Origin of the sequence: Clostridium sp. SHJSY1, assembly GCF_031626875.1 — a bacterium.
Classification (GTDB): Bacteria; Bacillota; Clostridia; order Clostridiales; family Clostridiaceae; genus Clostridium.
In genome coordinates, this window is sequence record NZ_JANDMF010000020.1 from 1 (window position 1) to 57,671 (window position 57,671).

Here is a 57,671-nt window from a genome sequence, read left to right on the forward strand (position 1 = left end):
TTTCTTTGTTAACATTTTTATCACCCAAGAATATTTTATTATAAAAACGAAAGAGTGTCGACTTTGTCGACACTCTGTAATGGCTTATCTCATAGGGGGAGATAAGCCATTTTAAATTATTATTTATTTTAATAGGGGAAATAAATAATTTTTAAACTACTTTATGAATTTATTATATAATTATTATGTGTCAATAAAATGACAAATTCAATATATAGTGTAATATGTTTTCTTATAAAGTGGTAGAAATTTGTTTAGAAAATAAAGAAGAAATGGAGATAGTTATGAGATTATTAGAACAAAATCAATTTTTAAGAAGTGTTGAACTGAAAAGAAATGATGTAGACTCATTTTCAGAATATCCATATTGTCTACCTATAATAAAGAATTTATCAAATTTGCCATTACATCCAAAAGTGACTTTTATAGTAGGTGAAAATGGGTCAGGAAAATCAACAATTTTAGAGGCTATAGCAACTGCATATGGCTTTAATCCAGAAGGTGGGACAATTAATTTTAATTTTTCATCAGAGGAAACTCATTCAGAATTATATAAATATATAAAGCTTATAAAAGGGGTGAAAAAACCAAAGGATGGATTCTTTTTAAGGGCAGAAAGTTTTTATAATTTTGCAACTAATGTTGATGAACTTGATAGTGTAGATCGTGCTCATAGTTTATTATCTTCTTATGGTGGAAAATCTTTGCATAAGCAATCTCATGGAGAATCTTTCTTTTCAGTATTTATGAATAGATTTGGAGGAAATGGCCTATATATACTAGATGAACCAGAGGCAGCACTATCCCCTGCAAGACAAATGGCTATGATTTCTAGAATTAATGAATTGGTGAAATTAAATTCTCAATTTATTATTGCAACACATTCTCCAATTATAATGGCTTATCCTCATTCAATTATATATGAGATAAAAGAAAATATAGAAATGGTTAATTATGAGGAAACTGAACATTATAAAATTATGAAGAGCTTTATGAATAATAGAAATAAGATGATAGAAATTTTAATAGATTAAGATTATGCAATATGAAGGGATGGTATGTAATAGGAAAATATATTGATAAGAAATGTGAAAAATTTAAAGAGAATTAAGGAGTAAATTATGGATTGGAAAGAGCAAATAAAAGAGTATATCCCATGTAATGAGCAAGAAGAAAAAGATAAAGAAATAATTCTAAATTGCATAGAGACTTTCGATGATATTTTGACAAGAGAGAATAGGATTTGTCATATAACAAGTTCAGCTTTTGTAGTAAATAAGGCAAGAGATAAAGCATTAATGGTTCATCACAATATATATAATTCTTGGTCATGGACAGGAGGACATGCAGATGGAGAAGAAAATTTGTTAGGAGTAGCAATAAGAGAAGTCCAAGAAGAAACAGGAGTGAAAGGTGTTAAGTCAATTAGTAGAGAAATTGAAGCTTTAGATATATTACATGTAATTGGACATGTAAAAAGGGGTGAATATGTATCACCACATTTACATTTTTCAGTTGCATTTTTAGCTGAGGCTAATGAAAATGAAATGCTTACTGTTAAAGATGATGAAAATAGTGGAGTTAAATGGATTCCAATAGATGAAGTTAACACTTATTCAAATGAACCACATATGAAAAAAGTTTATGAGAAATTAATATCAAAGATTAAAGTTCAATGAGATAATTTTCAAGAAATACCATTAAAAAGTCTACATATATAGTATAATATGGTAAAGAATCTGTTGAAAACTAATGTAAGATAATTTTGGAGGGATATTATGAGGAAAAAGTATATTGATAATTTAAGGTGGATAAGTATTTGATTGCTTTTACCATTCCATACATGTATGATATACAATAGCTTTGTTGATAATTGTAAACTTAGGAGGAGATAATTTATGCTAAATTTTATAGGTAAAGGAAGTGCTTTTAATACAATGCTTGGTAATACAAGCGCTTATATAAAAAAGAATGACAGTTTAATTCTTATTGATTGTGGAGGAACTATATTTGATAGATTAAGAAAATTAAATTTATTAGATGAAGTGAAAAATTTATACATAGTAATAACACATACACATCCAGACCATGTTGGTAGTCTTGGCGAAATTATATTTTATGCATATTACATATTAAAACAAAGACCAACTATTTTATTTCCTAATAAGGAATTTATGGAGGTATTCTTAGCTAGTATAGGGGTAAGTCCTGAAATGTATTACCATAATGGATCAGATTTAGTATACATAGATGATAGTGAAATTGGAGAATTTGGGGTGGAATTTTTTAAAGTTTCTCATGTTAGCACTATACCAGCCTATGGATTTGCAATGAAACTAAATGAAAAGAAACTTTATTATAGTGGAGATAGTAACAATATAAGTGAGGAAATTATCAATAGTCTTGTAAATGGAGAAATAGATAGAATTTATCAAGATACCTGTGGATTAGATTATGAAGGTAATAATCACTTATCTTTAAGTAAACTCTCTTCAATAATACCAGAGAATTTTAAAGAGAAAGTCTATTGTATGCATTTAGATGAACATATTACAGAAGAACAAATTGAATTTTGTGGATTTAATGTAGTTGAAATAGTGGATTAATTGAAAATAGAGAATGAAGAGTTATTTCTCATTCTCTATTTTAATTCTCAATTTAAAGCTGTAATGATATAGTGTGTAATAAAAGTATATTGAAAGGAACTTGATAGAATGCAAGTAGTTGATTATCATGACATAGGAGTCATTGAAGATAGTAAGCTAAAGTTTGCAGTTATAGCAGTAAAACATAAAAGTAAGTGGATATTTGTAAGACGTAAGGAAAGGAAAAACTTAGAGTATTTAAACACTTTGAGAAATTAGGAGAATCTAACAAATATAAATTTGATTATTTATCCAAATAGTTTTATAATATTTTTGAATTAATGGAATAATTTTAGTTTATTTGAGAAATATATTTTATTATGGAGGGACTGTGATAGTTATATTAATAGAGGATATTGAAGAAGCAAATATAAATAGCAAAAAATCAATCTATATCATAGTACATTAGGAGATTAATATGGGTTATAGAATTAAATAACCTAGGAAGTGTGTAGGGAAGGGGAAAAAAATGCTTCAAAAATTTTTGGATATATTAATAGGGGAACCTTTATCAAATGAACAAGGTGCTCAAGAAAAATATAATGTTCCATTTGGATTAGCTATTATGGCTAGTGATGCAGTATCATCTGTTGCTTATGCTGCAGAAGAAATTCTTTTTGTTTTGGTTCCTGTTCTAGGAAGTATGGCATTTAATTGGCTTTCATTAATATCTTTGATGATAATAGGATTACTTATAATTCTTACAGTTTCCTATATTCAGATAATAAGAGCTTATCCACATGGAGGTGGAGCATATATTGTTGCAAAGGAAAACTTAGGAGTAAAACCAGGACTTGTTGCAGGAGCAGCTCTTTTAATAGATTATATACTGACAGTTGCAGTAAGTGCCAGTGCAAGTGTGGCTGCTATAGTGTCAGCATTTCCACAATTGGACAAGTATAAGGTCTTAATTGTTATATTACTCATTGTTGTTATAACAATAATGAATCTCAGAGGAATAAGTGAATCTTCTAGAGTATTTAGTATACCAACATATATTTTTATATTTAGTATGATTTTTATGATCATATATGGATTGTTTAAATTTTTAGTTTTGGGAATTTCACCAGAACAATTAGTTCAGCCTATACAAGATTCAAATTTAGTAGAGAATATAAGTATATTTTTAATAATGAGAGCATTTTCTTCAGGGTGTTCTGCATTAACAGGACTTGAAGCTGTAAGTAATTCAGTACCAAACTTCAAGGAACCTTCGCAAAAAAATGCAAAAACTGTAATGATTTTATTAACTTCATTAATTTTGTTTATATTTGGAGGAACATCAATACTTGCTAGATTTTATCAAGCTGTCCCTATACATGGTGGACCAACTGTAATTTCACAACTTGCATATGGAGTTTTTGGTAGTGGAATAATGTTTTATGTAATTCAGTTTAGTACAGCCATTATACTACTTATGGCATGTAATACTGCTTTTACAGGGTTTCCGATGCTTATGTATGTTGTAGGTAAGGACAGTTATGTACCTAGACAATTTACAATAAGGGGGAAGAGATTGTCCTTTAGTGTAGGAATTATGGCTCTTTCATTTGTAGCATGCATTTTAGTATTTATATTTAATGCAGATACACACCTTTTAATACCACTTTATTCTGTTGGTGTATTTATATCATTTACATTAGCACAATCAGGTATGGTTATGCATTGGAAAAACACAAAAGAAGATGGATGGAAGTATCGTTCATTTATAAATGGATTTGGAGCAGTGATTACCTTAGTAACTACAGGAATTATAGCATCTGAAAAGTTTTTTGCAGGTGCATGGGCAGTAATATTGGTAATTCCAATTCTTGTACTCAGTATGCTAAGAATTCATAAACATTATAATAAAGTTGCTTGTGGATTAAGAATAAGTGAGGAAGATCTGAAAAAAGTAGATTTTAGAGTGAAATATTATCATTTAGTTATTGTACCTATAGCAAGCTTAAATAAAGCTACAATAGGGGCGCTTCAATATGCTCAAAGTATAAGTGATAATGTAATAGCATTAAATATATCAACTGATAAAGAAGCTTTAGAAAAATTAAAAGCTAAGTGGGAGTTATTGGATACAGATATACTATTAATTTCTAAATATTCTCCTTATAGAGCTGTAGTAACACCAATAATAAATTATATAGATCTTATTGCAAATGCAACTATAGAGAATGAAAGAATAACTGTAGTTTTACCAGAGTTTGAAACTCACGAAAAATGGGGAAGTGTCTTACATAACCATACAGGCTTTTTCTTAAGAGAAACTTTACTTAAAAAGGATAAAATAATAGTTACAACATTCCCATATCATTTAAGTGATTCAGATGAAAAAGAAGCTAATAATAGTTAATATTTTTTAGTTTTTATATACCCGATTAAGAATGTATATCTTAATCGGGTATATTTTTTTATTCATTCTGGGAAAACTAAGTAACAGAATACTATGGGAGGTTTCTAACTATGCTTGAAAAATTTATGGATATATTAATAGGTGAACCTTTAACTAATGAACAAGGTGCTCATGAGAAATATAATATTCCTTTTGGTCTTGCTATTATGGCTAGTGATGCAATTTCTTCTGTTGCTTATGCAGCTGAAGAAATTCTTTTTGTTTTAGTTCCAGCAATAGGTGTTCTAGCTTTTAGTTGGCTTACATGGACTTCTTTAATGATAATAGGGTTACTTATAGTTCTTACAATTTCCTATATTCAAATTATAACTGCTTATCCACGTGGAGGGGGAGCGTATATTGTTGCTAAGGAAAATTTAGGGATAAAAACAGGGCTTGTAGCAGGAGCAGCACTATTAATAGATTATGTACTTACTGTTGCAGTAAGTGCCAGTGCCAGTGTAGCTGCTATAGTTTCAGCATTTCCACAATTTCATCAACATAAGGTATTAATTGTTGTATGCTTAATAATAATAATAACTATTTTGAATTTAAGAGGAATAAGTGAATCCTCTAAAATATTTAGTATACCAACATATATTTTTATCTTGAGCATGATTTTTTTGATTATATATGGTTTATTTAAATATCTTGTTTTAGGAAGTGAACCTTATCATTTGGTAACACCTATTAAAGATTCAGGATTAGGAGAAAGTATAGGTATATTTTTAATAATGAAATCATTTTCGTCAGGATGCTCTGCTCTAACAGGACTTGAAGCTGTAAGTAATTCAGTTCCTAATTTTAAAAATCCTTCACAGAAAAATGCCAAAATTGTAATGGTTCTATTAACAGGGTTAATACTATTTATATTTGGAGGAACATCTATACTTGCTCGGTTTTATCAGGCGGTTCCTATACATGGGGGACCTACTGTAATATCACAACTAGCATATGGAGTGTTTAGTAATGGCATAATGTTTTATGTTATTCAAATTAGTACAGCCATTATATTACTTATGGCTTGCAACACTGCATTTACAGGATTTCCTATGCTTATGTATGTCGTAGGGAAGGATGGATATGCTCCAAGGCAATTTACCATAAGAGGTAAAAGGTTGAGTTTTACTGTAGGAATTATAGTTCTTACTTTTATAGCATCATTCCTTGTTATAGCTTTTAAGGCTGATACTCATCTTTTAATTCCTCTCTATTCTGTTGGTGTTTTTATGTCATTTACTTTAGCACAGTCTGGAATGGTGATTTATTGGAAGAAAACCAAGGAAAATGGGTGGAAAGCACGTGCTACTATCAATGGATTTGGGGCAGTAATTAGTTTTATAACAACTGGAATTATAGCATATGAAAAATTTAAACATGGGGCATGGATAGTAATTATAGTAGTACCTAGCCTTGTTTATTTAATGATAATGATTCATAACCATTATAATCGTGTAGCCTGTAGGTTAAGAATAAATGAGAAAACATTAGAGAGTACAAACTTTAAAATTAAGTATGAACATTTAATGATAGTGCCTTTGGTTAGTTTGAATAAAGCTACAATTGGAGCTCTTCAATATGCTCAAAGTGTAAGTGATAATGTAATAGCATTGAATATATCAACAGATAAGGAGGCTTTAGAGAAATTGAAAAATAGATGGAAGCTTCTTGATACTAACATAAAACTTGTAGCAAAATATTCTCCATATAGAGCTATTGTAACTCCTATTTTAAATTATATAGAACAAATGGCAAAAGCAGCAGGAGAAAATGAAAGGATTACTGTAATATTACCTGAATTTGAAAGTCATGAATGGTGGGGCGGGTTCTTACATAATCATACAGGCTTTTTCTTAAGGGAAACACTATTAAGAAAATATAGTATAACAGTATCCACATATCCTTATCATTTAACTGAGGCAGATGTATGTGAGATAGATAATGACTAACATTTATATATACAAATTATTAATTATATTATATAATCATTAAAATAATATAAATGGAGGCTTTATGGATAAGGTGGTTAAAAAAATTATTCCTATAATATTAATATTATCATTGAGCTTAATGGGATGTGGAAGTAATAAATTATCAAATGAAAGAGTAGAGAATTTTTCACAAGTTAATATAAATGATTTACAAAAATATAAAGGTTCATATGTAGGAGATTTCAGCAAGGTTGAAAGTATACTATGGAAATTGCCTGCTAATATTTATAAAAAAGGAATCTCTTTGCAAACAGATAAAGAGCCTTATGGAATAACTGTAAATTATAAGGTAAATGAAAGTTTAGGAGAAGAAGATTTTTATAATTTTTGGCAAGGAAAAGATGTTAATAAAGTTTTAGAAAAGAATGCTATAGTAATATTAGGACTTATCAGTAATGCTGAAAATATTGAATTTAATGTTGATAATATAGTGGAAACTAATTATAAATATAATAGAAAAGATTTAGAAAAAAGATATGGTAAAGATTTAGAAAGTTTGATTGAAGATAAGAATTCACTTGAAAATATTTAATATGACAAATTTACACTATGATATGGATTATAAAATCATTCATAGTGTATTTTTTTATGGTATAATTTACAAAAGATTATTATGTTGGAGGTTGAATTATGAGTGTGATGGAAACTATTTTAGCTAGGAGAACAGTAAGAAAATTTAAGCAAGATAAAATTGCGAGAAAAACTTTAGAAAATTTAATTAATGGAGCAAGGTTGGCACCATGTGGTGGAAATTTGCAAGCTTTAAAATATATTATAGTTGATGAGGAAGAAGAAGTTAAAAAAGTATATGAACATGTAGCTTGGGCAAAGTATTTAGGTGATAAATTTAAACAAAAAGAAGATGAAAGACCAGTATCATTTATAGCGGTGTTAGTTGATACAGATATAAAAAAGGCTGGTTATGAAATAGACTTAGGAGCAGCTGTAGAAAATATTTTGCTGGGAGCTTATGAAGAAGGCATCGGAACTTGCTGGATGGGGGCGATTAATAAAAAAGAAATAAGTAAAATATTAAGAATACCCGATAGATTTTTACTTAATACAGTAATTGCATTAGGATATAAAGCAGAGTCACCTGTAACTGTAGATGCTGAAAATTCTATTATCTATTATAGAGGTGAAGATGGAGAACTTTGTATCCCTAAAAGAAAACTTGAAGATATTATTATGAAATTTTAAGATATAAAAATACTACTACCTTTATGGAATATATTGACAAAATATAAAGGTGGTAGTATTATTCTAAATAAGGATAGTACCAATGTGGTACTTTATTTAGGAGGGAAAATATATGAGAGTTAGTAAGGAAATTTATAAGGAAAAATCAAAGGAAACCTTTGGAAGGCAAGCAGAAAATTATGAACAAACATATAATGGAAAACATTCTATAAGACTTTATGATGCTTTGTTGGGAAAAGTTAAATATTTTAATCCACAAAAATTATTGGATGTAGGGTGTGGAACTGGAACAATACTTTCTAGGTTAGCAGAAGATAATGATATTAGTTTAGCTGGTATAGATTTAACAGAAGAGATGTTAAATGTGGCAAGAGAAAGATTAGGTGATAGAGCAGAATTAAGAATTGGAGATTCAGAAAGGTTACCTTGGGGCAATAATTCATTTGATATTATAATTTGTTCAAATTCTTTTCATCATTATCCAGAACCTATGAAAGTATTAAGTGAAATGTTAAGAGTATTAAATCCCAAAGGGCATTTAATAATTGGAGATCCTACTATGCCACCAATAATTAGGCAGATTTGCAATAACTCTTTGAAGTACAGTAAGCAAGGAGACTACAGATTATACTCAAAATTGGAAATGGATGAATTACTTAGAAAGTGTGGCTTTAAGTTATCTTGTTTTAAGAAAATAACTTATAATTCATTTATTTTAGATGCAGAAGTGAGTAGTCAATTAAAGTGATTTAAGGAGGATAGAATGGATAGTAAAAGTACAAAGGAAATAGAGGAATTAAGTGAACTGTTTCATGGGATTGTAAAAAAATATAAATATAGAAAACTAGAGGAAGAATTCTCTAGAATTAGCACTATAACAACTACAGAAATTGGTATAATAAACATAGTCTCTAAAAATCCAGATGTTATTCTAGGGGAAATTTGTGCTGAGCTAGATATACCTAAGAGTACCTTAACTAATGCTATTAATAGGCTAGAAAAACGTGAATATATAAATAGGATAATTAGTAAAAGAGATAAGAGATCTTATGGTCTTCAATTAACGGAAGAAGGACATCTTGTGCAAAAAGAGCATATAGAATTTGAGAAAAAGATTTATGGAAGTATGTTAGATGCTTTAGACACTAATGAAGAAAGAGAAGAATTTTTTAAGTTATTAAGAAAAATTGCTAAGTATCTTGAATAAATTTAATTTGAAAATTTTTTAAGGGAAGCAAGTTTTGAAATGAACTTCCCTTAAAAACTTACTATTATAACTCTTATATATCCATTCTTTTTCTCTTTTTAATATAGAACAATAATGAATATATACCTGGAACTAAAATTAAAATCAAAATGAATATAGGTGCTATTATATTAATATCAAAGAAGAATGATAAAACAAACATAGCTATTGCAACTGGAAAGGATAAATAACCCAAAAGTTTATGGGCTACTTTCCAAGTATCTTCATCTCTTATAGTCCAAGGAAGTCTAAATCCAAAGTATCTATTACAAGGTATTTTAGGAGAAAGATTGCCAAATATCATTAAGAATAAGGACACAATGCCAATTAATAAAATATCCCTAGTTTTAGGTGAAAATAAATCTTGAAGTGGTGAAAATAATGCAAATATAGATATAATAGTAAAGATAAATATGCAAATTCTATTTAAGAATCTCATAGTCTTTACTTTAGGATTATTATTTGACAGTTTAGCAACTGCAGGCATTTTTATATCAAATACAGCAAGTACAGCTATAAATAGAGCTCCTAAAATACAATAAAGTAAATTGCTTTCAGGCAATATAAGACTTGCGATTACGATTAATAATGATGTAATTAAAAATAATAGTTCCATAAAATTAATTTTTTTCATTTTAGAACCTCCTCTATTTTTTAAATATATCTAAGAAGTTTCCAAGGACTTCTTGAAGTATTGAAGTGTTAATAGAATAAATAACATATTGACCTTTTTTCTCAGAACTTATAAGTTCTGCATCTCTTAAAATGTCTAAATGCTTAGAGATGGAAGGCTTAGACATATTGAAATGGTCAGATATTTCTCCAGCACTCATATCATGCTTATTAAGTAATTTTAGAATTTCTCTCCGTGTTTCATCACTTAATGCTTTAAATGCTTTACTCATAATGTAGCTCCTTTTTGTTTTATATATTTAGCTAATTAGTTAAATGTTTATTTACAGTTTATGCTTATTACCTTTGATTGTCAACTATTTTTGTTATATTAAAAAAATTAGGATTTAAAATGAATTTATATTACAACAATTAAGGGAAGTATTAAACTTCCCTTAAGATATGCTTTAAAATAGTTTTCTAACAAAATTTAAAACATAATTCATACCTCTAATTAAAATAGATGGTTCAATTACTATAAGAATATAGACAAGTAAAATAATAAGAAAAGTTATTATAAATAATAGTGGGGCCAATGTGGTACCACCATTTGATCTTAATATTTTAAGAAATCCATCCTTATCAAGTTCTTTGGATTTTTTTAATCTAAGCTTGTTTATTTTTTTAGTAGCATGTTTTATGTATAAATGATTAGCATTTAGTGAAACTACTAATGGAATAATTAAGCATATTAATAGTGAAAGCCATTTATTTTCAGATATGAAGGGTGAAAAATCTGAAGCTATTGGTGCTGCTATAATAATTGAAAAACAAACCATTAATGCTGTGAGTATTGCACTAGCAAAAAATATTATTATTGCTGTAGCATACATCTTTCTATACCAGAACCAAAAAAAGTTAGTAAAGAAAGCTGGAAAGTTTAAAGAAAGAAAATTCTTATTTTTTTGTGATTTATTCCATTTTTTTATATAATAGTCAACATTTGCGTCAGCAATAAAATTCATCATCTCTTCTGTTGAAATTTTATTAGCATCTCTAAGTGTGTCATCATCCAATATATTTTTACTCTTCTTTTTAAGATCATTATCATTCAATACATTTTTACTCTTCTTTTTAAGATTAATATCATTGAATGTATCTTGGGTCTTTTTTTCAAGATTTTTATCATTTGTTTTAGTTTCATTGAAGATGTCATTAAAAGTAAGTTTTTGTTTAGTAGAATTACTTTCATTAGCTTCTTTAGAACTGTTTTTTGAAATGTGGGAAGGGTTACAATTTTCACACACATCATTTTCAGTTAGCTCTTTTCCACATTTTTGACAGAACATTTAAAATCCCCCTTTAAGTAAAAAATGCGTATAAAAGCTTAAATTTAAAATAGTACATTTTCATTATACAACAAAAATAGACAAACTTATAGGAAAAATTACTATAAATAAAAGATAGAATTTAAGTTTAATATGCTGTTTACTTAAATTCTATCTTTTATTCATAACTATAATTCTAATTTGTAATAGATATTATATTTTCTACAATTTTGTCAAGCAGACCAATTCCAAGAAATAAAAAAATCACATAGTATTCAATTAAAAAGATAATTAAATCTTTACTAATTCTTAAGGAATATCTAATAAAAATTTAAAGGAAATTTAATCTGTTATAGAGATAATTATTCATATACTTATATAAAAATGTTTTGCGTATACTTAAATGAAAGTATTTTAACATTGGAGGTAAAAGGAAGTATGAAAATTTTAATGACTACAGATGTATTTATTCCAACAGTAAATGGTGTAGTAACATCAATAGTAAATTTGAGCAAACAACTTTTAGAAAGAGGGCATGATGTTAGAATTTTAACTTTATCAGAAAATAACTATTCAAAGAAAGAAGGAAATGTTTATTATATAAAATCATTTGGAGTAAAAGTATACCCAAATGCTAGAGCAACAATTAATTTCCACAATAAGTATATAGAAGAAATTATTAATTGGAAGCCAGATATTATTCATTCTCAATCTGAATTCACTTCTTTTATTTTTGCTAAGAGAATATCAAAGAAACTAAATATACCAATAATCCATACTTATCATACCATGTATGAATATTATACTCATTATTTTACTCCAAGTAAGAATTTAGGAAGGAAAGTAGTAAGTATACTTTCAAAAAAATTTTTAGATAATGTTGAAACAGTAATTGCCCCAACTGAAAAGGTAAAAGTAATGTTAAAAGCTTATGGAATAAAGAATAAAATTGTTACAGTTCCAACAGGAATAAAGTTGGATAAGTTTAAAGGAAAATCAAAAAAAGGTGATATAGATAAACTAAAAAACCAACTTGGAATAGATAAAGAGAGCAAAGTATTGGTAGCAATAGGGAGATTAGGAAAAGAAAAAAATTTAGATGAATTATTAATTAACATGAAAAGATTGTTAAAGGAACATAAGAAGTTAGTATTATTAATAATTGGGGATGGACCTTTTAGAAACAAACTAGAGAAGAAAGCTAAGATTATGAATATATATGAAAATGTAATTTTTACAGGAATGATAAATCCAAAAGAAATTCATAAGTATTATAAATTAGGAGATATTTTTGTCAGTGCTTCTAATAGTGAAACTCAAGGATTGACTTATTTAGAAGCTTTAGCAAGCGGATTACCAGCAGTGTGTAGAGCTGATTCGTGTTTGAAAAAAGTAATTATAAATGGATATAATGGGTTTGTTTATAAAGATTCTAATGAATTTTTTGAGAAGATAGAAACTATTTTAAATGATAATAATATGTATATAAGTATGTCTAATAATGCTCGAAAGTTGGTTGAAAGATATTCAGAAGAGAATTTTGGAAATCAAATTGAAGAGGTTTATTTTAATGAACTATCAGAAAACAGAGCATTTAGAGAAACAGTAGAGGAAGAGGATTATTACATGTTAAGGAGAAAGATATGATTTCAATTAATATGCTATCAAGAGCTGATATGGTTAAGGGGCAAGGAGTATTATCAGCTTATAATGAGCAAGTAAATTTAGTTAAAGAAGAGTTTACAGATGAGTTCAAGGTTTTAGAAAACAAGCTAAAGTTGTGTGAGATTATGCATTTTCATACTATAAATCCAGAATTCTTTTTTATGATACCATTTGCAAAAAGAAAAGGAAAGGCAGTAGGATATGTACATTTTCTTCCTGAAACTTTAGAAAAAAGTATACATTTACCAGTGATACTTAAAAAGATATTTTATAAATATGTGATAACTTTTTATAAAAGCATGGATTATTTAGTTACTGTAAATCCTTATTTTATAGATGTTTTAGAGAATTATGGTGTGGATAGAAATAAAGTAACTTATATTCCAAACTTTGTAGATTCAAAAAGTTTTTATCCTTTGGATTGTGTTGAGGTTTCAGAATTGAGACAAAAATATAAGTTAGATTCAAGCAAATTTACTGTTCTTTGTGTTGGGCAGCTACAAAAGAGAAAAGGAATTTTTGATTTTATTGATATTGCAAAGAGAATGCCAGAAGTTCAATTTATATGGGCTGGTAATTTTGCATTTGGGAAAATTTCTGATGGATATGAAGAGATTAAAAAGATTCTTGATAATGTCCCAGAAAATGTTTGTTTTTTAGGGTTGATAGATAGAAATAAGATGAATGAAGTGTACAACATGTCAGATGTAATGTTTTTACCATCCTATGAAGAGCTTTTTCCTATGACAGTTTTAGAATCTATGAATGTAGGATTACCTATTTTGCTTAGAGATATAGATCTCTACAAAAATATTCTTTTTGATTTTTATTTGAAAGGTAGAGAAAATGGAGAATTTATAGAAATTATAAAGAAATTAAAGACAGATAAAGATTTTTATAATTCTGCATGTGAAAGATCTTTTGAGGGACATCAATTTTATAGTAAAGAACATGTTTCTAGGATGTGGAAGGAGTTTTATTCAAGAGTAAAAGCTAATTAATTAGATATAGTTAGGAGAAAACATAAATGGTTCAAGAAAGAAGTAACGTAGGAAAGAATTTAATAAATATAAGTACTATAATAGGAGTAACCATTATAGTAGTCTATATTATATATTGTATAAACCAAGGAGTATTTCAGTCTAAAGATGCTTTTAGTAATTATATAATTAGGATTGGAATATGGGGACCTATAATTTTTATATTAATTCAAGCAATACAAGTAGTATTGCCAATCACTCCTGGAGCATTTGGATGTGTTGTTGGAGTTATAGCTTTTGGACCACTTTATGGATTTATTTATAATTATATAGGAATTGTAATTGGTTCAATAGTTGCATTTCTATTATCAAAATATTATGGACTTAAATTAGTTAAGAGTATAGTAAAACCTAAAATATTTAATAAATACATTAGTTGGGTTGAAAAAGGAAAGAAGTTTGAAAAACTTTTTGCATTAGCTATATTTATGCCAGTAGCTCCAGATGACTATTTATGTTTTTTAGCAGGTACAACTTCTATGACTCTTAGAAAATTTATAACGATTATAATACTTGGTAAGCCATGTTCTATCTTTTTATATAGTTTGGGCTTAACAGGAGTAATTTCATTGATTAGTTAAAGGGAAGTCTTTCAAACTTTTTAGTTTGAAAGACTTTTTAAGAGTTCAAATAGGGCTTAAACGAAATTTCTATTGACACAATATTGAATTATTTCTAGTATATAATGAGATAAAATAGTAGAATGTATATTTGTTACATAAATATGTATTGAAATGGAGATGTAGTAGAATTGCCAATTAAAATATACCTTGTGGAAGATGAAAAAAATCTTAATTTAATATTAAAAAAATATTTGGAACTTGAAGGATATGAAGTAACAACATTTTCAGAAGGAAGTTCAGCATTAGATAGAATAAAAGATATGCCAGATCTTTGGATACTTGATATAATGTTACCTGATATAGATGGTTATGGACTTATAAAAGCAATAAAAGCAAATAATAAAGGCACCCCAGTTATATTTATGTCTGCAAGAAATGAAGAACTTGATAGGGTAGTTGGACTTGAACTTGGTAGTGATGATTATTTATCTAAGCCATTCTTACCTAGAGAACTTGTAATAAGAACAAATAAACTTTTAGAAAGACTTAATATAAAAGGTAATAATGAAATTTTTAATGAAGAAGAATTAATAATTGAAGGCTATATTATTAATAAAAAACAGAGAACAGTTTTTTTTGATGAAAAAAAGATTCAATTAACTAACAAGGAGTTTGAACTGTTAAGTTATTTTTTAGATAATAAAAACAACTTATTATCTAGAGAGCAAATTTTGGTATCTGTTTGGGGAGATGATTATTTTGGCTCAGATAGAGTAGTAGATGATACAATTAGGAGGCTTAGAAAAAAGATGGAAAATTTAAATATTGAAACTGTATATGGGTATGGCTATAAGTTGGTTATAGTATTATGAAAAAACTAAAATTTAAATCTTTAACAATAAGGATATGGGCTACATTTACAAGTGCTATCTTAATAATTGTAATGTGTATCTCATTAATATATATTTTTATTTATAGAAAGATTGATGAAAAATATATACTTGAAGATTTAAAATATTCACATAGTTGGGTATTAAAAAATAATAATTCTAAAGCTCCAGAATTTGATGGATTTAAAAATCTTAAGGGAAGTAAGAATTTTTACTATATTTCGGGAAGTAATCAAAATAATATTATGGATATAGATCCAGATGGAAGTATGCATCCTACACCACCGATAGGTGATGAAAATAGAGTTAAAGAATGGATGGTGCGTAATTTTGCTACAAAAACAAGCATGGATGAAGAAAATTTTCAAGCATCCTATGGAAATACTAGCTATATTTTTGTAATAAGTTCAGTTAAGAAAGGAGCTACAAGTGGATATTTTATATCATATGTACCTATTCAACATGATTACACAATAGTATATATAATATTAATAACAGGAGGCATATTTATAATAATAGGATTTTTTACCTCTAAGTTAATAGCCAATTATATATCGAGACCACTTCAAAAACTTGAATGCTTTACTAAGAAAATTGCTAATAAGGATTGGAAAGATCCTATAACAATAGAAAGTGATGATGAAATAGGTAGGCTTGCAGAATCAATGAATACTATGAGAAAAGAGTTAAAACGTGCAGATGAAGAAGAAACCATGTTTTTGCAAAGTATTTCTCATGATTTAAAAACACCTGTTATGGTAATTATGAGTCATGCAGATGCTATTATTGATGGTATATATGTAGAATCGGTTGAAAAGACAGCTGAAATAATAAGGGATGAAGCTATTAGTCTTGAAAAAAAGATTAAACAAATATTATATTTAAATACATTAAATTATGTTATGGAGAGTAATAAAGAGATTAATGAAATTAATCTAGGTGAACTATTATTGCATATTGTTAATAGATTTGAAGTTGTTAATAGTAAAATAGATTGGGAGTTAAACATTAATGATGTATTTATTAAAGGAAATGCTGAAAAAGTACAAGTCGCGCTAGAAAATATAATAGAAAATGGATTAAGATATGTTGAAGATAAGATAACCATTAATTTGAAGGAAGAAAACTCTTTTGTAGTATTAGACATATATAATGATGGACCTAAAATTAATGAAGAGCATATAGACCATATTTTTGATAATATGTATAAGGATAAAACAGGAAATTTTGGACTTGGACTTGCTATAACAAAGAAGATTATAGATTATCATAATGGTGAGATAAGAGCTAAGAATAGAGATAAAGGTGTAAGTTTTATAATAAAACTACCTAGAATTCAAAAAAATACTTAATTTAAAATTGCAAGACTGGAGAAATATTTGAGCTCCAGTCTTTAATTTTTGTATTAGAAAAATATCACATAAAGTTCACATAATTATTTGATACTAGTACAACAATTCCTATTTAAAATTTAGATAAGGTGTAGGAATTATATTATAAATTTGGAGGCGAAAAAATGTTATTTAAAAAGCAGATTTTAAGAATCAGTTTAATTTTCGCATTGTTATTATCATTAATTTTTTGTGGATTTACAGTATGGAATCATAGTAGCAATGAAAGTACAACTCAAAACCAAATGGAACAAAGTTTCCCAGGAAATAAAATGGAAGGACAACAATCAAATGGCTCAGATGGTATAGGACAAAATCAAGTACCACCTACAGATAATCAAGGACAAGATGGTCAAACTCCACCATCAGGTTTTGGTGGAGAAGATGGTCAAATATCAAATGATTCAACAAATAGTACAACAGATAAAAATCAAGAGACAACAGAACAAAAGGGAGAAAATAGACCATCACAAGGACAAGCCCCTAATATGAATTCTAATGGAAATCATAATAACGGAGGATTTATGCAACATGGTATGGGTGGAAATAATAACAATTCTAGTTATGGAACTTCGCTTATTATATATTCTATAATATTTTTTGGCTTAGCTATAGGAGCTTATTTTATCCTAAAATATAAAAAGATAAAGATTGATCCAAAAGATCAAAAGCTGATAATATTTAGTATTTTAGGGACAGGGTTATTTTTAAGAATTGCATTTGGATTATTGGTAGAAGGATATTCTACAGATCTTAATTTCTTTAGAACTTGGGCAAATAGTGCAGCAAATAGTTTATCTAATTTCTATTCAGGATCTAGGGCTGATTATCCACCATTTTATATTTATATTTTGTTTTTTGTAGGTAAGATTATAAATATTTCTAGTTTAAGTGCTTATAGTACATTATTTATTAAAATTCCACCAATACTTGCAGATATTATATCAGCTTTTCTTCTTTACAAATTAGCTAAAAAATATATATCATCAGAAGCAAGTACAATATTAGCATTATTTTATATCTTTAATCCAGCTGTAGTTATCAATTCAACATTATGGGGACAAGTGGATTCTTTCTTTACCATGATCATATTAATTGCAGTATATTTAATGGCAGAGAAGAGACCAATACTGTCAACATTAGTATTTACAATAGGTGTGCTTATGAAGCCACAAGGTATTGTATATCTTCCAATACTTTTATTTGAAGTTGTAAGAAAAAGAGATTTAAAACTTGTTTTAAAAATGGCAGGAACAGCTTTAATTACAGTATTAGTTGTTATAATTCCTTTTTCAATAAATCAAAGTCCATTATGGATTATTAATCTTTATTCAAGCACAATATCTGAATATCCATATGCATCTGTTAATGGATTCAACTTTTTTAGCTTAATTGGGGCTAATTACATAAAGAATTCAACAACATGGTTTATATTTAGCTATCACACTTATGGAATGTTATTTATAGTTCTTACTACTTTATTTTCTTGGTTTATTTATGCTAAAAGAAATGATAATAATTTTGCTCCAGTAGCAGCACTAATTCAAATAGCAGGAGTATTTACTTTTTCAGTAGGTATGCATGAAAGATATCTATTCCCAGCAGCAGCATTAGCCGTTTTAGCTTATATCTATCAAAAAGATAAGAGGTTTTTACATCTAGCTTTTGGATTTAGTATTACAATTTTTGTTAATACTTACGCAATTCTATGTGGAAACTCATTCTTAATGAATGGGGTAAGTTATAGTCCTTTACTTATAATAACATCACTTTTAAATGTATTATTGTTTATTTATCTTGTAAAAATAGTGTGGGATAAGAGAAAAGTAATGGCGAATTAAAGAAGTTTTCCCATAAAGTTCACACATTTTTTCGATATTGCTACAACAATTGATGGTTATAATTAGCAATATAGAGTTAGAGATTAGCTGTGGGTAGGCTGTATAAATAATATGAACGGAGTGATAGATAATGAAAAATGAAGTAATTTATTCAGTTATAGTCCCTTTATATAATGAGGAATTAGTAATTAGAGAATCACACAGAAGATTAACAGAGGTTATGGAATCAACAGAAGAAGAGTATGAAATTATATTTGTAAATGATGGAAGCAAAGATAGAACAAAAGATATAGTTGAAGATCTTTGTGAGAAAGATAGCTATATAAAACTAGTGAATTTTTCAAGAAACTTTGGACATCAACCAGCTATAACAGCAGGTATGGAGGTTGCAGTTGGAAAGGCAGTAATAGTGATTGATGCAGATCTTCAGGATCCACCAGAAGTTATGTTAGACATGATTAAAAAGTGGAAAGAAGGATATGATGTAGTATATGGAAAAAGAGCAAAAAGAGAAGGTGAAACTTTCTTTAAAAAGTTCACTGCAAAAAGTTATTATAGGCTTTTAAAGAGTATGACTACAGTTGAAATACCAGTAGATACTGGAGATTTTAGACTTATAGATAGAAGAGTATGTGATGCATTGAATTCTTTACCAGAAAAAAATAGATTTGTAAGAGGGCTTGTTAGTTGGCTTGGATTTAAACAAACTTCTGTAGAGTTTGTAAGGCAAGAAAGGTTTGCAGGAGAGACAAAATATCCATTAAAGAAAATGTTGAAGCTGGCATTTGATGGTATAACATCATTTTCATTTAAACCACTTATGATAGCTAATTACTTAGGTGCTTTAGCATTATTTTTAGGAGTTATATTGTTTATTGGAAATATAATCAATGACCTAATAAAAAATATCAATATATTAAATATAAGTTTTATATTAGCAATTAACTTAATCATGTTTGGATTTATATTTATATGTATTGGAGTAATGGGACAATATATTGGTAGAATTTTTGATGAAAGTAAGAATAGACCTCTTTATGTAATAGATAATATTGTAAACAAGAAGGAGGTTGAAAAGCCTTATGAAGTTAGAAACTAAGGTTAAGGGATTATTTTATGATCAATTTAGGCATATAAGTAAGTTTTCAGTTATAGGAGTTGTTAATACTCTAATTGATTTTTTAGTATTTACAATTTGTAATGGAGTTTTAGGTGTAAATTATATTTTAAGCCAAGTTCTAGGATATAGCTTTGGTGTAGCAAATAGCTTTATTTTTAATAAAAAATGGACATTTAATGATCAAAAGTCTGAGAAGAAGACACTTCATGAACTTACACAATTTGTTGTAGTTAATTTAATATCATTAATAGCAACCATGATAATTATGAAGCTTCTAGTTACCAATTTAAGTTTAAATGTATATGTTTCTAAAATATTAGTCACCTTAGTAGCACAAGTGATAAATTTTGTGGCATATAAACTATGGGTATTTAAATAAAAGATAGTAAAGAGAAAAAATAGCAGGGTTAACATTTTTGTTAATTCTGCTATTTTTTTATCACATATTGTTCACATAATCTTTTGACATTGATACTACAATTGGTTTATATAATCAATATTATAAGTAAGAAAGTTGATTGAATTTTTTTGAAATTAAATAAACTTAATAATTTTAGTATGTAAATGTAGGGATTTGGAGATAAGGTAGTTAGGAGGAAATAAAAGATGGAAAAATTAAAGGATTTTAAATTTATAAAAGAAAAAGTAATTTTAGGATTAATAATATTATTATCTTGTATTTTAAATTTTGGAAATTTAAGTGTTGAAGGATATGCAAATTCATATTATGCTGCTGGAGTAAAAAGTATGACCATGAGCTTAAAGAACTTTTTCTTTGTGTCATTTGATCCAGCTAGTTTTGTAACTATTGATAAGCCGCCTTTAGGGTTTATGATACAGGCTATTTCAGCAAAAATATTTGGATATAGTGGGTGGAGTATAATTTTACCACAAGCTCTTGCAGGAGTAATTTCAGTTGGTGTTATGTATTACTTAGTTAAAAGATCTTTTGGAACTACAGCTGGGTTAATTTCAGCATTTGTACTTGCAGTAACACCAGTTTTTGTTGCAGATAGTAGAAATAATACTTGTGATAATTTGCTTGTACTAGCATTATTATTAGCATGTATAGCTTTATTTAAAGCAGCTGAAAAAGGGAAGTTATCATATCTTATATTAAGTTTAGTTATTGTTGGTATTGGATTTAACATAAAAATGCTTCAAGCATATATGGTAGCGCCAGCTATATATTTAACATATTTAATATCAAAAACAGTAACAGTTAGAAAAAGAATTCTACACTTAATTGTGTCAACAGTTGTTTTAATAGCTGTATCTTTTGCTTGGGCTTTTATTGTGGATTTGGTTCCAGCTATAGATAGGCCATTTGTAGGAAGTAGTACGAATAATACTGAAATGGAACTTATACTTGGGCATAATGGGTTAGAAAGATTAGGACTTAGTGAATCCTCAATGGGTGGACCAAGAGGCAGTAGAACCTCAGGCAAAGATGGAAATAAGAACGGTGAAATGATGCAAGGACAAGGAAGACCTCAAGGTGGAAATGGGAATATGCAATCACCTCCAGATCAAGATGGAAATAATGAACAAATGCAAGGGGGACCTAATGGAGGCCAAGGTGGGCAAATGCAAGGATTTCCAGATGGGCAAGATAGACAAGGAAAACAAGGTGGGAAAGGTATGGGAGGAATGTTTGGAGGAAGTGAACCTGCCAGCTTAGCAAGACTTTTCTCTAATAATAGTTTATCTGATCAAGTAATTTGGTTATTCCCAATAGCTTTTATTGGATTTATAGCAGCGGCTATTCAAGAAAAGTTAAAATTCCCAATAGATAATAGAAGAAAACAATCATTAATATTATGGTTTACATGGTTAAGTCCTGTGTTTATATATTTCAGCTTTACAACAGGAACATTCCATCCTTATTATTTAACGATGCTTGCAGCGCCAATAGCAGCATTATCTGGAATTGGAATAGTTTCTATGTGGAATTTATATAAAGAAGGTGGAAGGAAATCATGGTTTTTACCAGGAGCACTTCTTGTAACTGGAGGAACACAAGCATTATTACTTTCTTATTATTATAGTACTGTAAATCTTGCAAAAATTCTTATGATAGTAGTTGCAGTATTTGGAATTACATCTTCTATAGCACTTGGTGTATTAAATTTAATTAAAAATGCAGATATTAAGATTAAAAGAGTTTTAATTACTACTGCATTAATAGGAATTTTTATTTCACCAACAATATGTTCAGGAACTGTACTTTTCAAAGAAAATAGTGGAGGAAGTATGCCATCAGCTGGATTAAGTACTTTATCTGAGCAAGGACAAATGGGGGGGCCTGGAATGGGTGGTGACTCTGCTAAATCAGATAGTAGTTCTAAGTTAATAGAGTTTTTACAAAAGAACAAGACAAATGAAAAATACATTCTTGTAACAGCCTCATGTAATGATGCAGCAGATATAATAATTAAGTCAGGTGAATCAGTAATGGCTCTTGGAGGATTTTCAGGAAGTGATAAAATAATTACTTTAGATGAGTTTAAAGCGTTAGCTAAAAATGGTGAAGTTAGATATGTAATGACTGGTGGAATGGGCGGAGGCTCAAGTGATATTATGAATTGGGTACAGGAAGTTGGAACCTTGGTAGATAGTAGTGAATGGAGCGATGCTTCAGACAGTTCAAATGTTGAAACAGAGAGCAAAGATAAGGAGTACTCAAATCAAAAGCAAATGGGACATGGGTTTGGAATGAGTGGAAGCATTTATGATTTAAAATCTTATACAGACAGTCAAAATTAAGGAAATAGCAGAGTTAACAATAGTGTTGACTCTGCTATTTTCTTATCACACAAAGTTCACATACTTTTTTGATATTAGCACAACAATTCCTATATATAATTTAAAACATAGAAAGGCAAGTTAAGTTAAAGTAACTTGTATGGAGAAATGAGGGAATGTATATGAAAAGAGAAATAATGTATTCAATTGTAGTACCTCTATTTAATGAGGAATTAGTGATAAATGAAAGCTACAGAAGATTAAAAGAAGTTATGGATACAACAAAAGAAACTTATGAAATTGTATTTGTAAATGACGGAAGTAAGGATAAAACAAAAGAATTAACTGAAAACATATGTAAGAATGATGGCAACATAAAACTTATTAATTTTTCAAGAAACTTTGGACATCAGCCTGCAATAACAGCAGGGATGGAAATAGCAAAAGGAAATGCAGTTATTGTAATAGATGCGGATCTTCAAGATCCACCAGAAGTTATGTTAGATATGATTAAAAAGTGGAAAGAAGGATACGATGTAGTTTATGGTAAGAGAGCTAAAAGAGAAGGAGAAACATTCTTTAAAAAGGTTACTGCAAAAAGTTACTATAGACTTTTAAAAAGTATGACAACAGTTGATATTCCTGTAGATACTGGAGATTTTAGATTGATTGATAGAAGGGTATGTGATGCTTTAAATTCTCTACCAGAAAAAAATAGATTTGTAAGAGGACTTGTAAGCTGGCTTGGATTTAAGCAAACATCAGTTGAATTTGTAAGGCAAGAAAGATTTGCAGGGGAAACTAAATACCCATTAAAGAAGATGTTAAAGTTAGCTTTTGATGGTATAACATCATTTTCATTTAAGCCAATGATGATAGCAAGTTATATTGGAGCATTATTATTAGGTATAGGAGGTATAACATTCGTTGGTACAACAATAGACGACATAGTAAATAATATTAATATATTAAATTTAGGTTTTGTTTTATCAATTAATATAATTATGTTTGGATTTATGTTCATTTGTATTGGGGTTATGGGGCAATATATTGGCAGAATATTTGATGAAAGTAAAAACAGACCTTTATATATAATAGATGACATTGTAAAAAAGGAAAAAGCTAAGAAACTTTGTGAAGTTAGTAAGTAATAAAGTTTATATAAGTTTAATTAACTAGATGGTAAAACTGGAGGTAATAATAATGGAAAAATTAAAAAATATAAAACTGACGAAAGAAAGGATAATGTTAGGGGTAATTTTAATATTATCAGGAATTCTAAACTTTGGTAATTTAAGTATTCAAGGATATGCAAATCAGTATTATGCTGCTGGGGTTAAGAGCATGACAACTAGCTTGAAGAATTTTTTCTTTGTATCTTTTGATCCAACGGGATTTGTAACTATTGATAAACCACCTTTAGGGTTTATGATACAGGCTATTTCAGCTAAAATATTTGGATATAGTGGATGGAGTATAATTTTACCACAAGCTCTTGCAGGATTAATTTCAGTTGGGCTTATATATCACTTAGTTAAAAAATCCTTTGGAACTGCAGCAGGTTTAATTTCAGGATTAGCACTTGCAGTTACACCAGTTTTTGTAGCAGATAGTAAAAGTAATACTTGTGATAATTTACTTGTTTTAGCATTACTATTAGCTTGTGTAGCTTTAACTAAAGCTGCTGAAAAAGGAAAGTTATCATATTTATTAATAAGTACAGCACTTATAGGTGTTGGATTTAATATAAAAATGCTTCAAGCGTATATGGTAGCACCGGCTATATATTTAACATACTTAATATCAAAAACAGTATCAGTAAAAAAGAGAATTTTACATTTAATCCTGTCAACGGTTCTTTTAGTAGTAGTATCTTTTGCTTGGGCTTTTATTGTGGATTTAGTTCCAACTACAGATAGACCATTTGTAGGAAGTAGTACTAATAATACTGAAATGGAACTTATAATTGGACATAATGGATTAGAAAGATTAGGACTTAGTTCATCTTCATCTGGAGGTCCTGGAGGACAAGGTGGACCTAGTGGTGAAGGTGGTCAAATGCAACCACCAGGACAAGATGGAAGTAATAGTGAAATGATGCAATCTCAAAGTGGATCACAAAGTAGTGATGAAAATATTAGTGAAATGCAAACACCACCAGATCAAGATGGAGATAATAGTCAAATGCAAGGTGGTCCTAATGGAAGCCAAGACGGTCAAGGAGGGCCAAGTGGTCAAGGAGGTCCAGGAGGAGGACAAAGTAATGGACAAATGGGAGGACAAGGAACAGCAGCCAGTATAACAAGACTTTTTACAACTAGTGGTTTATCTGATCAAATTATATGGTTATTTCCAATAGCTTTCATTGGATTTATAGCAGCAGCCATTCAAGAAAAGTTAAAGTTGCCAATTGATAATGAAAGAAAAAAAGCATTAGTATTATGGTTTGCTTGGTTAGTTCCTGTATTTGCATATTTTAGTTTCACAACAGGATTATATCATCCATATTATCTAACAATGCTTGCTCCACCAATATCAGCATTATTTGGAATTGGAACAGTTTCCATGTGGAATTTATATAAAGAAGGTGGATGGAAAGCATGGTTTTTACCAGTAGCTTTAGCTTCAGATGGAGCAGTTGAAGTGCTATTGCTTTCAAGTTATTCTAACTCTATAAATCTTGCTAAGATATTAATAATATTAGTTGCAATATTATGCTTTGGATCTGCTATAGTATTTGCTATCTTGAACTTAATTAAGAAAGAAGCAATAAAACTTAAAAGAGTGTTAGCTGCTGTAGCATTAATAGGATTATTAATTGCACCAACAGTAAGTTCTGGTACTACATTATTCTACACTGAAAGTGGAACTTTCCCATCAGCTGGATTTAGCTTAATGTCTGGAGAAGGACAAGGAGGACCTGGTATGGGTGGCAGTTCTTCTGATAGTTCAAGTAGTTCAAAACTAATAGACTTTTTATTAAAGAATAAAACAAATGAAAAATATATTCTTGTAACATCTTCAACTAATGGTAATGCATCAGAGATAATAATAAAAACAGATGAATCTGTAATGGCTCTTGGAGGATTCTTTGGAACAGACAAGGTAATTACTTTAGATGAATTTAAAGAGTTGGCTAAAAATGGTGAGATTAGATATGTAATGACTGGCGGACAAGGTGGAGGCTCAAGCGATATTATGAATTGGGTTAAGGAAGTTGGAACATTAGTAGATAGCAGTGAGTGGAGTGATTCTTCAAGCGATTCCGATAATCAAGAAAAAAATCAAATGAATGGAAATAAAGAGGAATCTACACAAAGTAATAAAACTTCTAATTCAAAGAGTTCAAATGAGAAAGCTTCAAAACAAAATAGTGCTAATAGAAACTCAAATAGTGGAAATAAATCAAATTCAACACAAAATAGTGAGACAGAAAATGAAATGAGCAAAGACGGAGAAAACTCAGCTCAAGGTGGCCAAGGGTTTGGTGGTATGGATAGTGGAAGCCTTTATGATTTAAAAGCTTATACTGATAGCCAAAAATAAAAGTACAAATAAGAAGGGATTGAATTAAGTATGAAAGTAAGAAAAGCGGTGATTCCAGCAGCTGGGCTAGGAACAAGATTTTTACCAGCTACAAAAGCACAACCAAAGGAAATGCTACCTATAGTAGATAAGCCAACAATCCAATATATAGTAGAAGAAGCTGTTGCTTCAGGTATTGAAGAAATATTAATAATTACTGGAAGAAGTAAAAGGGCTATAGAAGATCATTTTGATAAATCAGTAGAACTGGAAGATGAACTTGAAAATAAGGATAAAGAAGAATTGCTTAAATTAGTGCAAAATATAAGCAATCTAGCTGATATATACTATATACGTCAAAAAGAACCAAGAGGACTTGGTCATGCTGTAAGTCTTGCAAAAACATTTATTGGTAATGAGCCTTTTGCAGTTATGTTAGGTGATGATATAGTAGACAGTGAAACACCTTGTCTTAAGCAATTGATGAATTGTTATGATGAATATAAAACTACAATATTAGGAGTACAACCAGTTGATAAATCAAATGTAGATAAATATGGTATAGTAGATGGTGTTGAAATTGAAAATAATGTTTACAAAGTTAAAGATATGGTAGAAAAACCCAACAAAGAAGAAGCTCCAACCAATATAGCTATCTTGGGAAGATATATAATAACACCTAATATATTTAATGTGCTTGAAAAGATTGAACCTGGAAAAGGAGGAGAAATACAATTAACTGATGCTTTAAAAGAATTAGCTAGGAAAGAAGCTGTATATGCTCACTGTTTTCAAGGAAAAAGATATGATGTTGGAGATAAGTTTGGATTTATACAAGCTACTATAGATTATGCTTTAAAGAGAGAGGAATTGAGAGATAAACTTATTTCATATATGGCAGGTATTTAGTAATAACTTTACCCAAACAGAATGCTATAAAAAGTATTTTGTTTGGGTATTTTTATGCTTTACATAAAGAAGAAAAAAATATATAATGATTTACACTGAGTAAACTATTTACAAAGAGTAAATAAAATGGAGGTATAATCATGTATATTTTAAATAAAAAAATGTATCCTTTATTGATATTAATGCTAAATTTATTTATTGCATTATTGGGACAAGGCATGGTAATTCCAATATTACCAGACTACTTGAAACAATTTGATGCTGCAGGATCAGCAGCTGGTTATTTAGTTGCAGCCTTTGGAGCAGCTCAATTTATATTTTCACCTATTGGAGGTAGACTTTCAGATAAGTATGGCAGAAAAATAATGATTTTATCAGGATTATTTCTTACAGTTATTTCTGATTTTATGTTTGCAATATCTCATGAATTATTACTGCTATATATAGCAAGATTTATTGGAGGAATTGGACTTGGAATTATGGTTCCATCAGTACTTGCTTATGTAGCAGATATGACTACAAAAGAAACTCGTGCAAAAGGAATGGGTTATTTAAGTGCTTCTATGAATTTAGGAATGGTATTAGGTCCTGGAATAGGGGGCATTATAGCTCAACTTGGAGTGAGAGTTCCATATTTTTTTGCTTCAGGGTTAGGTCTTATAGCAACTTTATTGACATTTATATTGCCAGAGACATTAACTATAGAAAAAAGAAATTCATTAAAATCATATAAAAAGCAGGAATCAATTTTAAAACAATTTATATATTCTTTTCATGCTCCATACTTTAAATATTTAATACTTATATTTGTCATGACATTTGGCTTAGTAAACTATGAGACAGTTTATTCATTATATGTAGAACAGAAATATGAATTTACATCTAAAAATATTTCTATACTTATAACATTAGGAGCTGTAATTGGAATAATAATTCAAGTGGGGCTTATAGATAAAATGATTAAACGTTTTGGAGAGTATAAATTAATTAGATTTTCCTTAGTAATGACATCGTGTGCTCTATTATTAATGTTATTAAAAATTAATTTTTTATATCTTTTAGTTGTTTCTGCTATCTTCTTTACATTTAATTCATTTTTGAGGCCAACAGTAAATACATTGCTTTCAAATGAGGCTGGGGATGAACAAGGATTTGTGTCAGGTCTTAATAATACTTATACAAGTATTGGAAATGTAATTGGACCTGTACTAGCTGGGAACTTATTTGATAAAAATATTAATTTGCCATATACTATAGGTGCTTTTATTCTTCTTGGAACTATAATTTTTATTAGGGGAGAAAAGAATTTAAATAAGGATGGAGTAATCAGTAATGGGTGATTCATGGCATGGAGATTTAAGAAGTAAAAATCGTGAAGAAATTTTTTTAGCAGGAAAGAAATTGTTTTTAGAGCATAATTTTTTGAATGTTAATATTAAAGACATATGTAATTTAGCAGGCATTAGTAGAGTAACTTTTTATAAAAATTTTAAGACCATAGATGATTTAATATTTGAAGTTCAAATAGATATTTTAAATAGTATGACACAATTTATTAAAGATAAAGATGAGGTTAATTTTAATGGAATAGAAAGGTTAAAAATCATGCTTTATTCTTGGGTCGATTATGCAAAGAAATATAAAAAAGAAATGAAATTTATTATTCTCTTTGATCTTTATTATGAAGAATATGATTCAAATAAGGAATTACAAGAAAAATATGAAGAATTTATTATTAAAGAAAGTAATAATTTTATTATTCCTGTAATTAATATTGGCAAGGAAGATGGCTCATTAAAAAATGATTTGAATTCAATAAAGACAGGGTATTATATTTTTAATACAATGATTGGATTATTGCAAAGAATGAGCTATTCTAAGTTTCGAATTGAAAATGGTATAAAATTTGATGATATTACAACTCCAGTTGTTGAAATGATTATAGATTCAATTAAGGAATAACAATGGAGAAAAGAGGCAATGACTATATTTAAATAATAAAATATAGCCATTGCTATTTTTAATTTTCTATTAGATCCTGTAAGGATACCTCTTTCTTTATTGCAGGTTTTTTTAGAGGATGTATGCAAGCAGTGTCTTTATTTTCATCTACACTTTCAATATAAATTTGTGTTTGATCATAAGTTACATCAATCATAACAGGTGAGGAAGCGATTTCTTTTGCACGTTCTTTATCCATAGTGAAAATCCTCCTTTCATTATTTTAGTAACAGCTATAGTTTTTGCTAAGTCTAAATTAAATATTCTTCAGAGAAAATAGACTACATTGAAATATATGTATATAATAATTTGTAGGTTTGATTATTAAGGAAAAGTAATTAAGAACTTAAGTTATGAAGGTGAGGATTATATGGATAATAAAGTAAGTATTTTAGGGATAGATTTTTCAAAATTAAATTTAAAGGAAACAGTTGATTTAATTGATAGAAGAATATCAGGATACAATAATAAGACATTTCATCTTATTACTGTAAATCCAGAAATTGCAATACAAATTAGGGAAGATAAAGAACTGAAAAAATATCCTAATGTTAACACAACCTTCGAGAAAAGAAAGACAGAAAAAATTAAAGATTTTTGCTTATAGAGCATTTAAGGAAGCAGTTAGTAAGAAGGAAAATTAAATAGTAAAATATTCATAAAAACAGGTAGTCTCAAATGAACTACCTGTTTTGCCAATATATAAATAAATTTGTACATATAGACTTAATTTAAGGTGTTGAGTTTTTAATTACATCAAAATTATCCTGTATAAGTAACCAATTTTGAGGGAAAGAAAGTCCTAATTTCCAATAGCTAACACCACGTAACATTAGTTCTTTTACAAGATTAAACTTAGCTTGAATAGAACGTGCATCTTCAAACCATACTATATGGTCATTTCCTGTTACATCTTTATAATTAAAATAAGGAGCTTGCGAATTATAGTCATAATTAATTGATGCATTATTTTCAGCTGCTATTTCAATAGCTCTATCAGGACTAAGTGATTTTGCATATGTTTTTCTGGGGATATAAGGTAATGTCCAATCATAGCCATAAAGGTTTTGTCCCATCATTATTTTAGAAGAAGGCATTTCAGTTAAAGCATATTCAATTACTTGTCTAACTGGACCAATTGGAGATACTGCCATTGGAGGGCCAGTAGTATATCCCCACTCATAGGTCATTAAAACAACGAAATCTACAATTTCTCCATGAGATTTGTAATCATGAGCTTCATATAATAATCCTTTTTGAGTATTGCTTAATTTTGGCGCTAGAGCTGTTGATAATAAAAATCCTTCTTTTGAAGTTTGTGCTTTAACTTTTCTTAAAAAATTATTATAATTTTCTTTTAAGTTAATAGGTAAATATTCTAGGTCAAAATGTATATCTCTAAAGCCATATTGTTTTGCTGTAGAAATTATATTTTCAATTAAATTATCTTGCACCTGCTCATCTGTTAAAATAATTCTTCCTAGGTCTGTACTAAAGGTTCTTCCCTCAATATTAGTAAATACCATCATTAAAGTTACATTGTTTTTTGCAGCAATATTTTTAAGTTTAGGTAGAATTTCAGGAGAAGGAGGTGGTTGTAAGGAACCATCCCTTTGAATCTGGAAACTAAATGGAGCTAAATATGTTAAAAGTGGTGCAATATTTTCATTTGATTCAGCTAATTCTGAAGGAACTTTTCCACCTATTGTTTGGATATATCCATTTATTTCTGTATTTATTTTAGGAGCAGGTGGAATGTATAATCTTAAGCCCACTTGTAGTGAAGTATTTAAAGCTATTCCATTTATCTTAGCAAGTACTTGATAATTTATTCCAAAGTATCCTGAAATAATATATAAAGTATCACCTGGCTGAACCCAATAGTAATGACCTGCTATTGGAATTACTAATGCTTGACCTACAACTAAAGCGTTAGGATTTATGATTTTATTTGTCAACATAATTTCTGAAATTGTGGAATCATAAGCCTCTGCTATTCCAAACAATGTTTGTCCAGGCTGGATAACATGAATTTGCATAATATCTCCTTTTAGCAATAAAGTTATCATAACATTATATGAATTTACGATAGATTTGTACTATATAGTGATAATAAACAAAAAAATAAATGGAAAATAATGGACTAAAATTAAAGAAAGAATTATAATTTTAGATAATTATATACTTAATGGGGGAATGAAAATGAATGGAATTCAAAATTGGTATGATAATCTTTATGATGAATGGGAACGTCTAGATTATCATAAAATAGAATTTGATATTACAAAAAGATATCTTGATAAGTTTATTGTAGGAAAAAATCTTGAAATATTTGATATAGGTGGTGGACCAGGTAGGTATTCTCTCTATTTGGCAGAGAAGGATCATAAGGTTACACTTTTAGATTTGTCACAGAAAAATATAGAAGTAGCCAAAACAAAGGCAAAAGAATTTAATATTGAACTTGAAGAATATATACATGGGAATGCTCTTGAGTTAGATAAATACAATCAGAAATATGATGTGATTTTATTAATGGGACCACTTTATCATTTAATAAAAGAAGATGATAGACGACTTGTTTTAAAAAATGCATTAAGATTATTAAAATCTGATGGCATTATTGTTGTATCATTTATTTCTAAATATGCACCAATTCAAGATAATCTTACATATCTTTGTAAAATTAAAGAGATTAATGATCTATTTAAATATTTAGAAAATGGTGAGAATAAAGAGGAAGATGGATTTACCACAGCATATTTTTCAGGACCAAAGGAAGCTAGAAAGTTTCTGTCTAATTATAATATAAAAGAATTAGTTTTTGCTGGGGTAGAAAATATTTTAGGGTGTAAGGAAAAAGAAATATGTTTACTGGAAGAAGAGCAATATAATAAATGGATTGATGTAGGTTTTCGATTAAGTACAGATGAAAATTTAATTGGTACAAGTCAACACTTTTTATATATAGGTCAAAAAAGGTAGCTATTAATAAAAGGAGGATACTAAGAATTTAATATAAATTCTTAATATTCTCCTTTATTAATTCAATATCCTAATATATATGCAAGTGCCAATCTTTATTGCTATTATTATCCCAAGTTAATCCAGTAGTAAAGCATAAATCCAAATTAGTTGTGGCATTAGGTGGGATTGTTAAAGTTACTTTCCATTGATTATTTCCTAAATAAGTCATAGGGGTATTAGTAAAATCTTTAAATCCATCATAACCCCAATGAATATTTACAGTAGTAGAATTCTGCAGTGGTCTTCCAGTAGCAATGTAAGTTATTGATATAGTTTCATTAATAGTTGGGTTTGTAGGACTCCATGAAACTGTATCTAAATTTGTTATATTAGTACTAAGAATTATAACAGAATTTTCAGGTATATTTCCAGAGAGTATTCCATTTGAAACAGTTAATGAACAACTTGTACTACCTTCATTGGAATAAGTTCCATTTTTCAAATTAGTAGGTGAATTTATATATTTATTTGAACCACAATTTACAATTATAGTACCAGAATTTCCACGGTCAATAAGCATAGTAGAATTATTATTTGTCCATCTTAAATATTCATTTTCACCAATCATATTATTGTGAAAATGATTAATTGCAACTATATCAGCATCTTTCCATAATGAATCACCTTCAGCACCAATTGAACTGATAGGTCTTGCAAAGAATAATGGTGTTGAACTATTCCTACTAGCTACAATAGCCCAACCAAGTTTTATTTGACTGATTGATAGGTTTTTACTTGTGCCATCTTCATAAGTATCATGAGTTTCAACAAAAGTTACAGATTTATTAATAGGCAGACCAGTTGAATCACTACCAAGAGAACTTAAGTCATTTGAGTAAAGTGCACTTCTTAAATTATATCCATAGGAACAGGCTGTAATATTCATAAAAGATTCATAACCTGAAAGATTATCTACAGTTCCACTTTGAAGTATTTCTCCATATATGAATAGATTAGATTTATTGTGTAAATTATTTAATACATTGCTCCAATAATTACCTGCCCAAGACTGATTAGAATCTAATCCTATATTTGTTTCAATATGTTTAGCAGCATCAAAACGAAAACCATCAGCTCCAGCATCGATACATTGATTTAGAAATAAGATTGCTTTATTCTGAACTTCTGGATTTTGAGTATTTAAATCTGGCATGCCAATACCTTTTTGAGTTATATCATGCCTATTATTCCAATCAGTGCATTGGCCTTCCTGGTGATAATAAGTGGAGTTTTTAAAATTAGAATCTACATCAGATGAGAGGGAATCACCAGTTCCAGCCATATGATTCATTACTACATCTACAATTATTGAAATTTCATATGTTTTTGCTTCAGAGCAAAGAGCTTTAAAATCATCATAAGTCCCAAGTTGAATATTTCCAATAGATTCATTAGTAGGTTGGTATAATAGCCACCATTTAGTTGGATCAGTGCTTGTCTCTTTTGTTCCTTGCACAGGAGAAACTTGGATGGACTTATAACCTGCTGCAGCAATGTTAGATAATTCATTTCTTATTGTATTGAAGGACCAATCAAAAGCATGAAGAATAGGACCATATTGATTTGTTGATGGTAATGAAGAAATTTTAGATTGCATTAACACTCACACTCCTTAATTGATTTTTATAATTGGAGAAAAATAAATTAAGTATATACAATGTTACAGATATGTTACTTTAGTTTCCATAAGTTAAATAATAACAGGAATTTAAATAAAAGTAGAAATGCAATATGGATTTAAATATCCTGATATTTAAGTCTATATTTAGTTTGTTTATATATAATTATATGTTAAATTTTGCATTAATTATGCCACTTTATGATAATTTATCATTAAAAAGAAATATGTACAATAACAAAATGTTGGAGAGTAGGAAATTAAAAAATGAGGAAATAAGAATACTCTTAATCCCTCATTGTAAGTGAATTTTTAATTAACAGTTAAGTGCCAATCGCTATTGCTATTGTTATCCCAGTTTGATCCATTATTGAAACAGAAATCTAATTTTGTAGCAGAAGTAGGAATAGTTACTTTCCCTTCCCAAAAGCCATATGAATCTTTTGTCATAACAACATCAGCTGGATTTATCCAACCATTATAGCCCCAGTGAAGAGTTACCTTGCTAGAATTAGTTAAGGTACCATTATAGTAAATTGTAAAACTACTTCCTTTTGTAAGTGTAGTGTTATCATAATCTACAGTATAGCCTACACGAGGCATGAAAGTTGTAGAAGATGATTTTATTGGAATATTCCAATTAGTTGATCCATTGTTATCCCAGCTTGAACCATTTGTAAAGCAGAAATCTAATTTAGATTTTGTTGATGATGGAACAGTTAAAGTAATAGACCATTTGTTATTACCTTCGGAAGTCATAGGAGCGTCAGTAGCTCCTGTAAAGCCATCATATCCATAATGTATTTTGACAGATGAAGAATTTTGAAGAGGTCTATTAGTGGAATCATAAGTTACTTTTACAGTTTGTCCAGCTATTGGAGTTGTAGGGCTCCAAGAAACTGTATCAACTGGATTAGGAGAATAATTATCAAGTACTATTACTGAACCTGCAGGAATATTTCCTGAAATAGTTCCATTAGAAACAGTTAATGTACAACTAGCACTACCTTGATTAGTATAAGTTCCATTTGCTAAATTAGTTGGGGAACTAATATAAGTATTTGAACCACTATTTACAATTACAGTACCTTTAGTTCCACGGTCAATTAGCATAGTAGAACTATTGTTTGTCCATCTTAAATATTCAGGTTGTCCAACCATAGCGTTACGGAATTTATTTATTGCAACTATATCGGCATCTTTCCATAAAGAATCACCTTCATTACCAATAGAACTAGTAGGCCTGTTAAAGAATAAAGGTGTAGCACTATTTCGAGCTGCAGCAATGGCCCAACCTAATTTTATTTGATTAGTAGTTAAGCCTTTAGTTGTTCCATCTTCATAGGTATCATGAGTTTCCACAAAATCTACAGCTTTATTGGAATCGATTCCGGAAAAGCCAGTACCAATTGAGCTTAAGTTGTTAGAATTTATTGCATTTCTTAAAGAATAACCATAAGAACTAGCTGTAACATTCATAAAAGATTCATATGCTGAAACATTATCAACTTTTCCATCTTGTAAGATTTCACCATATATAAATAAGTTTGATTTATTGTTTAAATTACCTAATACATTAGTCCAATAGTTACCTGACCAAGACTGATTGACATCTAGTCCTATATTTGTTTCAATATGTTTAGCAGCATCAAAACGAAAACCATCAGCTCCAGCAGCTACACATTGATTCAAGAAAGAAATTGCTTTGCTTTGAACTTCAGGGTTTTGTGTATTTAAATCAGGCATACCAATACCAAGTTGTGTTATATCATATCTATTATTCCAGTTACTACATTGACCTTTATTATGATAATAGTTAGAATTCTTAAAGCTAGAATCAACTTGATTAGCTAAAGATTCTCCAGTACCAGCCATATGATTCATTACCACATCAACAATAATGCTAATTCCATATTTCTCAGCCTCAGTACAAAGTGACTTAAAATCATCATAGCTTCCAAGTTGTGAATTACCAATAGATTGATTTGTTGGTTGATACAATAACCACCATTTACTTGGATCAGTACTTGATTCTTTAGTTCCTTGTACAGGAGAAACTTGAATTGATTTATATCCAGCAGTTGCTATATTTGATAATTCGCTTTTTATTGTGTTAAAAGACCAATCAAAAGCATGAAGAATAGCTCCATCCTTAGTATTTGTTGGCAAGCTTACATTGTCAGCAGCATAGGCTACACTTGAAATATTATTAACAAGTTTATCTTGAGGGTAGAAGAAAAAGGTTAGATTTAAAGCTAAACCAGCAGCAATTAATTTAGATATTAATTTTTTACGCATGAATATACACACTCCAATCATAAAGTTTTAAATAAATGAGAAACCGTTTGCACAAAAGTGTGAAATAAACTAATTAAAAAAGGTCACCTCCTTTAAATAAAAATAAAGTGAGATACACTAGGAGTCTAATAAAGTGAGAATATATTTAGAGTGAATAAAGATGTGTATATTAAAGTTTATATTTAGGTTATCCAAAAGCGTAACTCTAAAATTAAAATGTAGTCTGAATAAAAAAGTTTGTATACGGTTACTCTAGGCTATATACCAAATTTTATCACAAATTTGGTGGTAGTCAATAGGTTCATGTTAAAAATAGATAAAATTAACATAAATTACATACATACTAATTAATAGTTAAAGGCCAATCATTATTAAATTTATTATCTAAACTTGCCCCATAAGTAAAAGAAAAATCTAACTTTGTAGCAGAAGATAGAATTATTCTTTTATTACACCATTATATATTAAGAATATTACATTACTTATAAAAATAGATAATTCCTCAGGAGATTCTTTCATATCACTTCTAAGCCATTTTTGAATAATACCAAGCTGAGCAGAGGAAGCAAGGGGAGCAATATACTTTATAGGCATCTTTTCAATATCATTATTTATAGAAATATTATTAGCTAGTGAATTTTCAATAAAAGTTTTTAGCTTCATTTGAAAATTTAAGTCACCATTAGGGCCTAATAAAATTTTGATAAAATCAGAATTTTCTTTGATATAGATATATACAGAAGTGAAGAGATGTTGCAATGTTTCTTTATTTGAAGGTAATATAAAACCTTTATCTAATTTTTTTAGCTCATTATTTAAAATTTCATGAAGCTCATCTAAAATTTCATTTTCTTTTTGTTCAAGCAAATCATATTTATCTCTAAAATGAAGATAAAAAGTGCCTCTATTAATATCTAACTTTTCAGTTAAATCCTTAACAGTTATTTTTTCAAAATCTTTTTCTGACATTAACTTAATTAATGCATCTTCTATTAACTTTTTTGTTTTATTGCTTTTTTTCTTCATAAAATTACCTCCAAAAGTAGAATACTAAACATATTATTATTTTGTGTTTATAAATGAACATTTTGTACTGTGATGATTATTGTTTATACCCATTACTTAATTATAATGAAATTAATGGCAAACAAGCAATAGTTAAAGTTAAGGAGGAAAATATGAATATTGTAAAAGTTTCAAATGTAGTTAAAAAATATTCAAATGTAATCATATTGAATAAGATAAACTTAGATGTTAAAGAAGGAGAAATTATAGGATTAATAGGTCCATCAGGTTCAGGAAAAACTACATTAGTTAAATCTATAATGGGAATGGAGAAAATAGATAGTGGAGAAGTTAATGTTCTAGATGAAAAGATACCCAATCTTAAAATTCTTAAAAACATTGGATATATGGCACAATCAGATGCCTTATATGAAGAGTTGACAGGAAAAGAAAATTTAGAGTTTTTTGCAAGGTTATTTAGATTAAATAAAAAGAAAATTAAAAAAAGAGTAGAATATACATCAAAACTTGTTAATCTTGAAAATGATTTATCAAAGAGAGTAAGTAATTATTCTGGTGGGATGAAAAGAAGACTATCTTTAGCAGCTTCTTTAATACAGGATCCTAAAATCTTAATATTAGATGAACCAACTGTTGGTATTGATCCAAAACTTAGATTTAGTATATGGAAGGAACTAAAAACACTAAAATCTGAAGGGAAAACGATAATAGTAACAACCCATGTTATAGATGAAGCAGAGAAATGTGATAAATTAGCTTTGATCAGAGATGGGGAAATAATGGCTGTTGGTAGTGTAGAGGAATTAAAAGAAAAATTTAAAGTGAATACTGTAGAAGAAATTTTTATTTTATAGTAAAGGGGATAGAGACATGATAGTAATAGCATTAGTAAAGAGAATAATAATTCAAACTTTAAGAGATAAAAGAACATTAGCTCTTATGATGATAGCTCCTTTAGTTCTTTTAACTTTAATGAATTTTTTGCTTACCTCTAATGAAACATCTAATTTAAAGGTAGGAGTCTATAAAACTAGCGATAATTTTAATGAAGAATTAGTGTCAAATGATATAGAAATTGTAAGATATGATGATGATAAAGATTTAAAAGAAAAAATAATAGGAGATAAATTACAAGCTTTTATAGAAAATGATAATGAAAAATTATATATAACCTATGAAAATAGTAACCCTACAGATACAACTCAAGTAAAAGCAAAGGTGCAAGGGGCTTTAGCAAAGATTCAAGCATCTAGTTTAAAAGAAATGGTTCAAAGAGTAGATAAAAATATTTTATCTGATAAAGGTAGTATTTCAATAGAAAATAGTTATATTTATGGGGATGAAAGTTTAGCTTTCTTTGATACTATTAGTCCAATACTTATAGGTTTTTTTGTATTTTTCTTTGTATTTTTAATATCAGGAATATCTTTATTGAAAGAAAGAACTTCAAAGACTTTAGAAAAAATATTAGCAACATCAATTAAAAGAAGAGAAATAATATTTGGATATCTTTTGGGATATGGAATATTTGCTATTATACAAACTGTGATAGTAGTTTTCTTTTCAATTTATGTCCTTAATATACGAATGGAAGGTAACATTCTATTAATGCTTCTAACTAATATAATTATAGCATTTGTAGCTTTGTCATTAGGAATATTATTATCAACATTTGCTAATTCAGAATTTCAGATGATGCAATTTATTCCTATTGTGGTGATTCCCCAAATATTTTTTACTGGGCTTATACCTGTAGAGAATATGGAAACTTGGCTTCAAAAGGTTGCTCATATAATGCCTTTATATTATGGCGCTCAGGCTCTTCAGGGGATAATGATTAAATCTTATGAATTTAAGGATATACAATTTTATTTATTTATTCTACTTTTATTTGCAGTGGCATTTTGTATACTAAATATTTTAGGATTAAAGAGATATAGAAAAATTTAACAAAAAATACTTCCTCAGAAGATTATTATTGAGGAAGTATTAAAACTAATCTTAAGTATCTAAATTACTTTCTTCAAGTGGTTTTAGATCATATTTAGCTGGTTTTATAGGTAAGCCCTTAGCACGTGCTCTTTTTTCAAAATACATAGTAACAAAAGGCGTTAATATAGATGTTACAAGTACACAAGTTGCAACAATAGCAGTAGCAGAGTTTGCAACTGGTTCAAATTGAGGATTTGATTGTGCAATAGCAAAAGGAACAGCTACAGCAGCACCAGCTGTTGAAGATGCAGCCCAACCTGCAACACCGTCAGAACCAGTAACAAATCTATCAACAAGGGACAATATTCCTCCAGAAATAAATACAACTGCAATTCCCATAATTATGCCCATTAATCCAGATTGAATAATCATTCCAAAGTTTAGATTAAATCCTAATGTTAGTGCAAAGAATGGAATTAAACCAGATACTAATGGAGCAAACATTTTACGAAATTCTTTATCTAAAGTGCCAAGGGTAATGCCTAATATGAAAGGTATTAATGTAGAAACTAAGGTTGGCCATGGGAAAGAAGCGATTCCTGCAACTCCTAAAGCAACCATTGTCATAAATGGACCTGATTCTATACTGATAAATGGGAATCCAGCTGCATCCTCTTTTCTGTTTAGAGATGTCATTAAGGCTAGGTAAAGTCCACCATTCGTCTCATTAAATGAAGCTATAATAGCTAGTACAGAAAGTCCTGAAAGTACACCAGTTTGGATACCGTTTTCAGGAAGTATATGAGAAGCTAGTACACCTAATAAAGATGCTAATAAAACCTTTACAACTAAAAGAGAAAGACCTTTCTTAGCTATATAGCCAGAAGTTCTCAAATCAATAGTTGTGCCAATTGAGAAAAAGAAAATAAATAATATAACTGATGTACCAGTTAAAAAGCTACCTGTAAACCCTCCAAAAAAAGTATTTACATCTGGCCATAATGTTTTAAGTAGTGCACCAAGAAATAAAGGTATAAGCATCATACCACCAGGTATTTTTTCAATGTTTTGTTTAATCTTCATGTTTTCCCTCCTAAAAAGTAATAATTACTTTGATAACGTTTTAGTAAAATTCAGACATAATTTACTTGTAATAAAACTAAATCAACTGATGTATTTTGAAAATATAATATAGCATTATTGTTCTTGTATGCAAGTATTTCACTAATAGATAATATTTTACAGTATAAATAAATACAATTCAATATGATATGTCATATTATTGCAAAAATATAATTAATATATATGGATTATTAGTAAAAAGATTGAATTATATTTTTATCTATGTTTGAATCACTATGAAATATAAGTTATATTTGGTACAATTTAATACTGTAAAAAGATTATATTAATCTGAGTTTAGTTAAGGGGAATAGATATGTTTAAAATAATGATAGTTGAAGATAATGAAAAATTACAAAATGAAATAGCTAATTTGTTAGAACACAATGGATATTCAGCTATAAAAGTTAATGAATTTAATAATATAGTTAAAGATGTAAAAGATAAGAATCCACATTTGATTTTATTAGATATTAATTTACCTCATGATGATGGATTTAAAATATGTACACAAATACGTAGTTTTTCAAAGGTTCCAATTATATTTGTAACAAGTAGAAATACTGATATAGATGAGCTTATGAGTATAACTTTAGGTGGAGATGACTTTATTACAAAGCCATATAATAATCAAATTTTATTAGCAAGAATAGGGACACTTTTAAAGAGAGTTTATCCAAATAGTAGTTCAATTGATGTTATAGAGCATAATGGGGTTAAATTAAATATACTGTCTAGTGAAATAGAATATAGTAATAAGAAAGTTGAGCTCACAAAAAATGAGTTGAAAATACTTCATTATTTAATAATTAATAAAGGGAAGATAGTATCTAGGGTAGATATTATGGAAAATCTATGGGATAGTGCTATGTTTATAAATGATAATACCCTTACTGTTAACATAACTAGACTTAGAAATAAGTGTGAAGAGATTGGAGTTAGCGATTTTATAAAAACTAAAAGAGGACAAGGTTATATAGTATGAATATAGCAGATTATATTAAAAGTAGAGTAGGAAATATGCTGTTAAATTTTATAGAATTAATGACTTTAAGTATATTTCTTTTTAGTACAGGAAATACATTTGATACAATAATCACTATAGTGGCCATTTGGATTGTGATATTTATGATTATATTTATATATGATTATAAAAAAAGAAAATTATACTATGATGATTTATTAATGATAGCAGAAAAGTTAGATAAGAAATACCTTATAAGTGAAGTTATAGAGTATCCTCCTTTCTTAGATGCTAAACCCTATTATATACTAATGAAGAAATCTAGAAAGTCAATGCTTGAGGAAATAAATAAAATTAAAAGGCAACGTAAAGAGTATAAGGAATATATTGAACAGTGGATTCATGAAGTAAAAACACCAATATCAGCAATAAAGTTAATTGGAGAAAATAATAAAACAAACGTTTCAAGAGGTATATTAGAAGAACTTGAAAATATAGATAGATATGTTGAACAAGCTTTGTTTTTTGCAAGAAGTGAGGAGGTAGAGAAGGATTATCTTATAAAGGAAATTTCTTTAGAAACTTCAATAACTCAGGCAATTATAAGAAATAAGCATATGTTCATTTTAAATAATATAGATGTGGAATTAAATGACATAGATAAAAATGTTTTTTCAGACAGTAAGTGGCTTGAATTTATAATAAATCAAATAGTAATTAACTCTATAAAGTATAGAAAAGAAGATTCCCCAAAGATTAATATTTGTACTAAGTATGTTAAAAATGGTATTCAGCTTATTGTTGAAGATAATGGCATAGGAATAAATGATAATGAGATAAATCGTATTTTTGAAAAAGGTTTTACAGGAGAAAATGGAAGAATAAATGGAAAATCTACAGGGATAGGACTTTATCTTTGCAAAAAACTATGTGAAAAATTAGGTTTGTTAATAACTGTTGATTCAAAAATTAATGTATATACTAAAATAATAATTACTTTCCCAAAAGGAGAATTTTGTAAATATCCGTAGCAGACTATTTTTTGTCTGCTACAAACTAACTGATTTATTGAAAAGTATGTCTATTAGTTTCATAATCACTTTCTAACATAGACATAGTTATTACATCACAATAACGACCATTTAACAATTCTCCATCTCTTTTTACTCCTTCTTTTAAAAATCCTACTTTACGATATGCTTTTTGTGCTCTAATATTGAAAGAGTAAACCTCTAGCTCTATACGATGTAAATTTAGAGATTCAAATGCAAATTTAAAAATTAACTTCATTGCTTGTGTTCCATATCCATTTCCACAAGATGAACTTTTAAATAAGGCAATACGAAAATTAGCCTTACGACTATATTTTTCGATTTCATTTAGTACAATTTCACCTAAAATAGCATTATTTTTATCTAAAATTAGAAAGTCATATCTTGTATCATCATTTACTATATTAAAGACATAATTTTCTATCATATCTTTAGTAAATTTATCATTTGTACCTGTATAATAATCGATATCTTCATCAGTTTCTTTAAATCCTGCTATAAAATATTTTTCTATATCTTCTGTTTGTATAAGTCTTAAATCAATTTTTTCACCTTGTAATATTATATTTTTCAATTTCATTTAATTTTCACTCTCCAAACTCTAGTATATTTAATTATATATTATAAATAAGAAAATTCATACATTTTTATCATATTGTAGAGAGAAGTTTTCATTTAAAGAAATCTAGATACTGAGCTATAAAAAACATTTATCAACTTAATAGGAAAGTTAGAAATGAAGATGCTTTCGACAAAATGCAACAAAGAGTGTTATAATGTTAATTTAAGTAATGTTGTTCAAGAATTTCATAGTAAATAGAAATAAGTTTCAAAAATTATTTCTATTTACTATGAAATTAGGTACTGAAATGGGGGATATTATTATGTATAACAATAGGCAAGAGATAGTAGGTGTGTTAGAAAAGGCTGATGTACCATACAAGTTTGAAGGTTCTAAGTTGGTGATAAAAAAGCATTTACAATATGAGGATTTATATAAGAATGTATTATGGTTGGAAGCACAATTAAAGCTTAAAATCTTACATGTTGAATTAAAGTCTAAAACTGAGGCTGAATATAAAACTATTAGTAGCAAACAATATACTTCTTTAAACTCAGCAATGAAGCATTTATATGAATATAAATTTGGTTCATCATATCATGAGATATGTGACTTTATAAGAAATCCTCAATTAGTAGAAGATGAATTAATAAATGATGTTGAAAGAGCTTTCATAGGAGTGTGGGTTCAATTATATAAAACTACATATAGCAAAAATAAGTAAAAATAAAAGCTGGTTTCTGCCTGATTCAGAAATTAGCTTTTATTTTTTAGATTACAAATTTGTAACCTAAAAGTAATGTTTAATCAAATCAAGTGCTGGCAAAATCATGTAAAATGTATTTAGAGGTGAGGAAAGTGGAAAAAATACTAAATATAAAAAATGTAGAAAAGTATTATGGAAGTAAAGGTAACATATTTAAAGCAATAGATGATATAAGTTTTTGTGTTTCTAAAGGTGAATTTGTTGGAGTTATGGGACCTTCAGGTTCAGGAAAAACAACTTTACTAAATCTAGTTGGAACTATAGATGAAGTAAGTTCAGGACATATTTTTGTAGATAATATAGATTTAACAGAAATTAATCAAAAAGACATAGCAAAGTTTAGAAGAGAAAACTTAGGGTTTATTTTTCAAGATTTTAATTTATTGGACAACTTAACTATCCATGAAAATATAGCTTTAGCTTTAACAATTAATAGATATAAGAAGAAAGAAATAGATGAGAAAGTTTTAGAGGTAGCTTATGAATTGGGGATAGAGGATATTCTTCAAAAATATCCATACGAAGTTTCAGGAGGACAAAAACAAAGATGTGCTTCGGCAAGAGCATTAATTACAAATCCAAAGCTTATTCTAGCTGATGAGCCAACAGGAGCCTTAGATTCCAGATCAGCTCAAATGTTAATAGAAATGATTTCGCATTTAAATAAAGAATTAGGAGCAACTATATTAATGGTAACTCATGATTCATTTACAGCAAGTTATTGTGATAGGATTCTTTTTATTAAAGATGGAAAGATTTTTACCGAGCTTATAAAGGGACAAAGTACTCGTAAGGAATTTTTTAATCAGATATTAGATGTGGTTGCACTACTTGGAGGAGATGTTAGAGATGTACGTTAAACTAGCTCTTAATAATGCAAGACGATCTATTAAAGATTATTTAATCTATTTTATAACTTTAACTATATGTGTAAGTCTTTTTTATGCGTTTATGTCTTTATCAAGTTCAAGTTATGAGCTTATCACAGAGGATTCTGTTAACTTTGATTTTATAAAGAAGACAATGAAATATGCAACATATATAGTAACAGCTTTGCTTGTACTTCTTATAGGATATGTTAACAGGTATATGATAAAAAGGAGAAAAAGAGAGTTTGCAACTTATATACTCCTTGGAATTCCACAAAAAAATGTAGCATTTATGTTCTTTATTGAAACATTAGTAATGGGGATTATCTCAATTGTATTTGGAATTTTTGTAGGTACTTTATTTTCACAATTTGTTACTGCAATAATTCTTATGACAGTAAATCAACAGATTATATTTTCCTTTAAATTATATATAGATACTGTGATGTTAACTTTTCTATTTTTTATAGGAATGTTCTGCATAATTGGATTTTTTAACATCAGGATACTAAGTAAAACAAAACTTATTAATATGATAAACGATGAAAAGAAAACAGAATTTCAGTTTAAGAGAAGTAAAAATGTATATGTTTTTGTATTTAGTGTAGCTGTATTGCTTTATTTAACTTGTGGAATTTGTTTTTATAGAATAATAAAAGTATTAAATGATAAGTCGCTTATAAAAGGCAATGAAAATGAATATGTAATAATAGGGATTATATCATTTATTGCAGCAACTTATACATTATTTTATTCCATGGCCTATATAGTTATTGCAATTAATCAGAGGTGGAAAAATTATAAGTATGAGTATACAAATTTATTTCTTATAGGGGCTATAGTTTCTAAAATAAAGACAGCACCTATTTTAATGGCCACAATTTCACTTACTTTTTTAGGAGCAGCATTGAGTTTTGCTTTAACTCTTATAATGTCTCAGTGGGGGATAGGATATCTAGAGAATAGGATACCTTTTGATATGGTTGTATCAAGTAAGTATTATACAGAAGAAAAAATACAAGACATTCCTAAAATTGATTATAGGGAGATAAGAGATTATATAAGCAGTGAAAATTGTCCTATAAAAAGCTATTGCCAGGTTGAAGAATATTTTATAAATAATAGTGATTTTAGAACAGGTAGAAGCAAAAATATGCCCATACTTGCAATTGGTCTTAGTGATTTCAATGAATTGAGAGAAATGTTAGGATATGATAAGGTTGAGTTAAATAAAAATGAATTTACAATGCAATGGGATAAAACCATTAAAGATAGTGAGATAAATGACTATTTAGAAAAGAATCCTGCTATTAAAATAAAGGAAAAGGAATTAAGTATTAGTTCAAATTCATTTTATAAGGAATCTCTTGGATCTTATATTTATATAGGTGGAGATGCACTTATAGTTTTACCTGATGAGCAATGTGTTGATTTAACTTTAGCTAATACTGCATTGTGTGTTAATACAGAAGGAAAAATAAGTTTTGATAAATCAGCAGAACTTGAAGAGGAGTATATACCAGAATGGTTCAAGAAAAATTATACTACTTTATTTAGTAAGGCAGATGAATATAATACTCCCTTTGTAATTAGATTAAAGGTTTCAGAAACCAATGAGGTAGTAAATGCTTTTTTAGGTATGAGAATAATTGGAATATATGTAGGAACTGTTTTACTTATGATAAGCTTAACCATACTTGCACTTCAACAGTTATCAGATTCTATTGAACACAAGGGAAGATTTAATACATTGAGGAAGTTAGGGATAGATGATGGGGAAATAAGTAAATTAGTTTTAAAACAAATATCAATATATTTTATTTTACCAATAATAATTGCTATTATAGGATTTGTAATATTTATAAGAAATTTTGAAGCCATAAATAGTGAAAGGTTAAGCTTATATGTAGGAGATAAAGCTTTGACATTAAATATAGTTTTAGCTTTGATATTAATTATAGTTGTTTATATGTGCTATTTTTTAGCTACGTATTATTCATTTAAGCAAAATATAAAAGGGAAATAAAGTCATGGCCAACTGCTCATACTTATTATAAAGATATTCCAATTAAAATATTCAAATCCAAGTCAGTAGAGGCAAATATTATTAAACCATCTGGTTATATCATAGATGCAAATAATGAAGGAATTACAGTCGCCACCAATAACGGTATTCTCATTATAGAAATATTACAGTTTCCAGGGGGGAAATCTCTTGAGGTAAAAGAATTTTTAAAGGGAAATAAAATAGAAAAGGGCATTATATTATCATAATCATAATTGATTAACAATTTATGTAAGATCACACTATAAGAATATTGGTTTGTAATATTCTTATAGTGAATAAAAACATGATAAAAACAGCACTAATATATGTGAGTATTAGTACTGTTTTAATGTTACCTATTATGAGGTTTTTCTGTTTTGCATCTGAAAACGGAAGTTGTTGTTCTAAAGTGAACATACTATCTTTTTGATGATTACCTTTATAATTATTTGATTATATTAGTTTCAATTGTATGTTTTTTAGAATCTGTTTCAGTTAATGGTACAGTTGGATATCCTACAGCTAGACCAGTAACTGGTACAAAACCATCAGGTAAGTTTAGTTTTTCTACTAAATCTTTTTTTGTATTGATAGCAAATAAAAATCCTAGTAAATAAACGCTACCTAGACCAAGATCTGTAGCTGCTAGAGCCATATTCTCAGTAATACAAGCTGCATTATGAGCCTCAATATTTGGGGCTTTTTCACTTGGTTTTCCAGATACAATGATTAATGTAGGAGCTCCATAAAATGGATTCATTTTTGGATTATTAAATACTTCTTGTGTAGTTCGAGTGAACTCATTAAGTAAATCAGCATTTTGTACAACTGTTAAATGAACAGTATTGTAAGCAGCCATACCTACTGGGGCAGCTTCCCCTGATTCTAATATAACTTTTAAATCTTCATCACTTATTTGTTCTTGTTTATAGCTTCTAGTAGATTTACGAGCAGCTATAGCTTTCAGTAATTCCATGTTAAAATTCTCCTTCTCAAAAATATTTGCTGAAATAAATAAACTTGGTATAATTATTATACCTACTCACAATTAAGTGGACAAGTAGGCAGAATTTTATTATTAGGTATTATTTTTCATACTGGAGGGGAATGTTTATGGCAACTAATGAAGAGTTGGAACTATTTTTAAGAAAAATTAAAGAAAGTGATATTAAAGAATGTAATGACAATGAAGAGTGTCCTATAAAATATACTTTAAGCATTATTGGAGGCAAATGGAAGCTTCGTATATTAGCACATTTATTAAAAAAAGATGTGGTTAGATTTAATGAATTAAAGAAAGAGATATCAGGGATCACAAATACAATGTTATCAAATTCTTTACATGAACTTGAGAAAGAGAAATTAGTTACTAGAAATCAATACAATGAAATGCCCCTTAGAGTTGAATATGAACTTACAGATAAGGGAAAAAGTTTATTGCCATTGTTATATGAACTATCAAGTTGGGGGAAAAACCAATTAAAAACTAATTAAAAGAAAGGGAGTATAGCTGAAAATATAGCTATATTCCCTTTATACTATTTGATTATATTAGTTTCAATAGTATGCTTAGTAGAATCTTCTTCAGTCAAATCTTCAGTTGAATACCCAATTGCAAGTGCTGCAACAGGTACAAATCCTTCAGGTAAGTTAAGTTCTGCTAATAGTTCTTTATTATTTGAAATAGCAAATAGGAAGCCCATCAAATATACACTGCCTAACCCCAAATCTGTAGCAGCAAGTGACATATTTTCAACTATACAAGCAGCATTATGAGCTTCAACACCAGGTGCTTTTTCGCTTGGTTTCCCAGATACAATTGCAACAGTAGGTGCTCCATAAAATGTATTTATTCTAGTATTTTCAAAAAAATCTTTAGTTGCATCTGTAAGTTTATCTAAAAGATTAGAATTTTGAACTACTGTTATATGAACAGAATTATAATCATTCATTCCTACTGGAGCAGCATAGCCTGCTTTTAATATAGTATCTAAAGATTCATCACTAATTTGTTCTGGCTTATAACTTCTTGTAGATTTACGCATTTCTATAGCCTTCAATAATTCCATATTTAAACTCTCCTTTTTTACAATATTTGATTAAAGCAATAAACTTGGAGTAATAATTATATTTATCTACATTATTATTGGCAAAGAGGAATGATTTTATTATTTAAGACTATTAAAAAGGAAAAGAACTCAGACATTTGCAAAATTTATGAAGTATAATTAATTTATGGTTGAGGAGATGCTATATAATCCAATAAACTAATATAATGAAGTATCTATCATTAATTTAAAGGAAATGCTAGAATAGATAATAAAAAAACAAAAGAAGAAATTTTAATATACTAGGGAGAAAATTTTATGATATTTTATGCAATAGTTTCAATTACATTAGCTCTAGTTTTTTATACATTAGGAGTGTGGAGTGAAAAAATACAGGGGAAATTAAAAAAATGGCATTTAGTGATATTTTGGATAGGACTAATTTTTGATACATTAGGAACTACTTTAATGAGCAAAATGGCTGGAAGTGAATTTAAATTAAATTTTCATGGGATAACTGGATTACTTGCAATCATATTAATGTTATTTCATGCTACATGGGCCGCAGTTGTTTTGGTGAAAAATGATGAAAAAGCTAAATCTAATTTTCATAAGTTCAGCATTATAGTATGGGTTATTTGGTTAATACCATATATATCAGGAGCTATTTTTGGTATGACAAAATAAAGGAGGAATTTTTATGGAGTCTTACTTTGGCAAAATTGTTAATGTTAAAATGGATAGAACAATGGGAAGTAAACATCCAAAGCACAATTTTATTTATCCTATAAATTATGGATATATACCAAATACAATATCAGGTGATGGTATGGAAATAGATGCATATGTTATTGGAGAATTTGAACCATTAGAAACATTTGAAGGTTATGTTGTTGCAATAATAAAAAGGAAAAATGATATTGAAGATAAATTAGTAGTTTGTAAAGAATTGAATAAATATACAAAAGAACAGATAGAAGCATTAGTGGAATTCCAAGAAAGATTTTTTGATTCAATAGTAATAATTTATTAGATAATATAAAATGAAAAAGGAGGATTTAGTGAGAAGTGGTATTTACAATATACTCTTACTAAAAATAAGAAATGAAAAAATATAAATGGGGAATAATAGGACTTGGAAATATAGCTAAGAAATTTGCAAGTACATTAAAATATATGGAGTCAGCAGAACTTTATGCAGTTGCAGCTAGAAATAAAGAAAAGTCAGAAGAATTTGGAAAAGAATACGATGTTCCATTAAATAAATGTTATGGAAATTATGAAGAACTTATTCAAGATGAGGAGATAGATTCTATATATATTGCTGTACCTCATGTTTTTCATAAAGAAATCTCTATTTCATGTTTAAATAATGGGAAAGCAGTATTATGTGAAAAGCCTGTTACTATAAATGGAAATGAAATTAGAGAGGTAATTCAGATTGCAAAGGAGAAGAAGATGTTTTTTATGGAAGCTATGAAAACACGATTTTTGCCAATTAATCAAAAAGTTAAAGAATGGATTAATGAAGGTAGAATAGGTGAAGTTAAATTGTTGCAAGCTGATTATGGCTTTTTTACACCTTTTGATTCTAAGAGTAGATTATTTAATAAAAATTTGGGCGGAGGAGCATTGCTTGATGTAGGAATTTACAATGTATCATATAGCACTTTTCTTTTTGGAAATAAACCTAAAAGTGTAAAAAGTGATTTATATATAGGAAAAAGTGGAGTAGATGAAAGTGGTTCTATTATATTAGGATATGAAGATGGAAAACAATCACAGCTTTATAGCGCTATAAATCTTGATACAATAAGGGAAGCTAACATTGTAGGAACTAAGGGAAGAATTTGTGTTCCTAAATACTCAAATGCTGATACTGCTTATATTTTGGTTGATGGAAAAGAGGAAAAAATACACAGGCCATTTCATATTAACGGTTTTGAGTATCAGATTATGGAGGTACATAAGTGCCTAGAGGAAGGGAAAGTTCAAAGTGAAACAATGAGTTGGAATGATTCTATTGAAATAATGGATATTATGGATAGAATAAAAAATTAATAGATTAAAAAAATATAGGTGGACAATCCACCTGTATTTTGTCTAAAACAAATAAGAATATTAACTTGTGCTAAATTTAGAGTATTTTTTAGGTGAAATTCCTACAATGTTCTTGAAAGCTTTTAAAAAGTTAGTATAATCATTAAAACCACATTTCTCACAAACGTCATTAACATTCATTCCGTTGGCTAACATAGACTTAGCTATTGTTATTCTTCTAGCAGAAATATATTTATTTATGGTAGTACCAGTAGCTGATTTAAATATTCTACAAATGTAAGAGCTACTTAGATAAAAATGATTTGCCAAAAAATCAATAGTAATAGATTCTGTTATATTTTCGTTTATATATGTAATTATTTGTTGTACTTGTTCATTGTATTTATAAGAATTATTTACTGATAATAAATTATTATTTATATAAAGTCCATTAATCCAAATCATAAATTCTAAAAAAGATGTATACTCCAGTATATCAGCACCAAATCCAGTAGAAGCTATTATTTTATTTATAAAATATAAAAAATGATTTTGCTGTTCTTTTGATAAAGAAATTTTGTGAATGAAATTTTCAGTACGAGTTTTAAAGCAATAATCAAGTTTTGTGTTATTAGTTGAAGCAGATTTAAGAAATTCAGGATGAATTGAAATAACAATTCGTTCATGATCTATTTGATTTATTTTAGATATATGATGACTTTCAAATTGATTAATTATAAACAAATCACCAGGATCAATATCATATAATTTATTATGAATAAGCATTTGTTGGCCACCAGAAATGGAGTAATATATTTCATAACAATCATGTATATGCATATCCATGGTTTTTTCCTCTTTATAAAGATGAGCAATAGCGAAATAACGTTTTTCCAAACAGCTTTTTATAGCTTCTTTACATGAAGTTTCTTCTTTCATAAGTTATCCTTTCTAAAATAAAATTATTAAGTCAATTATAATTTGCTAGTTCAAAATTTGCAACATTTACGAAAAGATATAACAAGAAATAGATAATGTATAATGATATACTAATATTATAAATACATATAGTGGAGTTTTAGTCAGGATTGACAAGAACTGATAAGAAAGGAAGATGGGACAATGAAAATCGCATTAATTAATGAAAACAGTCAAGCTTCAAAAAATTCAATGGTATATGAAACACTTAAAAAAGTTGTAGAGCCAAAAGGTCATGAAGTATTTAATTATGGAATGTACGGAGTTGAAAGTGAAGCTCAATTAACATATGTTCAAAATGGTATTTTAGCAGCAATATTATTAAATTCTGGAGCTGCAGATTACGTAATTACAGGTTGCGGAACTGGAGAAGGAGCAATGCTTGCTTGTAACTCATTCCCAGGTGTATTATGTGGTCATGTAGTAGATCCATCTGATGCATATATGTTTGCACAAATTAATGATGGAAATGCAATTGCATTACCTTTTGCAAAAGGATTTGGATGGGGAGCTGAACTTAATTTAGAATATATCTTTGAAAAACTATTCCAAGGAGAAAGTGGACAAGGATATCCAAAAGATAGAGTAATTCCAGAACAAAGAAATAAGAAGATTTTAGATGAAGTTAAGAAAGTAACACATACGGATATGGTTACAATTTTAAAGAATCTAGATCAAGAATTAGTTAAAGGTGCTATAAGTGGAGAAAAGTTCAAAGAGTATTTCTTTGCAAACTGCAAATGTGACAAAATTAAGGAATGTGTTGAAAGTATTTTAGGATAATAGAATATAAAGTAAATCATATTTTATAAGAAACAAAAGGCGTAGTATAAAAACAGAGAGTTATACTATGCCTTTTAATAAATTATATAAAGGGAGATATAGAGAATGTTTTGTTTTAATAAGGATGTTGAATTTAAAGTTATAGATGAAAATACTAAAAGAAAGGTATTAGTACATGATGAAAAGATGATGGCGGTTGAAGTTCACTTTGCAAAACCTACAGAAACTATAGAAACACATGCTCATGTACATGATCAATTAACATATGTATTAAAAGGGTCTTTTAAGTTTATAGTAGGAGATAGAACTGAAATTGTAAAAGAAGGAGATACAATTTTTATGCCTTCTAATGTTCAACATGGATGTGTATCATTAGAAGAAAACTCAGTTGTATATGATGTCTTTACACCAGAAAGAAAAGATTTTTTATAAAGTATAAAACTCTATATGTTAGATAAGTAATAATCTAACATATAGAGTTTTATACTTTATAGTTATATAATGGAAATATATAGTCATTATTAATAGGTAATTTAGGAGTTAAAAATGAAAGAGTTTTTTCTAGAAACAGACAGATTAGGATTTGCTTTATGGAGCATGGAGGATATAAATGATGCATTAGAACTTTGGGGGAATCCTAATGTAACGAAATATATTGTAGGAAATGGAAAAATGACAAAAGATGATATACATAAAAGGCTTGATATAGAAATTAAAAATTATAAAGAGTATAAGATTCAATATTGGCCAATCTACTATAGAGAAACTAATGAAAATATAGGTTGCTGTGGATTAAGAAATTATGATATAGAAAATAATATTCTTGAAATTGGAGTGCATTTAAAGGAAAAATCATGGGGAAGGGGATTTGCAAAGGAAGCTTGTTTAGCTACTATTGATTATGCTTTTGAAATCCTTAGAGTTTCTGCTATCTTTGCAGGACATAATCCTAAAAATATAGTATCATCTAGACTTCTTAAAAGTTTAGGATTTAAATATACCCATGATGAATTTTATCCACCAACAGGATTAAAACATCCGTCATATTTATTAAAAAAAGAGGAGTACAAAAAATAAAAAATAGTGTTTATGAAGGAGTTAGATAGAATGAAAATTTTAGCATATAGTAATAGGCCAGATGAGACAGAGTATTTTAAGGAATTTGGTAAGAAATACAATGTTCAAATAGAATTGTGTGATGAGGCTCCAAGTATAGAAAATGCAAGTCTTGCAAAAGGTTATGATTGCATTAGTGTAATTACCACAAAGATATCAGCAGAACTTATAGAAGAATTTCATAAAGTAGGAGTTAAGTATATATCTACAAGAACTATTGGTTATGAGCATATAGATATTATAAAGGCTAAAGAATTAGGAATTGGAGTAGGTAATGTTTCTTATTCACCAAATAGTGTAGCAGATTATACAATAATGTTAATTCTTATGGCTACAAGGAAAATAAAAATTATTATGGATAAGAATGATATACAGGATTATACATTACAAGGCGTTCAAGGCAAAGAATTACCTAATTTGACTATTGGGGTTATAGGGACAGGAAGAATTGGACAAAGGGTAATTAATCACTTAAGTGGATTTGGTTCAAAATTGTTAGCTTATGATATTTATGAAGATGAAGGGGTAAAACAACATGCTAAATATGTTAATTTAAATACTCTTTTAAAAGAGAGTGATGTGATTACGTTGCATATACCAGCTACAGAAGGCAATCATCATATAATAAATAGAGATTCAATAAAATTAATGAAAGATGGGGTAACAATTATAAATACAGCTCGAGGATCACTTGTTAATACAAAGGATTTAATTGATGGGATTTTAGAGAAAAAAATAGGTGGGGTAGCATTAGATGTAATTGAAGGTGAAGGAAAATTATATTATAGGGATTTAAGAGGAGAAATAATAGATAATAAGTATTTGAACACTTTAAAGAACTTTCCAAATGTAATTTTAACACACCATACTGCCTTTTATACAGATCAAGCAGTTAGTGATATGGTTGAAAATTCAATAAAAAATTGCATCTTATTTTGGCAAAATAAAAAAATATATTAAGATTAATTAAGTTATCAAAAATAGGGTTATAGAAAAATTGCAAGTAATAATATAGTGAATAAAAATATTGGAATTTAAATTAACAGTATTTTTTTATTTATAAATTTATCGTTTGCAGAAAAATATAGGTTTAGTTTTTAATTAAAATTAAAGTCCGAAAAAGTCTTTGTTTTCATTTATTGTATAAGCCATAAGTCCTGGTAAAAATAAACCACAGATAGTTACAAAGCTAAATCCGTTAGTTATAATACCTAATATAAAATATAAAACTATTATTCCAAAATAAATCATTACAGATTTTTTATTTGTATTAGATACTAAAAGATATAAAGAAACAATAAGTCCGATTGCCACAATGATATCAAGAGAAATCATAAATTTACTTGGAAGATGTTCTCCAGTCAATTCGTATATCAAAGATTCTGTAGCAGACATGTTAAGTAGACCAAATGAACCTATTATACTCCAAAAAGCGCCTACTAATTGTAACCCTATAGCTACTTGTGCAACAACTGGAAATTTTTTGAATTTTTCTAACATTATTAATTACCTCTTTCTTTTTTTCTTATTTTAACCCTAATTAGGTTAATGGTGCTAATAAGAGGAGTTGAACCTCTATAATTCTGATTATCAATACAGATATACACTTACCAATTGTGTTATATTAGCAGATATTATATTAAGAAAATAAAAGTAAAAGATAATTATTTAAATTAAAAGCTTGTCCTACAATAAAGAAATAATTATTTTTAAATTAAAGTTATATAATAATATTCACATAAAAAATGAAAAAAGTCAAGAAAAATGTAATATAATGTAATATTTCTTTAGCGCCGATTGAAATTAATTAGAATATTATGACTATAATAGATGCTTGAGAAAAAAAATGTAGTTTTGTGTCGTCGTGAAAATTAAAGTAAAAAAAACTGGAAATTTAAATTTCCAGCAATATTTAAAGATACAAATTTTCGTTTGCGTTTTATTTCAAGATCTGAATAGATATTTATTTTCTGTTAGTATGCAAGCCATAATCAGTGGTAACACTATACCTGTAACTACAAAAAAAGAATCTAATTTTTTTAAGCTAAGACTGATGACAAGATTAAAAATAAGTACTCCGAAGTATATCAATATAGTTTGCTTATTTGGATTTAAAAAAATAATTACTATAGACGATATAATTAAGAGATTAGATATGATAGTCATATAGAGAGTGAATTTACTTGGAGCATCCCCACCTGCTAACATGTAAATCATTGATATTTCGTTAGTTACTTTCAAAAAATTTATTGCATCTAAAACAGATGAAACACAAGTTAGTAACTGTAAACAAAAAATAACTCTCACGACTATAGGGAGTTTTTTGAAGTTTTCTAACATTACTAAAGACCTCTTTCGTTTTAATCTTTCTACTTAACCAAAAGAACGGTTATATTGAGCTGATAAGAAGGTTTCAACCTATATCTTTTTATAAAAAAATATACACATATGAATCGTGTTACATCAGCATATTTTTGAATAGATAAAAAATAAGAGATTATACAATAAATGGGGAATATAGCTTGTCTATATTCTATATGGAATAAGTAGAGAATTAATCTTTTTGTTAGAAAGATTAATTCTTTTATTATTAATATTTTTACATATTTTTTTAATCAAGTCAAGAAAAAACAAGACGATGAATGAATAATTATAAGTAAATAAGGCAAATAAATGGGATATTATGATGAATAAAGTTGTATTGTGTTAATAATCCTTTTTGAAAAAGAATTTACAATATTTTATAGAAATTTAATAAGACATTATTAGGTAATCTCTTTGCAGAACAGAAAAAAGTATAGTTCATAAGCCAGCTATACTTTTCAGAATAAACTTCAAATTTAGGTGTTGTACAGAAATAATATACATTTGGATCTACAAACTCACCTTTCTTAACCGATTCTATATATTCAGAAGGAACAGTACGAATTCCATTATTTTCAATATATATAGTTGCACCATCATCAAGCTGTACAGCATAACGTGCAGATAATTCACATTTTCCGTCTGGACGAATAATTTGACTATCAATGCCTCCTGGCAAAACATGTCCATTGAAATTATTACCAGTTACTGTACCAGAAAGTATTGGAATAAGTTGACGTCTTCCTACAATTTCATCTTGTCCAACTACAATAGGTGTATCTACTTTAATTAAAATGCTGAATATTTCTTCGAATTTTACATTATTTGTGTCAATCATTTGTTTACCAACTTTCTTTTTGATTATTTGTTTTTTAAATTTGCTTTAAAACATAGTATATTATTGCTAAAACCTTCTATAATATTTTCATCAACTTTTATATAAACAGGATTGCATCCATAAATAGGATGAACATATTTTACTTCTATTTCATTAGCATTAGTCATATTACAAAGTTCTTTTAAAATAAATAATCCTTGTACAACTGGATTTTCAGTTAAATGAATAGAATTTGTATCACCTGTTAAATAGCTAAAATTAGCTATTTCTTCCTTTGAAAAATTATGCCATAAGGTCCACCTATTTTCCATAACTACTGTTTCATTAAGTTTTTTTACAGTTACATTCATCATTAAGTAAACTGTTAGAGTTTCTACTATTTCATCATTAATATATCCATTGCAATTTATTATGCAAAGTTTTTTGTTGTTTTTGAGTATTTCGTTTTTATATATCTTGGTACCAGATGTTGATTTGAACTTTTGGTATTTAACTTTAGCAATAAATGCACCATCATAAAAAAAATCTTCTTGTGTTGCAAAAGATTTGAATAAATCTAACATTATAAAGCCTCCTTTCTAAATAAGAATTCTGTCTTTATAATCCATTATAGCTTTATTTTAGGTAAGAGTATAGGCTTGATGGTGATTAATATATAATTGATATAAATAGTGGGAAAAATTAAGGTGAGGAATAATGATGATGAAATAATACATATTATGAAAAAATCAAAGTGAGAATGCTAAATATAATCTTGTATAAAATTCATATAAAAATACAAAATAATATTAAGAAAAATATTATTTGGAGGATGAGTATATGACTTATGGATTTTATAGAAAAAATAATGATGGTAGAACATTGAATGAGCCCACAGAAGTGATTAATCATGCTGAGACGAAGGCCATTTATGAATGTCCAGTATGTCAATATGTATATGATGGAGAAGTACCATTTCGTGAATTAAGTGATGAATATGTTTGTCCAATGTGTAAACAGCCAAAGGCAATATTTGAAAAAATAAACATAGAGTGATAATATTAAAAAGTCTATTATGATTTCATGTATTGACAGAAATGTTAACTCATTGATACTATAAGATTAAGTAACTACTGCACATAGA

At 28.2% G+C, this 57,671-nt stretch carries 59 protein-coding genes and 1 tRNA gene; 43 read left to right on the forward strand and 17 right to left on the reverse strand.

What is annotated here, in order from left to right; all coding sequences use genetic code 11:
* The first annotated feature begins 284 nt into the window (after positions 1–284).
* The 10 genes from NNC19_RS10525 to NNC19_RS10570 all read left to right on the forward strand — a co-directional run bounded on the left by NNC19_RS10525 (position 285) and on the right by NNC19_RS10570 (position 9,429).
* Entirely contained in the window at positions 285–1,034 is a 750-nt protein-coding gene (locus NNC19_RS10525) for an AAA family ATPase (RefSeq protein WP_310938608.1), read from the forward strand.
* Positions 1,035–1,121: 87 nt separating this feature from the next.
* The gene (locus NNC19_RS10530; protein WP_310938609.1) at positions 1,122–1,679 is read left to right on the forward strand and encodes an NUDIX hydrolase; all 558 of its coding nucleotides are present in this window, start codon (positions 1,122–1,124) and stop codon (positions 1,677–1,679) included.
* Between the two features lie 219 nt (positions 1,680–1,898).
* The gene (locus NNC19_RS10535; protein WP_310938610.1) at positions 1,899–2,606 is read left to right on the forward strand and encodes an MBL fold metallo-hydrolase; all 708 of its coding nucleotides are present in this window, start codon (positions 1,899–1,901) and stop codon (positions 2,604–2,606) included.
* Positions 2,607–2,714: 108 nt separating this feature from the next.
* Complete coding sequence (locus NNC19_RS10540) at positions 2,715–2,864, forward strand: hypothetical protein (RefSeq protein ID WP_310938611.1); 150 nt, start codon at positions 2,715–2,717, stop codon at positions 2,862–2,864.
* A gap of 250 nt (positions 2,865–3,114) precedes the next feature.
* A complete protein-coding gene (locus NNC19_RS10545; protein ID WP_310938612.1) occupies positions 3,115–4,992 on the forward strand; it encodes an APC family permease in 1,878 nt (625 codons plus the stop codon).
* 110 nt (positions 4,993–5,102) lie between these two features.
* A complete protein-coding gene (locus NNC19_RS10550) occupies positions 5,103–6,980 on the forward strand; it encodes an APC family permease (protein WP_310938613.1) in 1,878 nt (625 codons plus the stop codon).
* 64 nt (positions 6,981–7,044) lie between these two features.
* Complete coding sequence (locus NNC19_RS10555; RefSeq protein ID WP_310938614.1) at positions 7,045–7,554, forward strand: DUF4825 domain-containing protein; 510 nt, start codon at positions 7,045–7,047, stop codon at positions 7,552–7,554.
* Positions 7,555–7,652: 98 nt separating this feature from the next.
* Entirely contained in the window at positions 7,653–8,222 is a 570-nt protein-coding gene (locus tag NNC19_RS10560; protein WP_310938615.1) for a nitroreductase family protein, read from the forward strand.
* A 112-nt stretch (positions 8,223–8,334) separates the two neighbouring features.
* Positions 8,335–8,970 carry a class I SAM-dependent methyltransferase gene (locus NNC19_RS10565; protein WP_310938616.1) on the forward strand — a complete coding sequence of 212 codons (636 nt, stop codon included), beginning with the start codon at positions 8,335–8,337 and terminating at the stop codon, positions 8,968–8,970.
* Positions 8,971–8,985: 15 nt separating this feature from the next.
* Complete coding sequence (locus NNC19_RS10570; protein WP_310938617.1) at positions 8,986–9,429, forward strand: MarR family transcriptional regulator; 444 nt, start codon at positions 8,986–8,988, stop codon at positions 9,427–9,429.
* 73 nt (positions 9,430–9,502) lie between these two features.
* Here NNC19_RS10570 and NNC19_RS10575 read toward each other — a convergent pair whose 3' ends face one another.
* The 3 genes from NNC19_RS10575 to NNC19_RS10585 all read right to left on the reverse strand — a co-directional run bounded on the left by NNC19_RS10575 (position 9,503) and on the right by NNC19_RS10585 (position 11,429).
* Positions 9,503–10,102: an SdpI family protein gene (locus NNC19_RS10575; RefSeq protein WP_310938618.1), complete on the reverse strand. Its 600-nt coding sequence runs from the start codon at positions 10,100–10,102 to the stop codon at positions 9,503–9,505.
* A gap of 13 nt (positions 10,103–10,115) precedes the next feature.
* Entirely contained in the window at positions 10,116–10,373 is a 258-nt protein-coding gene (locus tag NNC19_RS10580; protein ID WP_310938619.1) for an autorepressor SdpR family transcription factor, read from the reverse strand.
* A gap of 174 nt (positions 10,374–10,547) precedes the next feature.
* Positions 10,548–11,429, reverse strand: a complete 882-nt coding sequence (locus NNC19_RS10585) for a DUF2628 domain-containing protein (protein WP_310938620.1) — start codon at positions 11,427–11,429, stop codon at positions 10,548–10,550.
* A gap of 417 nt (positions 11,430–11,846) precedes the next feature.
* Between NNC19_RS10585 and NNC19_RS10590 the strand changes: the two genes are divergently transcribed.
* The 14 genes from NNC19_RS10590 to NNC19_RS10655 all read left to right on the forward strand — a co-directional run bounded on the left by NNC19_RS10590 (position 11,847) and on the right by NNC19_RS10655 (position 29,059).
* Positions 11,847–13,055, forward strand: a complete 1,209-nt coding sequence (locus NNC19_RS10590) for a glycosyltransferase family 4 protein (RefSeq protein WP_310938621.1) — start codon at positions 11,847–11,849, stop codon at positions 13,053–13,055.
* Positions 13,052–14,074 (forward strand): glycosyltransferase family 4 protein, encoded by a 1,023-nt coding sequence (locus NNC19_RS10595; RefSeq protein WP_310938622.1) that lies wholly within the window; start codon positions 13,052–13,054, stop codon positions 14,072–14,074. The genes NNC19_RS10590 and NNC19_RS10595 overlap by 4 nt, the downstream gene beginning before the upstream one ends.
* A 26-nt stretch (positions 14,075–14,100) precedes the next feature.
* The gene (locus NNC19_RS10600; RefSeq protein ID WP_310938623.1) at positions 14,101–14,694 is read left to right on the forward strand and encodes a TVP38/TMEM64 family protein; all 594 of its coding nucleotides are present in this window, start codon (positions 14,101–14,103) and stop codon (positions 14,692–14,694) included.
* Between the two features lie 170 nt (positions 14,695–14,864).
* On the forward strand, positions 14,865–15,548 hold the full coding sequence (locus NNC19_RS10605; RefSeq protein WP_310938624.1) for a response regulator transcription factor: 684 nt from the start codon (positions 14,865–14,867) through the stop codon (positions 15,546–15,548).
* A complete protein-coding gene (locus NNC19_RS10610; protein WP_310938625.1) occupies positions 15,545–16,918 on the forward strand; it encodes a HAMP domain-containing sensor histidine kinase in 1,374 nt (457 codons plus the stop codon). The genes NNC19_RS10605 and NNC19_RS10610 overlap by 4 nt, the downstream gene beginning before the upstream one ends.
* A gap of 164 nt (positions 16,919–17,082) precedes the next feature.
* On the forward strand, positions 17,083–18,798 hold the full coding sequence (locus NNC19_RS10615) for a glycosyltransferase family 39 protein (RefSeq protein ID WP_310938626.1): 1,716 nt from the start codon (positions 17,083–17,085) through the stop codon (positions 18,796–18,798).
* Between the two features lie 130 nt (positions 18,799–18,928).
* A complete protein-coding gene (locus NNC19_RS10620) occupies positions 18,929–19,897 on the forward strand; it encodes a glycosyltransferase family 2 protein (protein WP_310938627.1) in 969 nt (322 codons plus the stop codon).
* Positions 19,881–20,297, forward strand: a complete 417-nt coding sequence (locus NNC19_RS10625) for a GtrA family protein (protein ID WP_310938628.1) — start codon at positions 19,881–19,883, stop codon at positions 20,295–20,297. Before NNC19_RS10620 ends, NNC19_RS10625 begins: the two co-directional genes overlap by 17 nt.
* A 227-nt stretch (positions 20,298–20,524) precedes the next feature.
* Positions 20,525–22,684: a glycosyltransferase family 39 protein gene (locus NNC19_RS10630; RefSeq protein WP_310938629.1), complete on the forward strand. Its 2,160-nt coding sequence runs from the start codon at positions 20,525–20,527 to the stop codon at positions 22,682–22,684.
* A gap of 161 nt (positions 22,685–22,845) precedes the next feature.
* Positions 22,846–23,814 (forward strand): glycosyltransferase, encoded by a 969-nt coding sequence (locus NNC19_RS10635; protein ID WP_310938630.1) that lies wholly within the window; start codon positions 22,846–22,848, stop codon positions 23,812–23,814.
* 52 nt (positions 23,815–23,866) lie between these two features.
* Positions 23,867–26,209: a glycosyltransferase family 39 protein gene (locus NNC19_RS10640; protein WP_310938631.1), complete on the forward strand. Its 2,343-nt coding sequence runs from the start codon at positions 23,867–23,869 to the stop codon at positions 26,207–26,209.
* Between the two features lie 30 nt (positions 26,210–26,239).
* The gene (gene galU, locus NNC19_RS10645) at positions 26,240–27,097 is read left to right on the forward strand and encodes a UTP--glucose-1-phosphate uridylyltransferase GalU (RefSeq protein ID WP_310938632.1); all 858 of its coding nucleotides are present in this window, start codon (positions 26,240–26,242) and stop codon (positions 27,095–27,097) included.
* 140 nt (positions 27,098–27,237) lie between these two features.
* The gene (locus tag NNC19_RS10650; protein ID WP_310938633.1) at positions 27,238–28,437 is read left to right on the forward strand and encodes an MFS transporter; all 1,200 of its coding nucleotides are present in this window, start codon (positions 27,238–27,240) and stop codon (positions 28,435–28,437) included.
* Positions 28,430–29,059, forward strand: coding sequence for a TetR/AcrR family transcriptional regulator (locus NNC19_RS10655; RefSeq protein ID WP_310938634.1), 630 nt, complete (start codon positions 28,430–28,432; stop codon positions 29,057–29,059). The genes NNC19_RS10650 and NNC19_RS10655 overlap by 8 nt, the downstream gene beginning before the upstream one ends.
* Before the next feature lie 58 nt (positions 29,060–29,117).
* Here the strand turns inward: NNC19_RS10655 and NNC19_RS10660 are convergent, their stop codons facing one another.
* Complete coding sequence (locus NNC19_RS10660) at positions 29,118–29,297, reverse strand: H-type small acid-soluble spore protein (protein ID WP_310938635.1); 180 nt, start codon at positions 29,295–29,297, stop codon at positions 29,118–29,120.
* Between the two features lie 171 nt (positions 29,298–29,468).
* On the opposite strand from NNC19_RS10660, the gene NNC19_RS10665 reads away from it, so the two are divergent.
* A complete protein-coding gene (locus tag NNC19_RS10665) occupies positions 29,469–29,705 on the forward strand; it encodes a hypothetical protein (RefSeq protein WP_310938636.1) in 237 nt (78 codons plus the stop codon).
* A gap of 124 nt (positions 29,706–29,829) precedes the next feature.
* Here NNC19_RS10665 and NNC19_RS10670 read toward each other — a convergent pair whose 3' ends face one another.
* Positions 29,830–31,137: a glycoside hydrolase family 18 protein gene (locus NNC19_RS10670; RefSeq protein ID WP_310938637.1), complete on the reverse strand. Its 1,308-nt coding sequence runs from the start codon at positions 31,135–31,137 to the stop codon at positions 29,830–29,832.
* 163 nt (positions 31,138–31,300) lie between these two features.
* Between NNC19_RS10670 and NNC19_RS10675 the strand changes: the two genes are divergently transcribed.
* The gene (locus tag NNC19_RS10675) at positions 31,301–32,083 is read left to right on the forward strand and encodes a class I SAM-dependent methyltransferase (RefSeq protein WP_310938638.1); all 783 of its coding nucleotides are present in this window, start codon (positions 31,301–31,303) and stop codon (positions 32,081–32,083) included.
* A 70-nt stretch (positions 32,084–32,153) separates the two neighbouring features.
* Here the strand turns inward: NNC19_RS10675 and NNC19_RS10680 are convergent, their stop codons facing one another.
* The 3 genes from NNC19_RS10680 to NNC19_RS10690 all read right to left on the reverse strand — a co-directional run bounded on the left by NNC19_RS10680 (position 32,154) and on the right by NNC19_RS10690 (position 37,067).
* Positions 32,154–33,722 carry an alpha-amylase family glycosyl hydrolase gene (locus NNC19_RS10680; protein ID WP_310938639.1) on the reverse strand — a complete coding sequence of 523 codons (1,569 nt, stop codon included), beginning with the start codon at positions 33,720–33,722 and terminating at the stop codon, positions 32,154–32,156.
* 333 nt (positions 33,723–34,055) lie between these two features.
* Positions 34,056–36,041 carry a carbohydrate-binding protein gene (locus NNC19_RS10685; protein ID WP_310938640.1) on the reverse strand — a complete coding sequence of 662 codons (1,986 nt, stop codon included), beginning with the start codon at positions 36,039–36,041 and terminating at the stop codon, positions 34,056–34,058.
* Positions 36,042–36,479: 438 nt separating this feature from the next.
* Positions 36,480–37,067: a TetR/AcrR family transcriptional regulator gene (locus NNC19_RS10690; protein ID WP_310938641.1), complete on the reverse strand. Its 588-nt coding sequence runs from the start codon at positions 37,065–37,067 to the stop codon at positions 36,480–36,482.
* Between the two features lie 152 nt (positions 37,068–37,219).
* On the opposite strand from NNC19_RS10690, the gene NNC19_RS10695 reads away from it, so the two are divergent.
* Both NNC19_RS10695 and NNC19_RS10700 read left to right on the forward strand, forming a co-directional pair.
* Complete coding sequence (locus NNC19_RS10695) at positions 37,220–37,921, forward strand: ABC transporter ATP-binding protein (protein ID WP_310938642.1); 702 nt, start codon at positions 37,220–37,222, stop codon at positions 37,919–37,921.
* Between the two features lie 16 nt (positions 37,922–37,937).
* Positions 37,938–39,017 carry an ABC transporter permease gene (locus NNC19_RS10700; RefSeq protein WP_310938643.1) on the forward strand — a complete coding sequence of 360 codons (1,080 nt, stop codon included), beginning with the start codon at positions 37,938–37,940 and terminating at the stop codon, positions 39,015–39,017.
* A gap of 51 nt (positions 39,018–39,068) precedes the next feature.
* Here NNC19_RS10700 and NNC19_RS10705 read toward each other — a convergent pair whose 3' ends face one another.
* Positions 39,069–40,082, reverse strand: a complete 1,014-nt coding sequence (locus NNC19_RS10705; protein ID WP_310938644.1) for a 2-keto-3-deoxygluconate permease — start codon at positions 40,080–40,082, stop codon at positions 39,069–39,071.
* Positions 40,083–40,437: 355 nt separating this feature from the next.
* Between NNC19_RS10705 and NNC19_RS10710 the strand changes: the two genes are divergently transcribed.
* Positions 40,438–41,106, forward strand: coding sequence for a response regulator transcription factor (locus NNC19_RS10710; protein ID WP_310938645.1), 669 nt, complete (start codon positions 40,438–40,440; stop codon positions 41,104–41,106).
* Complete coding sequence (locus tag NNC19_RS10715; RefSeq protein ID WP_310938646.1) at positions 41,103–42,116, forward strand: sensor histidine kinase; 1,014 nt, start codon at positions 41,103–41,105, stop codon at positions 42,114–42,116. Before NNC19_RS10710 ends, NNC19_RS10715 begins: the two co-directional genes overlap by 4 nt.
* A gap of 34 nt (positions 42,117–42,150) precedes the next feature.
* Here the strand turns inward: NNC19_RS10715 and NNC19_RS10720 are convergent, their stop codons facing one another.
* Entirely contained in the window at positions 42,151–42,717 is a 567-nt protein-coding gene (locus NNC19_RS10720; RefSeq protein WP_310938647.1) for a GNAT family protein, read from the reverse strand.
* Positions 42,718–43,021: 304 nt separating this feature from the next.
* Between NNC19_RS10720 and NNC19_RS10725 the strand changes: the two genes are divergently transcribed.
* From NNC19_RS10725 to NNC19_RS10740, 4 genes are all read left to right on the forward strand, one after another.
* Positions 43,022–43,423 carry a hypothetical protein gene (locus NNC19_RS10725; protein ID WP_310938648.1) on the forward strand — a complete coding sequence of 134 codons (402 nt, stop codon included), beginning with the start codon at positions 43,022–43,024 and terminating at the stop codon, positions 43,421–43,423.
* Between the two features lie 113 nt (positions 43,424–43,536).
* Positions 43,537–44,325 (forward strand): ABC transporter ATP-binding protein, encoded by a 789-nt coding sequence (locus NNC19_RS10730; RefSeq protein WP_396136409.1) that lies wholly within the window; start codon positions 43,537–43,539, stop codon positions 44,323–44,325.
* Positions 44,315–46,360: an ABC transporter permease gene (locus NNC19_RS10735; protein WP_310938650.1), complete on the forward strand. Its 2,046-nt coding sequence runs from the start codon at positions 44,315–44,317 to the stop codon at positions 46,358–46,360. The genes NNC19_RS10730 and NNC19_RS10735 overlap by 11 nt, the downstream gene beginning before the upstream one ends.
* On the forward strand, positions 46,357–46,608 hold the full coding sequence (locus tag NNC19_RS10740; RefSeq protein ID WP_310938697.1) for a hypothetical protein: 252 nt from the start codon (positions 46,357–46,359) through the stop codon (positions 46,606–46,608). The genes NNC19_RS10735 and NNC19_RS10740 overlap by 4 nt, the downstream gene beginning before the upstream one ends.
* Before the next feature lie 218 nt (positions 46,609–46,826).
* Here NNC19_RS10740 and NNC19_RS10745 read toward each other — a convergent pair whose 3' ends face one another.
* Positions 46,827–47,357, reverse strand: a complete 531-nt coding sequence (locus tag NNC19_RS10745; RefSeq protein ID WP_310938651.1) for a nitroreductase family protein — start codon at positions 47,355–47,357, stop codon at positions 46,827–46,829.
* A gap of 137 nt (positions 47,358–47,494) precedes the next feature.
* Here NNC19_RS10745 and NNC19_RS10750 point away from each other — a divergent pair, with 137 nt between their 5' ends.
* Positions 47,495–47,875, forward strand: a complete 381-nt coding sequence (locus tag NNC19_RS10750) for a helix-turn-helix domain-containing protein (protein WP_310938652.1) — start codon at positions 47,495–47,497, stop codon at positions 47,873–47,875.
* 44 nt (positions 47,876–47,919) lie between these two features.
* Here the strand turns inward: NNC19_RS10750 and NNC19_RS10755 are convergent, their stop codons facing one another.
* Complete coding sequence (locus NNC19_RS10755) at positions 47,920–48,450, reverse strand: nitroreductase family protein (RefSeq protein ID WP_310938653.1); 531 nt, start codon at positions 48,448–48,450, stop codon at positions 47,920–47,922.
* A gap of 297 nt (positions 48,451–48,747) precedes the next feature.
* On the opposite strand from NNC19_RS10755, the gene NNC19_RS10760 reads away from it, so the two are divergent.
* The 3 genes from NNC19_RS10760 (at position 48,748) to NNC19_RS10770 (ending at position 50,490) form a co-directional block, all read left to right on the forward strand.
* Positions 48,748–49,116 carry an HsmA family protein gene (locus NNC19_RS10760; protein ID WP_310938654.1) on the forward strand — a complete coding sequence of 123 codons (369 nt, stop codon included), beginning with the start codon at positions 48,748–48,750 and terminating at the stop codon, positions 49,114–49,116.
* A 13-nt stretch (positions 49,117–49,129) separates the two neighbouring features.
* Positions 49,130–49,462 (forward strand): inorganic diphosphatase, encoded by a 333-nt coding sequence (locus NNC19_RS10765; protein ID WP_310938655.1) that lies wholly within the window; start codon positions 49,130–49,132, stop codon positions 49,460–49,462.
* 71 nt (positions 49,463–49,533) lie between these two features.
* Positions 49,534–50,490, forward strand: a complete 957-nt coding sequence (locus NNC19_RS10770) for a Gfo/Idh/MocA family oxidoreductase (RefSeq protein ID WP_310938656.1) — start codon at positions 49,534–49,536, stop codon at positions 50,488–50,490.
* 60 nt (positions 50,491–50,550) lie between these two features.
* Here the strand turns inward: NNC19_RS10770 and NNC19_RS10775 are convergent, their stop codons facing one another.
* A complete protein-coding gene (locus NNC19_RS10775; protein WP_310938657.1) occupies positions 50,551–51,408 on the reverse strand; it encodes an AraC family transcriptional regulator in 858 nt (285 codons plus the stop codon).
* A gap of 183 nt (positions 51,409–51,591) precedes the next feature.
* Here NNC19_RS10775 and NNC19_RS10780 point away from each other — a divergent pair, with 183 nt between their 5' ends.
* The 4 genes from NNC19_RS10780 (at position 51,592) to NNC19_RS10795 (ending at position 54,306) form a co-directional block, all read left to right on the forward strand.
* On the forward strand, positions 51,592–52,230 hold the full coding sequence (locus tag NNC19_RS10780; protein ID WP_310938658.1) for an RpiB/LacA/LacB family sugar-phosphate isomerase: 639 nt from the start codon (positions 51,592–51,594) through the stop codon (positions 52,228–52,230).
* Positions 52,231–52,335: 105 nt separating this feature from the next.
* Complete coding sequence (locus tag NNC19_RS10785) at positions 52,336–52,662, forward strand: cupin domain-containing protein (protein WP_310938659.1); 327 nt, start codon at positions 52,336–52,338, stop codon at positions 52,660–52,662.
* 114 nt (positions 52,663–52,776) lie between these two features.
* Positions 52,777–53,307: a GNAT family N-acetyltransferase gene (locus NNC19_RS10790; RefSeq protein WP_310938660.1), complete on the forward strand. Its 531-nt coding sequence runs from the start codon at positions 52,777–52,779 to the stop codon at positions 53,305–53,307.
* Between the two features lie 30 nt (positions 53,308–53,337).
* Positions 53,338–54,306 (forward strand): D-isomer specific 2-hydroxyacid dehydrogenase family protein, encoded by a 969-nt coding sequence (locus NNC19_RS10795; protein WP_310938661.1) that lies wholly within the window; start codon positions 53,338–53,340, stop codon positions 54,304–54,306.
* Positions 54,307–54,453: 147 nt separating this feature from the next.
* On the opposite strand, the gene NNC19_RS10800 is transcribed toward NNC19_RS10795, so the two are convergent.
* The 4 genes from NNC19_RS10800 to NNC19_RS10815 all read right to left on the reverse strand — a co-directional run bounded on the left by NNC19_RS10800 (position 54,454) and on the right by NNC19_RS10815 (position 57,111).
* Complete coding sequence (locus NNC19_RS10800; RefSeq protein ID WP_310938662.1) at positions 54,454–54,846, reverse strand: hypothetical protein; 393 nt, start codon at positions 54,844–54,846, stop codon at positions 54,454–54,456.
* A gap of 49 nt (positions 54,847–54,895) precedes the next feature.
* A tRNA-Ile gene (locus tag NNC19_RS10805) sits at positions 54,896–54,975 on the reverse strand.
* 1,102 nt (positions 54,976–56,077) lie between these two features.
* A complete protein-coding gene (locus NNC19_RS10810; RefSeq protein WP_396136410.1) occupies positions 56,078–56,548 on the reverse strand; it encodes a DUF3237 domain-containing protein in 471 nt (156 codons plus the stop codon).
* Positions 56,549–56,571: 23 nt separating this feature from the next.
* Complete coding sequence (locus NNC19_RS10815; RefSeq protein WP_310938663.1) at positions 56,572–57,111, reverse strand: hypothetical protein; 540 nt, start codon at positions 57,109–57,111, stop codon at positions 56,572–56,574.
* A 256-nt stretch (positions 57,112–57,367) separates the two neighbouring features.
* On the opposite strand from NNC19_RS10815, the gene NNC19_RS10820 reads away from it, so the two are divergent.
* On the forward strand, positions 57,368–57,583 hold the full coding sequence (locus tag NNC19_RS10820; RefSeq protein WP_310938664.1) for a hypothetical protein: 216 nt from the start codon (positions 57,368–57,370) through the stop codon (positions 57,581–57,583).
* Positions 57,584–57,671: the final 88 nt, after the last annotated feature.

Bases quoted from the DNA above. Each gene is read 5' to 3' on its own strand.
- NNC19_RS10625 (WP_310938628.1), top strand. From the start codon at position 19,881: ATGAAGTTAGAAACTAAGGTTAAGGGATTATTTTATGATCAATTTAGG.
- NNC19_RS10575 (WP_310938618.1), bottom strand. From the start codon at position 10,102: ATGAAAAAAATTAATTTTATGGAACTATTATTTTTAATTACATCATTA.
- NNC19_RS10660 (WP_310938635.1), bottom strand. From the start codon at position 29,297: ATGGATAAAGAACGTGCAAAAGAAATCGCTTCCTCACCTGTTATGATT.
- NNC19_RS10715 (WP_310938646.1), top strand. From the start codon at position 41,103: ATGAATATAGCAGATTATATTAAAAGTAGAGTAGGAAATATGCTGTTA.
- NNC19_RS10675 (WP_310938638.1), top strand. From the start codon at position 31,301: ATGAATGGAATTCAAAATTGGTATGATAATCTTTATGATGAATGGGAA.
- NNC19_RS10600 (WP_310938623.1), top strand. From the start codon at position 14,101: ATGGTTCAAGAAAGAAGTAACGTAGGAAAGAATTTAATAAATATAAGT.
- NNC19_RS10530 (WP_310938609.1), top strand. From the start codon at position 1,122: ATGGATTGGAAAGAGCAAATAAAAGAGTATATCCCATGTAATGAGCAA.
- NNC19_RS10680 (WP_310938639.1), bottom strand. From the start codon at position 33,722: ATGCAATCTAAAATTTCTTCATTACCATCAACAAATCAATATGGTCCT.
- NNC19_RS10705 (WP_310938644.1), bottom strand. From the start codon at position 40,082: ATGAAGATTAAACAAAACATTGAAAAAATACCTGGTGGTATGATGCTT.
- NNC19_RS10800 (WP_310938662.1), bottom strand. From the start codon at position 54,846: ATGTTAGAAAAATTCAAAAAATTTCCAGTTGTTGCACAAGTAGCTATA.
- NNC19_RS10665 (WP_310938636.1), top strand. From the start codon at position 29,469: ATGGATAATAAAGTAAGTATTTTAGGGATAGATTTTTCAAAATTAAAT.
- NNC19_RS10670 (WP_310938637.1), bottom strand. From the start codon at position 31,137: ATGCAAATTCATGTTATCCAGCCTGGACAAACATTGTTTGGAATAGCA.
- NNC19_RS10585 (WP_310938620.1), bottom strand. From the start codon at position 11,429: ATGTTCTGTCAAAAATGTGGAAAAGAGCTAACTGAAAATGATGTGTGT.
- NNC19_RS10820 (WP_310938664.1), top strand. From the start codon at position 57,368: ATGACTTATGGATTTTATAGAAAAAATAATGATGGTAGAACATTGAAT.
- NNC19_RS10570 (WP_310938617.1), top strand. From the start codon at position 8,986: ATGGATAGTAAAAGTACAAAGGAAATAGAGGAATTAAGTGAACTGTTT.
- NNC19_RS10580 (WP_310938619.1), bottom strand. From the start codon at position 10,373: ATGAGTAAAGCATTTAAAGCATTAAGTGATGAAACACGGAGAGAAATT.
- NNC19_RS10685 (WP_310938640.1), bottom strand. From the start codon at position 36,041: ATGCGTAAAAAATTAATATCTAAATTAATTGCTGCTGGTTTAGCTTTA.
- NNC19_RS10545 (WP_310938612.1), top strand. From the start codon at position 3,115: ATGCTTCAAAAATTTTTGGATATATTAATAGGGGAACCTTTATCAAAT.
- NNC19_RS10755 (WP_310938653.1), bottom strand. From the start codon at position 48,450: ATGGAATTATTGAAGGCTATAGAAATGCGTAAATCTACAAGAAGTTAT.
- NNC19_RS10525 (WP_310938608.1), top strand. From the start codon at position 285: ATGAGATTATTAGAACAAAATCAATTTTTAAGAAGTGTTGAACTGAAA.
- NNC19_RS10595 (WP_310938622.1), top strand. From the start codon at position 13,052: ATGATTTCAATTAATATGCTATCAAGAGCTGATATGGTTAAGGGGCAA.
- NNC19_RS10725 (WP_310938648.1), top strand. From the start codon at position 43,022: ATGTATAACAATAGGCAAGAGATAGTAGGTGTGTTAGAAAAGGCTGAT.
- NNC19_RS10730 (WP_396136409.1), top strand. From the start codon at position 43,537: ATGTATTTAGAGGTGAGGAAAGTGGAAAAAATACTAAATATAAAAAAT.
- NNC19_RS10555 (WP_310938614.1), top strand. From the start codon at position 7,045: ATGGATAAGGTGGTTAAAAAAATTATTCCTATAATATTAATATTATCA.
- NNC19_RS10630 (WP_310938629.1), top strand. From the start codon at position 20,525: ATGGAAAAATTAAAGGATTTTAAATTTATAAAAGAAAAAGTAATTTTA.
- galU (WP_310938632.1), top strand. From the start codon at position 26,240: ATGAAAGTAAGAAAAGCGGTGATTCCAGCAGCTGGGCTAGGAACAAGA.
- NNC19_RS10775 (WP_310938657.1), bottom strand. From the start codon at position 51,408: ATGAAAGAAGAAACTTCATGTAAAGAAGCTATAAAAAGCTGTTTGGAA.
- NNC19_RS10810 (WP_396136410.1), bottom strand. From the start codon at position 56,548: ATGATTGACACAAATAATGTAAAATTCGAAGAAATATTCAGCATTTTA.
- NNC19_RS10700 (WP_310938643.1), top strand. From the start codon at position 37,938: ATGATAGTAATAGCATTAGTAAAGAGAATAATAATTCAAACTTTAAGA.
- NNC19_RS10565 (WP_310938616.1), top strand. From the start codon at position 8,335: ATGAGAGTTAGTAAGGAAATTTATAAGGAAAAATCAAAGGAAACCTTT.
- NNC19_RS10690 (WP_310938641.1), bottom strand. From the start codon at position 37,067: ATGAAGAAAAAAAGCAATAAAACAAAAAAGTTAATAGAAGATGCATTA.
- NNC19_RS10735 (WP_310938650.1), top strand. From the start codon at position 44,315: ATGTACGTTAAACTAGCTCTTAATAATGCAAGACGATCTATTAAAGAT.
- NNC19_RS10655 (WP_310938634.1), top strand. From the start codon at position 28,430: ATGGGTGATTCATGGCATGGAGATTTAAGAAGTAAAAATCGTGAAGAA.
- NNC19_RS10615 (WP_310938626.1), top strand. From the start codon at position 17,083: ATGTTATTTAAAAAGCAGATTTTAAGAATCAGTTTAATTTTCGCATTG.
- NNC19_RS10720 (WP_310938647.1), bottom strand. From the start codon at position 42,717: ATGAAATTGAAAAATATAATATTACAAGGTGAAAAAATTGATTTAAGA.
- NNC19_RS10760 (WP_310938654.1), top strand. From the start codon at position 48,748: ATGATATTTTATGCAATAGTTTCAATTACATTAGCTCTAGTTTTTTAT.
- NNC19_RS10785 (WP_310938659.1), top strand. From the start codon at position 52,336: ATGTTTTGTTTTAATAAGGATGTTGAATTTAAAGTTATAGATGAAAAT.
- NNC19_RS10540 (WP_310938611.1), top strand. From the start codon at position 2,715: ATGCAAGTAGTTGATTATCATGACATAGGAGTCATTGAAGATAGTAAG.
- NNC19_RS10635 (WP_310938630.1), top strand. From the start codon at position 22,846: ATGAAAAGAGAAATAATGTATTCAATTGTAGTACCTCTATTTAATGAG.
- NNC19_RS10550 (WP_310938613.1), top strand. From the start codon at position 5,103: ATGCTTGAAAAATTTATGGATATATTAATAGGTGAACCTTTAACTAAT.
- NNC19_RS10790 (WP_310938660.1), top strand. From the start codon at position 52,777: ATGAAAGAGTTTTTTCTAGAAACAGACAGATTAGGATTTGCTTTATGG.
- NNC19_RS10710 (WP_310938645.1), top strand. From the start codon at position 40,438: ATGTTTAAAATAATGATAGTTGAAGATAATGAAAAATTACAAAATGAA.
- NNC19_RS10590 (WP_310938621.1), top strand. From the start codon at position 11,847: ATGAAAATTTTAATGACTACAGATGTATTTATTCCAACAGTAAATGGT.
- NNC19_RS10610 (WP_310938625.1), top strand. From the start codon at position 15,545: ATGAAAAAACTAAAATTTAAATCTTTAACAATAAGGATATGGGCTACA.
- NNC19_RS10620 (WP_310938627.1), top strand. From the start codon at position 18,929: ATGAAAAATGAAGTAATTTATTCAGTTATAGTCCCTTTATATAATGAG.
- NNC19_RS10535 (WP_310938610.1), top strand. From the start codon at position 1,899: ATGCTAAATTTTATAGGTAAAGGAAGTGCTTTTAATACAATGCTTGGT.
- NNC19_RS10780 (WP_310938658.1), top strand. From the start codon at position 51,592: ATGAAAATCGCATTAATTAATGAAAACAGTCAAGCTTCAAAAAATTCA.
- NNC19_RS10650 (WP_310938633.1), top strand. From the start codon at position 27,238: ATGTATATTTTAAATAAAAAAATGTATCCTTTATTGATATTAATGCTA.
- NNC19_RS10560 (WP_310938615.1), top strand. From the start codon at position 7,653: ATGAGTGTGATGGAAACTATTTTAGCTAGGAGAACAGTAAGAAAATTT.
- NNC19_RS10745 (WP_310938651.1), bottom strand. From the start codon at position 47,357: ATGGAATTACTGAAAGCTATAGCTGCTCGTAAATCTACTAGAAGCTAT.
- NNC19_RS10795 (WP_310938661.1), top strand. From the start codon at position 53,338: ATGAAAATTTTAGCATATAGTAATAGGCCAGATGAGACAGAGTATTTT.
- NNC19_RS10640 (WP_310938631.1), top strand. From the start codon at position 23,867: ATGGAAAAATTAAAAAATATAAAACTGACGAAAGAAAGGATAATGTTA.
- NNC19_RS10815 (WP_310938663.1), bottom strand. From the start codon at position 57,111: ATGTTAGATTTATTCAAATCTTTTGCAACACAAGAAGATTTTTTTTAT.
- NNC19_RS10770 (WP_310938656.1), top strand. From the start codon at position 49,534: ATGAAAAAATATAAATGGGGAATAATAGGACTTGGAAATATAGCTAAG.
- NNC19_RS10695 (WP_310938642.1), top strand. From the start codon at position 37,220: ATGAATATTGTAAAAGTTTCAAATGTAGTTAAAAAATATTCAAATGTA.
- NNC19_RS10765 (WP_310938655.1), top strand. From the start codon at position 49,130: ATGGAGTCTTACTTTGGCAAAATTGTTAATGTTAAAATGGATAGAACA.
- NNC19_RS10750 (WP_310938652.1), top strand. From the start codon at position 47,495: ATGGCAACTAATGAAGAGTTGGAACTATTTTTAAGAAAAATTAAAGAA.